This window comes from Micromonospora sp. A3M-1-15, from assembly GCF_024213425.1.
Taxonomy (GTDB): Bacteria; Actinomycetota; Actinomycetes; order Mycobacteriales; family Micromonosporaceae; genus Micromonospora; species Micromonospora chersina.
Window position 1 is genome coordinate 1025382 of record NZ_JANAVK010000003.1, and the last position, 55184, is coordinate 1080565.

The 55184-nt window shown below is 74.0% G+C and carries 59 protein-coding genes (1 of these 59 only partly in view); 22 read left to right on the forward strand and 37 right to left on the reverse strand.

Annotation, left to right across the window (positions count from 1 at the left end; genetic code table 11):
- Positions 1-666 (reverse strand): HAMP domain-containing protein (locus NLX85_RS19940; protein ID WP_374628112.1); only part of this gene is annotated, 666 nt, incomplete at its 3' end.
- A 279-nt stretch (positions 667-945) separates the two neighbouring features.
- Positions 946-1758, reverse strand: a complete 813-nt coding sequence (locus NLX85_RS19945; RefSeq protein WP_254337276.1) for a SigB/SigF/SigG family RNA polymerase sigma factor — start codon at positions 1756-1758, stop codon at positions 946-948.
- 294 nt (positions 1759-2052) lie between these two features.
- On the opposite strand from NLX85_RS19945, the gene NLX85_RS19950 reads away from it, so the two are divergent.
- Positions 2053-3651 carry a hypothetical protein gene (locus NLX85_RS19950; protein WP_254337278.1) on the forward strand — a complete coding sequence of 533 codons (1599 nt, stop codon included), beginning with the start codon at positions 2053-2055 and terminating at the stop codon, positions 3649-3651.
- Positions 3652-3773: 122 nt separating this feature from the next.
- Here NLX85_RS19950 and NLX85_RS19955 read toward each other — a convergent pair whose 3' ends face one another.
- The 3 genes from NLX85_RS19955 to NLX85_RS19965 are packed head-to-tail and all read right to left on the reverse strand — an operon-like array spanning position 3774 to position 6351.
- Positions 3774-4334 carry a GerMN domain-containing protein gene (locus NLX85_RS19955; protein WP_254337280.1) on the reverse strand — a complete coding sequence of 187 codons (561 nt, stop codon included), beginning with the start codon at positions 4332-4334 and terminating at the stop codon, positions 3774-3776.
- On the reverse strand, positions 4331-5680 hold the full coding sequence (locus tag NLX85_RS19960) for a cell wall metabolism sensor histidine kinase WalK (protein WP_254337282.1): 1350 nt from the start codon (positions 5678-5680) through the stop codon (positions 4331-4333). Before NLX85_RS19960 ends, NLX85_RS19955 begins: the two co-directional genes overlap by 4 nt.
- Complete coding sequence (locus NLX85_RS19965) at positions 5677-6351, reverse strand: response regulator transcription factor (RefSeq protein ID WP_254337283.1); 675 nt, start codon at positions 6349-6351, stop codon at positions 5677-5679. Before NLX85_RS19965 ends, NLX85_RS19960 begins: the two co-directional genes overlap by 4 nt.
- 152 nt (positions 6352-6503) lie before the next feature.
- On the opposite strand from NLX85_RS19965, the gene NLX85_RS19970 reads away from it, so the two are divergent.
- The 5 genes from NLX85_RS19970 to NLX85_RS19990 all read left to right on the forward strand — a co-directional run bounded on the left by NLX85_RS19970 (position 6504) and on the right by NLX85_RS19990 (position 9650).
- Positions 6504-6890, forward strand: a complete 387-nt coding sequence (locus NLX85_RS19970; protein WP_254337285.1) for an STAS domain-containing protein — start codon at positions 6504-6506, stop codon at positions 6888-6890.
- Entirely contained in the window at positions 6887-7201 is a 315-nt protein-coding gene (locus NLX85_RS19975) for a hypothetical protein (protein WP_254337287.1), read from the forward strand. Before NLX85_RS19970 ends, NLX85_RS19975 begins: the two co-directional genes overlap by 4 nt.
- Positions 7198-7737, forward strand: coding sequence for an STAS domain-containing protein (locus tag NLX85_RS19980; RefSeq protein ID WP_254337289.1), 540 nt, complete (start codon positions 7198-7200; stop codon positions 7735-7737). Before NLX85_RS19975 ends, NLX85_RS19980 begins: the two co-directional genes overlap by 4 nt.
- Positions 7738-7781: 44 nt before the next feature.
- Complete coding sequence (locus NLX85_RS19985) at positions 7782-8072, forward strand: BON domain-containing protein (protein ID WP_254337291.1); 291 nt, start codon at positions 7782-7784, stop codon at positions 8070-8072.
- A gap of 132 nt (positions 8073-8204) precedes the next feature.
- The gene (locus tag NLX85_RS19990) at positions 8205-9650 is read left to right on the forward strand and encodes a cellulase family glycosylhydrolase (protein ID WP_254337293.1); all 1446 of its coding nucleotides are present in this window, start codon (positions 8205-8207) and stop codon (positions 9648-9650) included.
- A 44-nt stretch (positions 9651-9694) separates the two neighbouring features.
- Here NLX85_RS19990 and NLX85_RS19995 read toward each other — a convergent pair whose 3' ends face one another.
- Positions 9695-10597, reverse strand: coding sequence for a diiron oxygenase (locus tag NLX85_RS19995; protein ID WP_254337294.1), 903 nt, complete (start codon positions 10595-10597; stop codon positions 9695-9697).
- A gap of 48 nt (positions 10598-10645) precedes the next feature.
- Between NLX85_RS19995 and NLX85_RS20000 the strand changes: the two genes are divergently transcribed.
- The 5 genes from NLX85_RS20000 to NLX85_RS20020 all read left to right on the forward strand — a co-directional run bounded on the left by NLX85_RS20000 (position 10646) and on the right by NLX85_RS20020 (position 14889).
- On the forward strand, positions 10646-11362 hold the full coding sequence (locus tag NLX85_RS20000) for a TetR family transcriptional regulator (protein ID WP_254337297.1): 717 nt from the start codon (positions 10646-10648) through the stop codon (positions 11360-11362).
- Positions 11359-11634: a DUF4873 domain-containing protein gene (locus tag NLX85_RS20005; protein ID WP_254337299.1), complete on the forward strand. Its 276-nt coding sequence runs from the start codon at positions 11359-11361 to the stop codon at positions 11632-11634. Before NLX85_RS20000 ends, NLX85_RS20005 begins: the two co-directional genes overlap by 4 nt.
- A gap of 60 nt (positions 11635-11694) precedes the next feature.
- Entirely contained in the window at positions 11695-12330 is a 636-nt protein-coding gene (locus tag NLX85_RS20010; RefSeq protein WP_254337301.1) for an ElyC/SanA/YdcF family protein, read from the forward strand.
- A gap of 333 nt (positions 12331-12663) precedes the next feature.
- Complete coding sequence (gene tnpB / locus NLX85_RS20015; RefSeq protein ID WP_254337302.1) at positions 12664-14037, forward strand: IS607 family element RNA-guided endonuclease TnpB; 1374 nt, start codon at positions 12664-12666, stop codon at positions 14035-14037.
- Between the two features lie 93 nt (positions 14038-14130).
- A complete protein-coding gene (locus NLX85_RS20020; RefSeq protein ID WP_254337304.1) occupies positions 14131-14889 on the forward strand; it encodes a glycosyltransferase family 2 protein in 759 nt (252 codons plus the stop codon).
- Here the strand turns inward: NLX85_RS20020 and NLX85_RS20025 are convergent.
- From NLX85_RS20025 to NLX85_RS20040, 4 genes are all read right to left on the reverse strand, one after another.
- Positions 14849-15622, reverse strand: a complete 774-nt coding sequence (locus tag NLX85_RS20025; protein WP_254337306.1) for an SDR family oxidoreductase — start codon at positions 15620-15622, stop codon at positions 14849-14851. The two genes, NLX85_RS20020 and NLX85_RS20025, sit on opposite strands and share 41 nt — an antisense overlap.
- 4 nt (positions 15623-15626) lie before the next feature.
- Positions 15627-15749, reverse strand: a complete 123-nt coding sequence (locus NLX85_RS20030; protein ID WP_091265774.1) for a 50S ribosomal protein L36 — start codon at positions 15747-15749, stop codon at positions 15627-15629.
- A 110-nt stretch (positions 15750-15859) separates the two neighbouring features.
- On the reverse strand, positions 15860-18445 hold the full coding sequence (locus tag NLX85_RS20035) for a discoidin domain-containing protein (protein ID WP_254337308.1): 2586 nt from the start codon (positions 18443-18445) through the stop codon (positions 15860-15862).
- Positions 18446-18662: 217 nt separating this feature from the next.
- Positions 18663-19997, reverse strand: coding sequence for a PHB depolymerase family esterase (locus tag NLX85_RS20040; protein WP_254337310.1), 1335 nt, complete (start codon positions 19995-19997; stop codon positions 18663-18665).
- Between the two features lie 251 nt (positions 19998-20248).
- Between NLX85_RS20040 and NLX85_RS20045 the strand changes: the two genes are divergently transcribed.
- On the forward strand, positions 20249-20818 hold the full coding sequence (locus tag NLX85_RS20045; protein WP_254337312.1) for a GNAT family N-acetyltransferase: 570 nt from the start codon (positions 20249-20251) through the stop codon (positions 20816-20818).
- Positions 20819-20843: 25 nt separating this feature from the next.
- On the opposite strand, the gene NLX85_RS20050 is transcribed toward NLX85_RS20045, so the two are convergent.
- The gene (locus NLX85_RS20050) at positions 20844-21827 is read right to left on the reverse strand and encodes an NAD(P)-dependent alcohol dehydrogenase (protein WP_254337314.1); all 984 of its coding nucleotides are present in this window, start codon (positions 21825-21827) and stop codon (positions 20844-20846) included.
- 103 nt (positions 21828-21930) lie between these two features.
- Between NLX85_RS20050 and NLX85_RS20055 the strand changes: the two genes are divergently transcribed.
- Positions 21931-22662, forward strand: coding sequence for a TetR/AcrR family transcriptional regulator (locus NLX85_RS20055; protein ID WP_254337316.1), 732 nt, complete (start codon positions 21931-21933; stop codon positions 22660-22662).
- Here the strand turns inward: NLX85_RS20055 and NLX85_RS20060 are convergent.
- Entirely contained in the window at positions 22659-23549 is an 891-nt protein-coding gene (locus NLX85_RS20060) for a winged helix-turn-helix transcriptional regulator (protein WP_254337318.1), read from the reverse strand. The two genes, NLX85_RS20055 and NLX85_RS20060, sit on opposite strands and share 4 nt — an antisense overlap.
- 83 nt (positions 23550-23632) lie before the next feature.
- On the opposite strand from NLX85_RS20060, the gene NLX85_RS20065 reads away from it, so the two are divergent.
- Entirely contained in the window at positions 23633-24895 is a 1263-nt protein-coding gene (locus NLX85_RS20065) for an MFS transporter (RefSeq protein WP_254337320.1), read from the forward strand.
- Positions 24896-24901: 6 nt separating this feature from the next.
- Here the strand turns inward: NLX85_RS20065 and NLX85_RS20070 are convergent, their stop codons facing one another.
- Positions 24902-25273: a helix-turn-helix domain-containing protein gene (locus NLX85_RS20070; RefSeq protein WP_254337322.1), complete on the reverse strand. Its 372-nt coding sequence runs from the start codon at positions 25271-25273 to the stop codon at positions 24902-24904.
- A 54-nt stretch (positions 25274-25327) separates the two neighbouring features.
- On the opposite strand from NLX85_RS20070, the gene NLX85_RS20075 reads away from it, so the two are divergent.
- Complete coding sequence (locus NLX85_RS20075; RefSeq protein ID WP_254337323.1) at positions 25328-26173, forward strand: MBL fold metallo-hydrolase; 846 nt, start codon at positions 25328-25330, stop codon at positions 26171-26173.
- Positions 26174-26217: 44 nt separating this feature from the next.
- Here NLX85_RS20075 and NLX85_RS20080 read toward each other — a convergent pair whose 3' ends face one another.
- The 3 genes from NLX85_RS20080 to NLX85_RS20090 are packed head-to-tail and all read right to left on the reverse strand — an operon-like array spanning position 26218 to position 28688.
- Complete coding sequence (locus NLX85_RS20080) at positions 26218-27291, reverse strand: DUF4037 domain-containing protein (protein WP_254337325.1); 1074 nt, start codon at positions 27289-27291, stop codon at positions 26218-26220.
- Between the two features lie 60 nt (positions 27292-27351).
- Complete coding sequence (locus NLX85_RS20085) at positions 27352-28209, reverse strand: haloalkane dehalogenase (protein ID WP_254337327.1); 858 nt, start codon at positions 28207-28209, stop codon at positions 27352-27354.
- Positions 28210-28226: 17 nt separating this feature from the next.
- Positions 28227-28688 (reverse strand): MarR family transcriptional regulator, encoded by a 462-nt coding sequence (locus NLX85_RS20090; RefSeq protein WP_254337329.1) that lies wholly within the window; start codon positions 28686-28688, stop codon positions 28227-28229.
- 68 nt (positions 28689-28756) lie between these two features.
- Between NLX85_RS20090 and NLX85_RS20095 the strand changes: the two genes are divergently transcribed.
- Positions 28757-29701: a 5'-3' exonuclease gene (locus NLX85_RS20095; RefSeq protein WP_254337514.1), complete on the forward strand. Its 945-nt coding sequence runs from the start codon at positions 28757-28759 to the stop codon at positions 29699-29701.
- A gap of 13 nt (positions 29702-29714) precedes the next feature.
- Here the strand turns inward: NLX85_RS20095 and NLX85_RS20100 are convergent, their stop codons facing one another.
- Together NLX85_RS20100 and NLX85_RS20105 are read right to left on the reverse strand one after the other, a co-directional pair.
- A complete protein-coding gene (locus tag NLX85_RS20100; RefSeq protein WP_254337332.1) occupies positions 29715-30599 on the reverse strand; it encodes an MHYT domain-containing protein in 885 nt (294 codons plus the stop codon).
- A gap of 167 nt (positions 30600-30766) precedes the next feature.
- A complete protein-coding gene (locus NLX85_RS20105; protein WP_254337334.1) occupies positions 30767-33568 on the reverse strand; it encodes an RNA helicase in 2802 nt (933 codons plus the stop codon).
- An 86-nt stretch (positions 33569-33654) separates the two neighbouring features.
- Here NLX85_RS20105 and NLX85_RS20110 point away from each other — a divergent pair, with 86 nt between their 5' ends.
- Both NLX85_RS20110 and NLX85_RS20115 read left to right on the forward strand, forming a co-directional pair.
- The gene (locus NLX85_RS20110) at positions 33655-34419 is read left to right on the forward strand and encodes an HAD family hydrolase (protein WP_374628113.1); all 765 of its coding nucleotides are present in this window, start codon (positions 33655-33657) and stop codon (positions 34417-34419) included.
- Between the two features lie 88 nt (positions 34420-34507).
- On the forward strand, positions 34508-35473 hold the full coding sequence (locus NLX85_RS20115; protein WP_254337339.1) for a DMT family transporter: 966 nt from the start codon (positions 34508-34510) through the stop codon (positions 35471-35473).
- Here NLX85_RS20115 and NLX85_RS20120 read toward each other — a convergent pair.
- The 5 genes from NLX85_RS20120 to NLX85_RS20140 form a co-directional block, all read right to left on the reverse strand.
- Positions 35436-36362 carry a diacylglycerol kinase gene (locus tag NLX85_RS20120; protein WP_254337341.1) on the reverse strand — a complete coding sequence of 309 codons (927 nt, stop codon included), beginning with the start codon at positions 36360-36362 and terminating at the stop codon, positions 35436-35438. The genes NLX85_RS20115 and NLX85_RS20120 overlap by 38 nt on opposite strands.
- A 71-nt stretch (positions 36363-36433) precedes the next feature.
- The gene (locus tag NLX85_RS20125; RefSeq protein ID WP_254337342.1) at positions 36434-37477 is read right to left on the reverse strand and encodes a zinc-dependent alcohol dehydrogenase family protein; all 1044 of its coding nucleotides are present in this window, start codon (positions 37475-37477) and stop codon (positions 36434-36436) included.
- 135 nt (positions 37478-37612) lie between these two features.
- A complete protein-coding gene (locus NLX85_RS20130) occupies positions 37613-38311 on the reverse strand; it encodes a hypothetical protein (RefSeq protein ID WP_254337344.1) in 699 nt (232 codons plus the stop codon).
- Between the two features lie 146 nt (positions 38312-38457).
- Positions 38458-40509 (reverse strand): glycogen debranching N-terminal domain-containing protein, encoded by a 2052-nt coding sequence (locus NLX85_RS20135; protein ID WP_254337346.1) that lies wholly within the window; start codon positions 40507-40509, stop codon positions 38458-38460.
- A complete protein-coding gene (locus NLX85_RS20140; RefSeq protein ID WP_254337348.1) occupies positions 40506-40883 on the reverse strand; it encodes an SCP2 sterol-binding domain-containing protein in 378 nt (125 codons plus the stop codon). The genes NLX85_RS20135 and NLX85_RS20140 overlap by 4 nt, the downstream gene beginning before the upstream one ends.
- Positions 40884-41047: 164 nt before the next feature.
- Here NLX85_RS20140 and NLX85_RS20145 point away from each other — a divergent pair, with 164 nt between their 5' ends.
- Entirely contained in the window at positions 41048-41932 is an 885-nt protein-coding gene (locus tag NLX85_RS20145) for an ABC transporter substrate-binding protein (protein ID WP_254337350.1), read from the forward strand.
- Positions 41933-42032: 100 nt separating this feature from the next.
- On the opposite strand, the gene NLX85_RS20150 is transcribed toward NLX85_RS20145, so the two are convergent.
- The 6 genes from NLX85_RS20150 to NLX85_RS20175 all read right to left on the reverse strand — a co-directional run bounded on the left by NLX85_RS20150 (position 42033) and on the right by NLX85_RS20175 (position 46322).
- On the reverse strand, positions 42033-42428 hold the full coding sequence (locus NLX85_RS20150) for a hypothetical protein (RefSeq protein WP_254337352.1): 396 nt from the start codon (positions 42426-42428) through the stop codon (positions 42033-42035).
- Positions 42429-42585: 157 nt separating this feature from the next.
- Positions 42586-43539 (reverse strand): twin-arginine translocase subunit TatC, encoded by a 954-nt coding sequence (gene tatC / locus NLX85_RS20155; RefSeq protein WP_254337354.1) that lies wholly within the window; start codon positions 43537-43539, stop codon positions 42586-42588.
- Positions 43540-43559: 20 nt separating this feature from the next.
- A complete protein-coding gene (gene tatA / locus NLX85_RS20160) occupies positions 43560-43844 on the reverse strand; it encodes a Sec-independent protein translocase subunit TatA (RefSeq protein WP_091308730.1) in 285 nt (94 codons plus the stop codon).
- A 216-nt stretch (positions 43845-44060) separates the two neighbouring features.
- Positions 44061-44309: a hypothetical protein gene (locus NLX85_RS20165; RefSeq protein WP_254337357.1), complete on the reverse strand. Its 249-nt coding sequence runs from the start codon at positions 44307-44309 to the stop codon at positions 44061-44063.
- A 10-nt stretch (positions 44310-44319) separates the two neighbouring features.
- Positions 44320-45327, reverse strand: a complete 1008-nt coding sequence (locus NLX85_RS20170; RefSeq protein ID WP_254337359.1) for a YafY family protein — start codon at positions 45325-45327, stop codon at positions 44320-44322.
- On the reverse strand, positions 45324-46322 hold the full coding sequence (locus NLX85_RS20175; RefSeq protein ID WP_254337361.1) for a YafY family protein: 999 nt from the start codon (positions 46320-46322) through the stop codon (positions 45324-45326). The genes NLX85_RS20170 and NLX85_RS20175 overlap by 4 nt, the downstream gene beginning before the upstream one ends.
- A gap of 151 nt (positions 46323-46473) precedes the next feature.
- On the opposite strand from NLX85_RS20175, the gene NLX85_RS20180 reads away from it, so the two are divergent.
- Together NLX85_RS20180 and NLX85_RS20185 are read left to right on the forward strand one after the other, a co-directional pair.
- Positions 46474-47487, forward strand: a complete 1014-nt coding sequence (locus NLX85_RS20180; RefSeq protein ID WP_254337363.1) for a cation diffusion facilitator family transporter — start codon at positions 46474-46476, stop codon at positions 47485-47487.
- A gap of 54 nt (positions 47488-47541) precedes the next feature.
- Positions 47542-48627 (forward strand): DUF3866 family protein, encoded by a 1086-nt coding sequence (locus tag NLX85_RS20185; RefSeq protein WP_254337364.1) that lies wholly within the window; start codon positions 47542-47544, stop codon positions 48625-48627.
- A gap of 4 nt (positions 48628-48631) precedes the next feature.
- Here NLX85_RS20185 and NLX85_RS20190 read toward each other — a convergent pair whose 3' ends face one another.
- The 3 genes from NLX85_RS20190 to pafA form a co-directional block, all read right to left on the reverse strand.
- A complete protein-coding gene (locus NLX85_RS20190; protein WP_308210774.1) occupies positions 48632-49180 on the reverse strand; it encodes a carboxymuconolactone decarboxylase family protein in 549 nt (182 codons plus the stop codon).
- A gap of 138 nt (positions 49181-49318) precedes the next feature.
- Positions 49319-49540 carry a hypothetical protein gene (locus NLX85_RS20195; RefSeq protein WP_254337368.1) on the reverse strand — a complete coding sequence of 74 codons (222 nt, stop codon included), beginning with the start codon at positions 49538-49540 and terminating at the stop codon, positions 49319-49321.
- 64 nt (positions 49541-49604) lie between these two features.
- Complete coding sequence (gene pafA / locus NLX85_RS20200; RefSeq protein ID WP_091265859.1) at positions 49605-50963, reverse strand: Pup--protein ligase; 1359 nt, start codon at positions 50961-50963, stop codon at positions 49605-49607.
- A 118-nt stretch (positions 50964-51081) separates the two neighbouring features.
- Here pafA and rfbB point away from each other — a divergent pair, with 118 nt between their 5' ends.
- Entirely contained in the window at positions 51082-52059 is a 978-nt protein-coding gene (gene rfbB, locus NLX85_RS20205; protein WP_254337369.1) for a dTDP-glucose 4,6-dehydratase, read from the forward strand.
- Between the two features lie 94 nt (positions 52060-52153).
- Here the strand turns inward: rfbB and prcA are convergent, their stop codons facing one another.
- From prcA to dop, 5 genes are all read right to left on the reverse strand, one after another.
- Positions 52154-52990: a proteasome subunit alpha gene (gene prcA, locus NLX85_RS20210; RefSeq protein WP_254337371.1), complete on the reverse strand. Its 837-nt coding sequence runs from the start codon at positions 52988-52990 to the stop codon at positions 52154-52156.
- Between the two features lie 63 nt (positions 52991-53053).
- On the reverse strand, positions 53054-53893 hold the full coding sequence (prcB, locus tag NLX85_RS20215; RefSeq protein ID WP_254337373.1) for a proteasome subunit beta: 840 nt from the start codon (positions 53891-53893) through the stop codon (positions 53054-53056).
- On the reverse strand, positions 53812-54333 hold the full coding sequence (locus tag NLX85_RS20220) for an endonuclease VII domain-containing protein (RefSeq protein WP_254337375.1): 522 nt from the start codon (positions 54331-54333) through the stop codon (positions 53812-53814). Before NLX85_RS20220 ends, prcB begins: the two co-directional genes overlap by 82 nt.
- Positions 54334-54519: 186 nt before the next feature.
- On the reverse strand, positions 54520-54726 hold the full coding sequence (locus tag NLX85_RS20225; protein WP_073836803.1) for a ubiquitin-like protein Pup: 207 nt from the start codon (positions 54724-54726) through the stop codon (positions 54520-54522).
- 106 nt (positions 54727-54832) lie between these two features.
- Positions 54833-55184, reverse strand: partial view of a depupylase/deamidase Dop gene (gene dop / locus NLX85_RS20230; RefSeq protein WP_091308764.1) — the end only. 1166 nt of this gene lie beyond the right edge of the window; 352 of the gene's 1518 nt are visible here — the last part of the coding sequence; its start codon lies beyond the right edge, outside the window; its stop codon occupies positions 54833-54835.

Consider the following 55184-nt stretch of genomic DNA (forward strand, 5'->3'; position numbering starts at 1 on the left):
GCTCTTGAGCTCCAGGATCTCGCCCCGGGCGTCGACGGTGATCTTCTGGGAGAGGTCGCCGCGGGCCACCGCCGTGGTCACCTGGGCGATGTTGCGGACCTGGCTGGTCAGGTTGCCGGCCATGAAGTTGACGGAGTCGGTGAGGTCCCGCCAGGTGCCCGCGACGCCGGGCACCTCGGCCTGACCGCCCAGCCGGCCCTCGCTGCCGACCTCCCGGGCCACCCGGGTCACCTCGTCGGCGAACGAGGAGAGCTGGTCCACCATCGTGTTGATGGTGACCTTCAGCTCCAGGATCTCGCCGCGCACGTCGACGGTGATCTTCTGCGACAGGTCGCCCCGGGCCACCGCCGTGGCCACCTCGGCGATGTCGCGGACCTGGTCGGTCAGGTTGCCGGCCATCGCGTTCACCGAGTCGGTCAGGTCCTTCCAGGTGCCCGACACGCCCGGCACGTCGGCCTGGCCGCCGAGCTGCCCCTCGGTGCCGACCTCCCGGGCCACGCGGGTGACCTCGGAGGTGAACAGGGAGAGCTGGTCGACCATGCCGTTGAAGACGGTGGCGATCTCGCCGAGCAGCCCGTCGGCGTCCTCCGGCAGCCGGGTGCCGAAGTCGCCGTCCCGGACCGCGGTGAGACCGGCCAGCAGCTGGCGGAGATCCGGATCGGCCACCGGGGCCCCGGCCGCCGGAGCCGTTTCGCGTCGCCGCGGGATCGTCTGATCGACCACCACTACCGCCTCTGTCACAGCCGAGCGGCGGACCGCCCCGGCAACGATTGCATCCGCGCAAGTATGCACAGGCCCGCCCCGGCGCGCTGGGCGGCGGGCGGGTCGACGGAAAGACGCACCGCCACCGAGGGGAGTCGGTGGCGGTGCGTGGGCCCGGGGCGAGCGGCAGCGCCCGCCGGGAACCGCGAGGAACGGCTCGGGCGGACGTCCGCCCGGGACGGATCAGGCCTCGGTGAGCTGGCCGCGCAGCTTGGTCAGCGCGCGGGCGAGCAGCCGGGACACGTGCATCTGGGACACCCCGACCCGGGCGGCGATCTCGCTCTGGGTCAGGTTGCCGTAGAAGCGCAGGGTGAGGATCTTCTGCTCGCGCTCGTCGAGGGTGGCGAGCGCCGGGCCCAGCGAGGCGCGCAGCTCGGCCAGCTCGTACTCGTTGTCCTCGGTGCCGAGGGTGTCGCCCAGCTCGGTGGCGCTGTCGCCGTCGCCGATCGGGGTGGAGAGCGAGACGGCGTTGTAGGCGCGGGCGCCCTCCAGGCCCTCGAGCACCTCCTCCTCGGTGACGTCGAGGTGGCTGGCGATGTCGGCGACCGTCGGGGCCCGGTTGAGGGTCTGGGTCAGCGTGCTGTTCGCCTCGGAGATGCGCAGCCGCAGCTCCTGGAGGCGGCGCGGGACCCGGATGTTCCAGGTGCGGTCACGGAAGTGCCGCTTGATCTCGCCGAGGATGGTCGGGATGGCGAAGCCGGCGAAGTCCACGCCCCGGGAGGCGTCGAACCGGTCCACCGCCTTGATCAGGCCGAGCGCCGCCGTCTGGGCCAGGTCGCCGGCCGGCTCGCCGCGGCCGCTGTAGCGGGCGGCGAGGTGGTTGGCCAGCGGCAGCCAGGCCTCGATGACCTGGTTGCGCAGCGCCGGCCGCTCCGGGTGGCCCTCGGGCAGCTCGGCCAGTGCGGCGATCAGCTGGGTGGCGCGGGTCTCCTCGCCGGTCACCGCCGCGCGGTGAACCTCGCTGGTCGTCGTCGGCGCCATGGTCGTCGTGGTCATGCTGGCCTTCCTGTCCTGAGGAGAACGGGTGCCTCCCGAGCACCGGTCGTGCCAGCCACCCTAGACCAAAGGTTGCCACCGAATCAACCGAACGGACGATGGATATTTCGCCCAGCAGAGGACAAATGCGTGGTGACCCGAGGCACTTCCGGCCGTCGGTGTGGCCGCACCGTGCGGCCGTTGACCCGTTCCCGCACTGGTGCGCCCCTACTACCCTGCGCGCGCGGGCCGCCGTCCGACAGCCCGCGTCGACCGGGCCATCGCGGTCCGGTCACCCGTCAACCGGGGGGACACATGGCTGCTACACGCCTTCGCGCAGTCTCACGGATCCTGGCCACCGCCATCGCGGCCACGGCGCTGCTCACCGCAGCGGCCGCACCGTCCGCCGCCGTCGCGAAACCGAAGATCGGCTTTTCCGGCATCGCGTTCGCGACGGACCAGGTCGACACCACCACCGGCGGCACGACCGTCACCCTGAAGTGGACGGTGACCGACACGTCGACCACCGCCCGCGACCTCAGCGGCAGCATCTACGTGCAGAGTTACAGCGGCACCACCCCGGTGGGGCCGGTCGAGCAGATCCGGTTCGGTCTCGGCCGCGGCTGGCCCGTCGTCGGTCCGTACACGGGCGGGATCGAGAGCTCGTCATACGCGTACGACTTCCTCGTGACCGAGTACGGCCCGGCCGCGCCGGTGACCTACCGCGTCACGAAGATCACCGCGACCGACGACCAGGGGACGACGCGGACCCTGTCCGGCGACAAGATCAGGCCGGCCGCCGTGCTGGCCGCCACCCAGACCCCCGACACGACGCCGCCGGTGACCGACCGGGTCTGGCTCAACTCGCCGACCAGGACCCAGGTGTACGACGACGGCTCCGGCGCAACTCTGCGGTACGGCCTGTACGTCCAGGACGACCCGGGCGCGGGCTTCTGGCAGGGTCGCATCGAGCTGGACGGTCCCGGCACCGCCGAGGTCGTCGCACCGATCACCCTGACGTACAGCGACCAGGGCGGCATGCTCTGCGGCGACATGCAGAACTGGGATCCCTGGTTCGTCGAGTGCATCGTGCCGGTGGCCCTGCCGGCGGGCAGCCCCACCGGCGACTGGAAGGTGGCGGCGGTCAGCCTGACCGACCGGGCCGGCAACACCGAGCGCTACACCGGCCTCGACGCGCCGACGGTGCGGGTCACCCGCAACGAGGTGATAAGCGCCAGCGGATTCGCACTGAACCCGACGGAGGTGAACAACTGGCGCGAGCCGGCGACGACCACGCTGACGTTCACCGCGAGCGGAGTACAGGGCGGGCTGACCGCCACGGTCGCGACCGGGAGCTGCTCGACCTGGAACCAGGTGCTGACCGAGGGACCGGCGGGCACGTGGTCGCTGCCGGTCGTGATGAGCACGCTGACCGACTCCTGCACCATCGACGGCATCCTGCTCACCGACACGGCCGGTTCGGTCTCGGTGTACGGCGCCTACTACGGCGCGCCCGCGCTCGACCTGCGGGCCACCCGGGTGCCCGACACGACGCGGCCGGTGGCGATCGCCGCGACACTGAGCCGCACCGAGGCCGCTCCGGGCGACCTGTTCAACGGCATCAGCGTCGACGTCACCATCGACGACGTCACGCTCGCTCCGGTGACCGGGTTCTCGACCACCATCTACAACTCCCTGGGCCACTCGGTGGGCGGCGCGGGCGGCGGCATCCAGGTCGGGCCCGACGGGCACGTCTCGCTGCCGGTGTACTTCAGCGCCCTGCCACCGGGGACGTACACGGTGGGCTTCACGCTCAGCACCGCGGCGGGCAACAGCGCGGGGTGGGGCTACCCCAACGGCGGCGCTCCGGCGCCGTCCGGGCCGCTGGTGTTCACCAGTCTGCCCGCGGCCTGACCTGTCACGCGCCGACAGGTGCGGCCCTCTCCCCGTTCGGCGAGGGCCGCACCTGTGTCGTCGGACAGCTCGGGGCCAGCGGCGCCACGACCCCGCGGACGACGCCTCTGGGGAACCGGCGGTCAGCGGTGCAACAGCGGCCGGTAGTCGGCGGCGGTGAGCGGCAGCGAGGACAGGTTGCCGTCGGCCCTCGGCACCTCCAGCGGCTGCCCGTCCCGGCGGAACGCGACGCTGTCCACGTCCGGGCGCTGGGTCAGCGTGCAGACGATCTGTCCGAACGCCAGGACCTCGTCGTTGCGGCCGGTCTCCTCGCCGGCCTGCCGCACGTCGACGGTGGCCACCGTGCCGGTGAGGGTGGCCCCGGCCACCGCCACCGTGCCGGGCAGGGCGGTGGCCAGCCCGCGGCCCCGCTCCGTGCCGTCCGGCCCGGCCAGCAGGTGCTGGAGGTGCTCGTCCACACCGGGCAGGTCGTCGACCCGTCGGGTGACCGCCTCCAGCCCGTCGTCCCGGACGAAGCAGAGCGGCTCGACCACCCGCCCGGCCGGGTCGGCCGTCGCCGTGCCCGCCGGTGTCGGGAAGCTCCCGGGCGGGGCCTGCACCACGCGGGGCTCGTCGTCGACCGGCACCCCGCAGCCGCCGAGCAGCACCGCGGCGAGCAGCACCGGGAGCAGTCGGCGGGTCATCCGCCGGCCCCCGGCAGCTCGACCCGGAACCGGGCCCCGCGCTCCCGGTCCACCACCGCCGCGTGCCCGCCGTGCGCGGCGGCGTGCTGCGCCACCAGGGCGAGGCCCAGGCCGGTGCCGTCCGTGCCGGCCCGGGCGTGCGCGGCCCGGCCGCGGACGAAGCGGTCGAAAATCGCCTCCCGGTCGGCCTCCGGCACGCCCGGCCCGTCGTCGTCGACGTCGAGCACGCCGATCCCGTCGCGCATGCCGAGGCGTACGGCGACGGGGCCGCCGCCGTAGCGCACGGCGTTGTCGAGCAGGTTCAACAGGATCTGCTCGACCCGGCGCCGGTCGACCCGCCACCGGGCCGGGGTGCCCTCGGCCACCTCCACGAGGCTCTCCGGCAGTGACCGTTCGCGGCAGGCGGCCCGGGCCAGCCCGGCCACGTCGACCGTGTCGCGGTGCGCGGGCTGTTCGGTGCGGGCCAGCTGGATCAGGTCGTCCACCAGGCGCTGGAACCGGGCCACCTCGTCGGCGACGAGTCCCGCCGCCGTGGCGGTGCGTTCGTCCTGGTGCTCCCGGCGGCGGGTCAGCACGCTCGCGGCGGCGGCCAGCGTCTGCAACGGGGAGCGCAGCTCGTGGCTGACGTCGGCGGCGAACCGGCGGTCCCGCTCGATCCGCCGCACCACCTGGTCGACCATGTGGTTGAACGAGGTGGAGAGCCGGGTGAGGTCCGGGTCCGTGGTGGGGTCGAGCCGGGTGGCGAAGTCGCCGGCGGCGATCCGCTCGGCGGCGTCGGCGACCGCGGTGAGCGGCCGGACGCTGTGCCGGGTTGCGTACCAGCCGAGGGCGGCGCCGGCCCCGGCCACCATGATCGCCACGGCGGTCAGCGCCAGCCCGACCACCTGGAAAGTCTCCTCGACCTCACGCAACGAGGTCAGCTCGTAGTAGCCCAGTTCGCCGGCGAGCGGGACGCCGACCAGCAGGGTCGGCTGCCCGTCCACGCGGACCCGCTGCACGGCCGGCTGGCCGGCGGCGACCAGGCGTTGCAGCTCCACCGGGACCGAGCCGGCGCCGACGTCGGCGGTGCGGGCGTACCAGCCGCCGCGCAGGTGCAGCAGCGGGCGGCGGCTGCTGCCGGTGTCCAGGGAGCGCAGCACCGCCACCACGTCCGGGGTGCCGGTGTCCAGCCCGGAGCGGACCACCGCGGCGTCGTAGTACGCGGCCCGGACGGCCGTGCGCTCCCGCTCCTCCAGCAGCGAGCGGCGGGTCAGGTCGTACGAGAAGAGGGCCATCACGGCGGCGAGCAGCAACGCGCCGACGGCGAACGCGGCGGTGACCCGGGCGCGCAGTCCGAGGCGGGTCATCGCTGGAGCTTGTAGCCGAGACCGCGGAGGGTGACCAGGTGCCGCGGGTTCGCCGGATCCGGCTCGATCTTCTGCCGCAGCCGGCCCACGTGCACGTCGACAAGCCGCTCGTCGCCGGTCTCGTACCCCCAGACCCGGCGCAGCAACTGCTGCCGGGACAGCACCCGGCCGGCGTGCTCGGCCAGCTCGCAGAGCAGCCGGAACTCGGTGCGGGTGACCGCGACGGGCCGGCCGGCGCGGCGGACCTCGCCGGCCTCGGCGCTGATCTCCAGGTCCCCGAAGACCTGGGCGGGGACGGTGGCCGTCACGACCCGGCCGCGCCGGCGCAGGGCCCGCAGCCGGGCGGAGAGTTCCTTGATCGCCACGGGCTTGACCACGTAGTCGTCGGCCCCGGCCTCCAGCGCGGCGACGATGTCGTGGGTGTCGTCGCGGGCGCTGACCACCACGATCGGGACGTCGTCGTCGCGGCGCAACTGGCGGATGCACTCGAACCCGTCGAGGCCGGGCAGCATGAGGTCGACCAGCACGTGGTCGGCGGGGCTCTCCCGCTGCCGGCGCAGGCCCTCCTCGGCGGTCGCCGCCCCGTACGCGGAATAGCCCTCCTCCTCCAGGGCGAGCAGCAGGGCCAGCCGGATGCGGTCGTCGTCCTCGATCACCAGTACGGCCGTCATATCCGCATCATGACGGGCCGCCCACGGGTCGCCCAACCGTGTCAGCCGTTCCCGGCTTTTGTCACACAACTGTCATGGAACCGCGCGGCGACCTCCAAGATCCGCGCACAGAGTGGGAAGCCGAACCCGACCTCCGCGAGGAAGACGACGAGATGACCCTGCCCCCGCAGTCCTCCCCGGACGGCGCCGTGCCGCACGTCCGGGTGGACATCACCGAGGAGCTGGATCTCGCCGGTCTGTCGGAGGTCGCGCTCGTGCTCGACCGGGTCCTGGCGCTGGCTCCCCGCGAGGTCACCATCGACCTGGCCGACTGCCGGCACGTCGACCCCGCCGCCATCGCGTTGCTGTTCGACGTGCATCGCCGGCTGGCCCGCCGGCACGGGCTGCTCACCGTGCGCAATCCGCACCCGCGGATCCGGCGCATCCTCGACACCGCCCGGCTGGGCGACACCGTGCCCATCGTCCACACGCCGCGACCGGACGGCCCGACCGCGCGCGGCCGGGCCCGGGTCACGGCCACCCCGCGGGAGGCGTCGTGAACGGCGGCACCCTGCTCGGCGCCCTCGCGGTGGGGATCGCCGTCGGCGCCGTGGGTCGCCTGGTCGTGCCGGGACGCACGGCCGCACCGGTCTGGCTGACCCTGGCGCTGGGGGTCGCCGCCGCGCTGCTCGGCGCGATCGTCGTGGGCCTCGTGGACGCCGGGCCCTCCGAGCCGGCGGTGTGGCCCCTGGTCGTGCAGTCCGGGTTCGCCGCCGTCGCGGTCGTGCTCGCCGTGCTGACCGCGGGACGCCCGCCGGCCGGGAAGGAACCGCCGCCCCGACCGGGCGCGCGGCGGAGGGAGGGATCGTGACGGTCGTACCGGCGGAGCACCTGATGATGCTCATCTGCGACGGCTGCGGTGACAGCGTCACCGGCACCGGCTGCATCCTGCCGGACGCCGAGGTGGTCTGGACGCTGGTGTTCGAGAACGACTGGGTCGGCTCGCCGTTCGCCTCCGGACCGCACCACTGCCCGCGGTGCAGTGTGCGGGCCGCGGTGGACGACGGCGGCCTCGGTGTCGACGACCTGGACGACGTCGGTGGGGCGCCGCCCGTCCCGGATGTCGACCCCGTCGAACGGGTACACCGGGCGCTGGACGAGGCCGTCACGGTCGGCGACCGGGTGCTTGTCGATCTGACCGGGGTCGAGGTGATCGACTCGGCCGGGCTCGGGCTGCTGGTCCGCGCCCACCAGGAGAGCCGGCAGGACGGCCGGCGGCTCTGCCTGGTGGCGCCGTCCCGGTTCGTGCTCACCGTGCTGCACACCATGCGGCTGGACGGGGTCTTCCCGGTCTTCGACAGCCGCACCCGGGCGATGAGCGGGGCCGCCGGCCCGCGCCCGGCCTGAGCCGCCCGACCGGGAATCGTGACCGAGCAGAAGGAGCCCGACCCATGGTGATGCCCTGGCCGTACCCCGATTTCCCGTTCGCCGGAGACGGGCCGGCGCCCGACGGCGAGGATGTGCGGCTGGCCGCCCTGGTGGCGCAGCGGTTGAGCGTCGACTGGACCACCCGGCGCCAGCAGATCACCGTGACGGTGCAGAACCGGGTGGTGATCCTGGCCGGGCTGGTGGCCGACCCGGAGACCCGCCGGGCGGCCGGCGAGCTGGCCTGGGACGTGTCCGGCGTGTTCGACGTGTGCAACGCGCTCCGGCTGCACTCGGCGCGGCGGCGCGGCCGCTGACCGGTTGCACGGCTCGGCGTCCGCCTCTACCCTCTGCGTGGGAGCGCTCCCGAGGCTGCCGCGTCGGACCTTTCCGGGCGAGTTCACGACGGGCACCGTCCAACCACCACCCACCAGATGGGACGATCCCGCATGTTCTCGATCCCCCGCCCGTCCCGGCGGCACCTCCTCGTGGGCGGCGCCGTCGGTGCGCTCGCCCTGGCCGCGACGGCCGTGCTGCCGTCGACGAACGCGATGGCGGCGACCGGCTGCGCCGTCACCTACACCACCAACTCCTGGCAGGGCGGCTTCACCGCCACCGTCACCGTGAAGAACCTCGGCGACGCGGTGAACAACTGGACCCTGGGCTTCAGCTTCCCCGACGCCGGGCAGCGGGTCGTCCAGGGCTGGTCGGCGACCTGGCAGCAGAGCGGCAGCGCGGTCACCGCGCAGAGCATGAGCTACAACGGCTCCCTCGGCACCGGGGCGAGCACCACCATCGGCTTCAACGGCTCCTGGACCGGCGCCAACCCGGCACCGACCGCGTTCACCCTCAACGGCGCGGCCTGCACCGGCGGAACCACGCCCACCACGCCGCCGCCGACCACCACTCCCCCACCCACCACCCCGCCCCCGACCACCCCGCCGCCGCCCACCGGCACCACGCCCGTGGCGATCAACGGCCAGCTGCGGGTCTGCGGGGTCAACCTCTGCAACCGGTACGGCAGGCCGATCCAGCTGCGGGGCATGAGCACCCACGGGTTGCAGTGGTTCGCCAACTGCTACAACGACGCCTCGCTCGACGCGCTGGCCAACGACTGGCAGGCCGACCTGCTGCGCATCTCGATGTACGTGCAGGAGCAGGGCTACGAGACCAACCCGACCGGCTTCACCAACCAGGTCAACAACCTGGTCGACAAGGCCGAGGCACGCGGCCTGTACGCGCTTGTCGACTTCCACACGCTGACCCCGGGCGACCCCATGTACAACCTGGACCGCGCGAAGACCTTCTTCGCCGCGGTGTCGGCCCGCAACGCCGCGAAGAACAACGTGATCTACGAGATCACCAACGAGCCGAACGGCGTGAACTGGTCGACCATCAGGAACTACGCCGAGCAGGTCATCCCGGTGATCCGGGCCAACGACCCGGACGCCGTGGTCATCGTCGGCACCCGGGGCTGGTCGTCGCTGGGGGTGTCGGAGGGCGGCAACTCCGACGAGATCGTCAACAACCCGGTCCGGGCCGACAACATCATGTACACGTTCCACTTCTACGCCGCGTCCCACAAGGACAACTACCGCAACGAGGTGCAGCGGGCCGCCTCCCGGCTGCCGCTGTTCGTCACCGAGTTCGGCACGGTGACCTACACCGGTGACGGCGCGGTCGACACGGCCAGCAGCACGGCCTGGCTCGACCTGCTCGACCGGCTGAAGATCAGCTACGCGAACTGGACCTACTCCGACGCGAGCGAGGGCAGCGCGGCCTTCCGGCCGGGCACCTGCGCGGGCGGCACCTACGCGGGCACCTCGGTGCTCACCGAGTCCGGGAACTTCATGCGCAACCGCATCCGCACCCCGGACAACTTCCCCACGTCCTGACCGGCGCGACCGGCGGCGGCCCTCCCCGGGCGGGCCGCCGTCGGTCAGTCACCGATGAGGCCGGCGCGTCGCCACAGCAGCCGCCCCGGCCCGGCGACCAGCCCCAGCTCGGTCAGGTGCTCGGCGATGCGCTGGGCGGACCAGCGCAGGGTGGCCCGCCAGTGCGGGTTGGCCCGGGCCACGGCCACCCCGGCGGCCGGTGGGATGCCGACCGCCGCGTACGCCCGTGGATTCACCAGGCGGCGGGTGATCGAGTACGCGGCCCGCCCGATCACCACCCGCGCGTAGGCCAGCCCGACCGGACCGGCGGCCTCGACCTGACGGGCCAACTCGTCCCGGGCGAACCGCACATGCCGGGCCTCCTCGACCACGTGGATCCGGGACACCATCCGGATCAGCGGCTGGATCGACTCGTCGGCCATGGCCTCCCGCTGGAACGCGTCGAGGATCTCCTCGGCGATGAGGATCGCCGCGTACATCCGCGGGCCGGTGGCGGTGGCCTTGAGCCAGCGCCCGAGCAGGTGGTCGAACGGGTCCGCCCGGTAGACCGGGCAGCCCATGGCCTCGATGAGCCGACCGAACATGATGGAGTGCCGGCACTCGTCGGCGACCTCGGTGAGCGCGTACTGGGCGTGCCGGCTGGTCGGGTCGGCGTCGTAGTAGTGCCGGATGAGCATCTGCATGAGGATGGTCTCGAACCACAGCCCGGCGCTCGCCGCGCTGGCCACCTCGTGCTTGGTCAGCTCGACCCGCTGCTCCTCGCTCAGCCCCTTCCACAGCGGCGTGCCGTAGAGGCTGCTGCGCTCCGGCGGCATCCAGTACGCCCCGGGAACGTGCGGCGCCGACCAGTCGATGTCCACGACGGGGTCGTAGCTGGTGCGCACTGAGGCGGCGAGCAGGCGGGTGGCCACGGCCTCGCGCGGGAATCCGATCGGCGTCCCCTCCATGGCCCCTCCAGGTTGACGTAACTTCCAGTAACTGTTACGAGTGGTAGCATGCGACGGACCTCCACCGATGTCAATGCCCCGGACTCCCCGCCGGAGCCGCCCGCACCCCGCCGCACGGGCCGGCGGGACCGCTGGGCGGACCACCGCGAACAGCGGCGGCAGGAGCTGATCGGGGCCGCCGTGCAGGCGCTGCTGCGGCACGGGCCCACGGTCGACATGGACCAGGTGGCCGCCACGGCGGGGGTCAGCAAGCCGGTGCTCTACCGCTACTTCGCCGACAAGGCGCAGCTCTGGCTGGCCGTCAGCGAGGTGGTGGCGGCCCGGGTCGTCGACACCATCGCCCCCGCCGTGGAACAGGTCCGCGAGGAACGGGCACTGGTCGAGGCGACCATCGACGCGTACCTGAGCGTCATCGAGTCCGAGCCGACGCTCTACCGGTTCCTGCTGCACGAGGCCGGGCATCCCGGGATCCAGCAGGTGGTGGCCGGCACCAGCCGGCAGGTGGCCACCGGGCTGGCCCGGGTGATCGGTGACCGGCTGCGCGCGCTCGGCCTCGACGCCGGTCCCGCCGAACCGTGGGCGTACGGCCTCGTCGGGTTCGTGCAGGCGGTCGGCGACTGGTGGGCCACCCACGGCCAGCCGATCCGCCGGGCCGCGCTCACCGACTACCTGACCACCCTGCTGTGGAGCGGCATCGAGGGCGTCCGGCGCGGCGCCGACCTGCCCCCCGAGCTGACCCGCGCGCACGAGCGGATCGAGCGGTGAGCTGGCAGGGGACGGCGCAGATCGCCGGCACCACGGTCCGGCTGCACGCCGGCGGCCGCTGGGAGCCGGTCGACGGGCGCTACCACTGGGCCGGGCGGATCGAGCCGGAGCCCCGGATGATGCGCCTGCTCCGCTCCGGCCGGCGCGACGTCGAGGTGCGGGTCGGCGAGCGGGTCGTCCGCGGCCGGCTCGCCGAGGCCGACCCGTGGGGCGGGGTACGCATCACCGGCGTCGGCGAGCCGCCCTGGCCGCCCGACGCGGACGAGGACTGACCGCCGGTCGGCCCGCCCGCCGGGCCCGGACCGGCCGCCGGCCGGCGTACCGTGGGTCGGGTGACGCCGACCGCCACCGTGCTGCTGGTGTTCGGCCGCGGGGTGGTCGCGGGCGACGACGGCTACCGGCTCACCGCGGAGAGCGCCGCCCGGACCCGAGCCGCCATCGGGTACGTCCACGCGCACGCCGCCGAGTTCCGGCGGGCCGCCGGGGCGCGGGTGGTGTTCACCGGCGGCTGGCCCCACGGCCCCGCCGGGGCGGCCGGCCCGCCGGCCGGGTCCCGGGAGGGCGAACTCATGCTGGCCCTGGCCCGCGCCGCCGGCCTCGACGGGTACGCCCGGCTGCACGCGGAGACCCGGTCCCGCACCACCCTGCAGAACCTCGCGCACACCGTCCAGGACGGACTGGTGGCCGATCAGGTCTACACCCCGGCCCGGCCGCTCGGGCTGGTCTCCCACCCGTGGCACCTGCCCCGGATCCGGTTCCTCGCCGGCAAGGTGCTCGGGCTCACCGGCGCCACGCTGCTGGACGTGCCGGTGGCCGGCCCCGACCCGGTGCCCGCCCGGCGCGAGCGGGCCGCCCGGGCGGCCAGCCGGCTGTGCTACCTCGGCCTGCGCACCCCGGAGGCACTGCTGCGCCGGGAACGCGACCTGGCCCGGTCGGCGGAACGCGTGGCCGCGCTGTTCCGCCGCTGAACAAGGTGGATAAGCCGCCGCTCGCAAAGTGGATTCGCCGCCCGGTTGGCGGCATAGCGAGCCAATAGTGCGGGCTCTTGGCGCTCTATTGGCTCGCTATGGTGTGTGGGTGCACGTTAAGGAATGGGCGCCCTCGGGCGGGTCGTCCGTGACTCCGTCGACTACCGGGGAGGAGCTTCCGGGAGTCCCGCGTGGTAACCGACATTGTTTCCGCGCTCAACGGGTACCGCAAGAAGTTCATCGCCCTGCTCCGCAACCCTGTTGCGGGAACGATCGAGCCGGAGCCAGCCGTGCCCGGCGGACAATGGACGCCGCTACCGGGGCTGCTCCGGCGTGAAGGTGATCCAGGCGTACCGGTACGCCCTGGATTTGACCGCGGGCCAGGAACGGGCGGTACTCGCCCATGCTGGGGCCGCCAGGGTTGCCCACAATTGGGCGTTGGCCAGAGTCAAAGCGGTGATGGACCAGCGGGCAGCCGAACGCACCTACGGCGTGTCGAAGGAATCGCTCACCCCGGCCGTGTCGTGGACGTTACCCGCACTGCGTAAGGCGTGGAACGCGGCGAAGGCCGAGGTGGCGCCTTGGTGGGCGGAATGCTCGAAGGAGGCGTTCAACACCGGCCTGGATGCGCTTGCCCGTGGTCTGAAGAACTGGGCTGATTCCCGGGCCGGGAAGCGGGCTGGTCGGCCGGTCCGCTTCCCCCGGTTCAAGTCCCGCCGCCGTAGCACCCCCAGCGTGCGGTTCACCACCGGCACGATCCGCGTCGAGCCCGACCGCAAGCATGTCACGCTGCCCCGGCTGGGCCGGCTGAAGCTGCACGAGTCCGCCCGCAAACTAGCCCGCCGCCTGGAGGCGGGCACCGCGCGGATCATGTCCGCGACCTTGCGCCGCGACGGCGGGCGCTGGCACGTTGCGTTCTGCGTCGAGGTCGACCGGGCCGACCGGCAACCCACCCGACCCGCCTCGACGGTTGGTGTGGATGTCGGCATCAAGCACCTTGCGGTGCTGTCCACGGGCGAACTGGTGCCGAATCCACGCCATCTGCAGCAGGCGGAGCGTCGATTCCGCGCGCTGAACCGTGCACTGTCGCGTAAGGCCGGCCCGGACCGCCGGGTCGGCCGCCGCCCGTCGCGCCGGTGGCAACAAGCCTCAACGCGCCTCGCCCGCGCCCACGCGCGAATCGCGAACCTTCGTCGCGACGGCCTGCACAAGCTCACCACCCGCCTGGCCCGCCAGCACGGCACAATCGTGGTGGAAGACCTCAACGTGACCGGGATGCTCGCCAACCGGCGGCTGGCCCGGCACATCGCCGACGCTGGCTTCGCCGAAATCCGCCGGCAACTGACCTACAAGACGCACTGGAACGGCGGCCGGCTGACCGTCGCTGACCGCTGGTATCCGTCATCGAAAACCTGCTCGGCTTGTGGTGCGGCGAAAACCAAGCTCACCCTGTCCGAGCGTGAGTACGCGTGCGAAACGTGCGGCCTAATCCTGGACCGGGACCTCAACGCCGCACGCAACCTCGCCGCCCTCGCCGCGGCTGAGATCGACACTGCCGGGAGTGGCCCGGTGGCTGGACGTGGAGCCGACCATAAGACCCGCACCCGCGGGCGGGTGGCTGCGAAGCGTCAACCCGGCACCGTTCACGCGGGTCAGACCGGGACCGTCCCACCGCAAGGCGGGACTACCGATCATGTGTTCACCTGAACGCATTGAAGGGTAACGGTAAGGACGGACGTCGAAAAAAAAGGGGCCCACCGGTGAGCGGACCGGTGGGCAATGGGTCACTCAGGAGGTTCCGTGATTGTGCTGGTGCCGGTTTACCGACCCGGGGACCGCCTGCCGCGGCTCGTCGACGACCTCACCGCCGCGCTGCCCGGGGCGCACGTGCTGATCGTCGACGACGGCAGCGGCCCGACCGCGGCCGGGGTGCTCGCGGCGGCCCGCGAGCGCGGGGCCACCGTGCTGCGGCGCCGGGTCAACCGGGGCAAGGGGGTGGTGCTGAAGACCGGCTTCCGGTACGCCGCGCTCCACCACCCGGGGCACGACGTGGTGTGCGTGGACGCCGACGGGCAGCACCTGATCCCGGACGTCGTCCGGGTCGCCGACCGGATGCGCGACACCGGCGCGCTGACGCTTGGCGTCCGCCGGTTCGACGGCGAGGTGCCGCTGCGCAGCCGGTTCGGCAACGTGCTGACCCGGGCCGCGTTCCACCTGGCCACCGGCCGCCGCGTCCGGGACACCCAGACCGGGCTGCGGGCGTACCCGGCCGGGCTGCTCGGCTGGCTGCGGACCGTGCCGGGCGAGCGGTTCGAGTACGAGATGAACGTGCTGCTGCACGCCTCCCGGGCCGGCCGCCCGATCGAACAGGTTCCCATCGTCACCCACTACCAGGGCGGCTCGTCGCACTTCTCCTCGCTCACCGACTCGGCGCGGATCTACGGGCCGCTGGTCCGGTTCGCCGCCGCTCGGCTGCTCGCGCCGGGGCGTGCCACCGGGGACGCCCCGCCGGCGGAGGTCACGTCGTCGCGTCCCAGATCTGCGACTCGAACTCCCTGAGCTGCCCCCGGAGCTCCTCGGGGTACGCCGTGCGGAAGGGGTGCCGGTCGGCGGGAATCACCCGGACCATCTCCTCGACCATCTCCCCCGGGTCGCGCTGGTGCTCCAGGTAGTCGTCGAAGTCGGGCCGGTCCAGCAGGGCGGTCGAGGAGTCCCACCACTGGAACATGGCCTCGACCCCGGTGTCGTTGTACCCGGTCCGGTAGGGGCCGGGGTTGACGACGGCGACCCGGACGCCGCGCGGCTCCAGCTCGCCCTTCATGGCCCAGGCGAGGGCCTCGACGGCGTGCTTGGTGGCGGCGTAGACACCGACCCACGGCCGGGTCCGGATGCCGACCGCGGAGGACACCCAGACGACTTTGCCGGCGCCCCGCTCCAGCATCGGCGGCACCAGCTCCTGCACGAGGTGCAGGTGCCCGAAGACGTTCACCTCGAAGGAGCGGCGGACCCGGTCCATCGGGATCTCCACCACCGCCCCCGCCTCCTGGACGCCCGCGTTGAGCACCAGGACGTCCACCCGGTGGCGCCGGGCGTACGCCCGGTCGTCCGGGTCGGTGACGTCGAGCTTGATCGCGTCGAGGCGCACGCCGGCCCGCCCGGCCTCGGCGCGCAGCTCGCGCACCTGGGGCCAGATCTCGGCGCCGGCGACGACGTGGTGGCCGGCGCGGGCCAGCCCGAGCGCGGCACCCCGGCCGAGCCCGCTGCCGGCCCCGGTGATCAGGATGTCGGCCACCCGGTCAGCCCTGCCGGGCCTTCTGCCGGGGATCGGCCTTGTTGAGCACGAAGACCTTGCCCCGGCGGCGTACCACGATCGAGTTGGCCTTGCGCTTCAGCGCGCGCAGGGAGCTCCGGACCTTCATCCCGCACCTCCGTCACCGGTGGTTTCCCCGTTCGGGGTCGCGTACCCGCCGGCGCCGCGGTCATGCGCGGGAGCCGGGGGCGGCGGGTTCCCCCGCCGCCCCCGGTCCGGTCACGGGTAGCTGACCACGTTCACCGGCACGGTGTTCGTGCCCTGCGCCGTGCCTCCGGTGTCGTTGATGACGTGGGTGATCGACCCGTTGCCGCCCAGCGAGACGGTGAGCAGGCTGTGGAACTTCACGCCGGACCTGATGGGCGCCTCGAAGCCGTGGTACGCGGCGATGGTCGGATCGACGTTGAAGTAGCAGTAGCTGCCCATCCCCCAGCCCTCGAACGTGGTGACCGCGTCGGCGACCTTGACGGCGGCGTAGCCGACCCGCGAGCCGTTCATCCAGGCCGAGGCGCTCGGTGGGTCGTACGGCAGCTCGTTCTGGAAGAAGATGATGCGCCCGTTGTTGCCGTTCCAGATCACCTCGTGTTTCTGGTAGTGCTCGACGAACAGGCCGAGCCCGGTGACGTTGTTCCCGTTGACGATCAGGCCGGTGTCCGCGGTGTTCACGGTCCAGCCGATGCCCGTGCCGTGGTCGCCGCGCCACGCCCAGATGTGGTCGATCAGGGCGTCGTTCTGGTTGACCACCAGGCTCGTGGTGGCCTTGCCCGCGCCGGCGCCGCCGATGCGGAAGAAGACGTCCTGGATGGAGGTCGGGTTGGCGGCGTGGCTCGCGGTCGAGCCGGCCGTGCCGACCTGGAGCAGCACCGGCGAGTTGGTCGGGCCGGCGTCGAAGAGCAGCCCGGCCAGCCGGACGCCGTCGACGTCGGCGACGGTCATGGGGGTGACCCCGTTCTGCGGGATCAGCGTCGGGTAGCCGACGCCGAGCACCACGGTGCCCGGGCGGTTGACCGTGATGGTCTGGCTCACCGGGTAGATCCCGGGGGTGAACAGCAGGTTGAGGCCCTGCGCCAGGGCCGCGTTGATGGTGGCCGCGGAGTCGCCCGGCTTGGCGACGTAGAACTGGCTCAGCGGCACGGACGTGCCGGGCGTCGCGCCGCCGAGCCAGGACGCGCCGCTGGCGTTGGTCCGGGTGGACGGGACGAAGACCTGGTAGGTGCCACTGCCATCGAGGTAGAGGTACGGGATGTCCCGGCTGACCGGGGTCTGCGCCAGGGTGGTGTACGCCGGGTTGGGGAAGCTGGTGGCCGGGGCCCCGACGACACCCGAGTTGGTCACGTTCCACACGGCGTTGAGGTAGCCGCCGACGTTGCTGTCCCGGGTGTACCACTGCTGCTGCGAGTACGGCTGGACCACGCCGGTGACCCGGCTGTCCGCGATGTAGCCGCCGCTGGCCCAGCCGTAGCCGTTGGGGGCCAGGTTGAGGTCGCCCTGGATGTCCATCCGGCGGAACGGCGCGGCCTGCGACACGGCCCACCGGGTGAACCCGGCCGAGGGGAAGACCTGCATGTTGGATGCCGAGCGCCAGAAGTTCTGGGTGGCGTTGCCGTTGAACCAGCCGGCGTCGACCGTGACGTCGCCGTGGATCCGCACGTCGCCGGGGTTCCGGCCCAGGCCCATGATCGAGGTGTAGAAGCCGATCTGCGCGTTGATGCCGGAGTAGTCGCCCGGCTTGAACATGAGGGCGTACCGCTGGGTGCCGAACTGGTTCGACTCCTGGGTGCGGAAGACCGCGTCGAGCTGGCTCTGGATGCTGGCGCTGGACATCGACGGGTCGAAGGTGAGCACGTTCGGCCCGAGCGACCCGCCGCCCGGGATGGTGCCGCCGCCGGTGGTGTTCACGGTGAGCTCCCAGAGCGAGTAACCCCAGCCGGTGGCCCGGGCGGTGCCGTACATCCGAAGGTAGCGGCCGGAGCCGCTGACGGTGAGGGTGTCGGTCCCGCCGTCGCCGGTGGTGGTGGCGTACACGCTGGTCCAGGCGGCGCCGTCGGTCGAGGTCTGGATCTGGTACGCGCGCCCGTAGGCGGCCTCCCAGCTCAGCACGACCCGGCAGATGGTGCGGACGCTGCCGAGGTCGACCTGGAGCCACTGCGGATCGCTGGCGGCGCTGGCCCAGCGGGTGGCCGTGCTGCCGTCCACGGCCGCCCCGGCGGGGGTGCCGGCGTTCTCGGTGGACGAGGCGGTGGCGGGCCGGCCCTGTGCCGCGTTGGTCGCGGTGTCGCAGCCGGTGCCGCCGCCGGTGCTGCCGTAGACCTGGAACTCCCACAGCGAGTAGCCGTACGCGGTGGCCCGGGCGGTGCCGGTCATCCGCACGTAGCGGCCGGTGCCGCTGACCGTGAGGTCGTCGGTGCCCCCGTCCCCGGCCGCAGTGCTGAAGACGGTGGTCCAGGTGGTGCCGTCCGTCGAGGTCTGCACCTGGTACGACCGCGCGTACGCGGCCTCCCACACCAGGGTGACCCGGGAGACGGTGGCCGTGGCGCCGAGGTCGACCTGGATCCACTGGGGATCGGCGAACGCGCTGGACCAGCGGGTGCCGGTGTCGCCGTCGGTGGCGTTGCCGGCCGGGGTGCCGGCGTTCTCCGCCGAGGAGGCGGTGGTGGGCCGGCCCTGTGAGATCAGCGGGTCGCCCGCCCGGGCCGGGGACGGCGGGGCCACCAGCGCCACCGTGGCGAGCAGCGTGGCCAGCACGGCGAGCAGCCGGCGCAGTGGCGGGCGGGGTGGGCTGAGGTGCGGCGGGACGGGTGACATGGGCGTCTCCGGGGGCGGGGGTGGTGGGAAACTGGGACGACGAACGGGTTTCCGGCGTGTTGCGGTCACCCGGCCGTTCCGCTGGACCCTTCCTCCGGGAAGTGGCGCATGTCAATTCTTCGAACCCTTGCGGGAGGCTTTTTTCGCGTCTTGTGAAAAGTCCGGAACTAAGCGCGACGGCGGCCACCGGGTCGGTCCCGGCGGCCGCCGCTCGGCGTCAGGCGACCGCGCAGGCGGTGCCGTTGAGGGTGAAGGAGGTCGGCTTGCCGGTGTTGCCGGTGTGGGTGGCCTGGAAGCCGATGTCCACCGAGCCGTTCGGCGCGATGGTCCCGTTGTAGGAGACGTTTCGGGCGGTCACCGCCCCGCTGGTCGGCGCGTACGTGGCGTTCCAGCCGTTGGTGACGGTCTGCCCGGCGGGCAGGGTGAAGGCGAGGCTCCAGCCGTTGACCGCCGCGGCGGCGGTGTTGGTGATCGTGACGGACGCGGTCAGCCCGGTGTTCCAGGCGTTCACCGCGTACGCCACGCGACACCCGCCCGACGGCGGCGGCGTGCTGGGCGGCGGGGTCGTGGGTGGCGGCGTGGTGGGCGGGGTGCTGGTCGGCGGCGGGGTCGTGGGCGGCGTGCTGGTGTCCAGGCCGAAGAACCGCACCGCCTGGGCCGCGTCGACCGGCAGGTTGTGCGAGACGCCCTGCATGCTGATCGCCTCGACGGTCGCGGTGCCGCCGGTGCCGCCGTACCGGGTCCGGGTGTAGCCGGACTGCGGGCTGTCGGTGTACGCCGGCGTCTGGCCCAACCCGTTCACGTTGGTCCACTGCTTGATCTCTTCGGTGAAGTTCGGGTAGCGCAGCGTCTCGTCGTTGGTCCCGTGCCAGAGCTGCATCCGGGGCCGCCGCCCGCTGTATCCCGGGTACGCGTTGCGGACCAGGTCACCCCACTGCTGCGGGGTCTTCACGACCTGGCCGTTGGCGCACTCGCTGTTCCACTCCGACCCGTTGGTGGTGGCGAAGCACCCGAAGGGCACGCCGGCGAACGCGGCACCCGCGCTGAACACGTCGGGGTAGAGCCCGAGCAGCACGTTTGTCATCATGGCGCCGGAGGAGACGCCGGTCGCGAAGATCCGGTTCGGGTCGACGGGGTAGCGCTGCCGCACGTGGTCGACCATCGACTTGATGCCCACCGGATCGCTGCCGCCGTCGCGGCGCAGCGCCTGCGGCGAGGAGACGTCGAAGCACTGGCTGCTCCGGGTCACCGACGGGTAGACGACGAGGTAGCCGTACCGGTCGGCCAGCGCGGCGAACTGGGTGCCGGAGTACATGGCCGGCCCGGAGCCGGTGCAGTAGTGGTTGACCACGAGCAGCCCGGGCCGCGCCGCGACGGCGTCCGGGACGTACAGGTACATCCGCAGGTTGCTCGGGTTGGCGCCGAAGTTCGTCACCTCGGTCAGCGCGGCCGCGGCGGCGGGGCCGGGGGCGGTGACCGCCGCCAGGGCGGCCAGCCCGGCGGCGACCACGGCGGCGCCGAGCAGCCGGAGTCTTCTCCTTCTGGGCAGCATGGCATCTCCTCAGGTGGTGGGGACGCCGCGCAGGGCAGGCGCGCCCGCGGCGTGCTCGCCGGCGAGGCGCCTACGACGGCGGCCCGGACCCTCGGAGACGAGATAGACGACCGCGAATCAATGCGGTCCGAAGGCGAGTCTAGGTCCCGGCTGCGGGGCCGACAACAAGTTCCGGAAACGCTCGGTGCACCGACCCCGGGCACACCCGCTAAAGTACATAACAAACGTTCGGTACGCACAATGGAGCGCACATGTTCTCCCTTCCCCTCACCGACCGCGCCGCCCTGCACCCGCTCGCCCCGTGGCAGGCGGCGGAGTTCGCCGACTTCGTCGCGCGCGCCCGCACCCACCTCGCGCCCTGGCTCCCGTGGGCGCACACCGTCACCGACACCGACACGGCCCGCGCCTTCCTCCAGCGCTACGCCGACGCCCAGGCCCGCGACGCCGGCTCGATCCACGGCATCCGGCTGGACGGGAAGCTGGTGGGCGGCACCCTGTTCCGCACCTTCGACCCGACGGCCGGGGTGTGCGAGATCGGGGTCTGGCTCGCGCCGGAGGCCGAGGGGCACGGCCTGGTGACCCGGGCCGCGCAGCGGATGATCGACTGGGCGCTCGGCGAGCGCGGCCTGGCCCGGGTGGAATGGCGGACCGTCCCGCACAACGCGCGCAGCCAGGCGGTGGCACGGCGGCTGGGCATGACCCGGGACGGCGTGCTGCGCGCCGCGTTCCCCTTCCTCGGCGAGCGGCTCGACATCGAGGTCTGGTCACTGCTGGCCACCGAGTGGCGTGCCGCCCGGCCGGCGGCCGGCGCGCCGGAGTAGCGCACGGGCGTCCGGGGCGGGCAGGTCAGACGGTGATGACGACCTTCGCCCGCGCGTGTTCACCTTCGAGGTACCGGATGGCCCGGGGCACCTCGTGGAGCGGGTACGTCCGGTCGATGACCGGGGTGAGACGGCCGGCCTCGGCATGGGCGCGGAGCGTGTCGAGGTGCTGCCGGCCGGGTGCCGTCGCCAGCGTGACGATGCGCTGCCGGACCAAGGGCGCCAGGAGCCGGCCGCGCGCGATGAGCCAGACCGGCCCGACGAGGCTGCCGCCGCGGTAGACGCCGCCGCCGGAGAGGACCAACGTCCCGGTCGGGGTCAGCGCCCGCCGGAGCGCGGTGAGCGAGCGGTTGCCGACCAGGTCGAACACGACGTCGTGACGGCCGGCGTCGCGGGTGAAGTCCTCGCGGGTGTAGTCGACGACGTGGTCGGCGCCGAGGGAGCGGACCAGGTCCACGTTGCGGGTGCTGCACACGCCGGTCACGGTCGCGCCGAGCACTTTGGCCAACTGGACCGCCAGGGTGCCGACACCGCCGGAGGCGCCGTTGACGAGCACCCGGTGACCGGGCCGCACCTGCCCGGCGTCGCGCAGGCCCAGGAGCGCCGTGATGCCGGCCAGGGGCAGCGCGGCCGCCTGCTGCGGCGTCAGGTTTGCCGGCTTCGCGGCGACCAGGTCCTGCGGCACGCACACGTACTCGGCGAACGCGCCGTTGGCCTCCCCGAGGTCGCCGAAGACGGCGTCGCCCGGACGCACCTGTCGCACGTGGGCGCCGACGGCCTCGACCCGCCCGGCGAAATCCCGGCCACGGATCCGCGCCCGGGGCCTCGACCGGCCCATCGCCAACCGTGCCAGCCGCGGGTCGCCGCGCATGGCGTGCCAGTCGTACGCGTTGAGCGCGGCGGCCTCCACCCGCACGAGCACCTCGTCGGGGGCGGGCACCGGCGTGTCCACCTCCGCGAGCGTGAGCGTGTCCGGCGGGCCGTACCGGTCCTGGACGATCGCCTTCATCGTGTCCTCCCTCTGGTGTACGCCGTACACCTACGGTAGGTGTACGGCGTACACCCGTCAAGGGCGTTATGGTTTTCACCGCCGCCGGAAGACGAGGATCGAGATGGCTGAGCAGGCTGAGACGCTGCGCCGGACGCCGCTGAGCAGGGACCGGATCCTGCGTGCCGCCATCGCGCTCGCCGACCTGGCCGGGATCGAGTCGCTCAGCATGCGCAACCTCGCCCAGGATCTGGGCGTCGTGCCGATGGCCCTCTACAAGCACGTGGCCAACAAGGACGAACTGCTCGACGGCATGATCGACGTGGTCGTCGGCGAGATCGACCCGCCGGTGCCCGACGCGGACTGGAAACCGGCGATCCGCCGGCGCGTCCTCTCGGCGCGGGAGGTGCTGCGGCGCCACCCCTGGGCGCCGCTCGCCATCGAGTCGCGGAACATGGCGACACCGGCCATCCTGGCCTACCTCGACTCGATGGTCGCGACGTTCCGGGCCGGCGGGCTCTCCGCCGACCTCGCGCACCACGTGATGCACGCGATGGGCAGCCGGATCCTGGGCTTCAGCCAGGAACTGTTCGACGCCTCCCGGAGCGCCGGCCGGTCCGGCACGACCAACCCGGACCCGCCGGCGGGCTTCCCGCCGGAGGTCGCGGCCCGGTTCCCGCACCTCGCGGAGATCGCCACGGCGGCGTCCCACGACGACCATTCGGTCGTCGGGCAGGGCTGTGACGACCGCTTCGAGTTCGAGTTCGCCCTGGACCTGCTGCTGGACGGCATCGAACGTCTGCAACGACAGGGCTGGACCTCGTCCCGCCGGCCCGCTGAGCGGCGGGACGCCTAGACCACCGCGGCCGCGGTGCGGCGGCGCACCTCGGCGAGCATCTCGTCGACCGAGCCGGCCGGGTCGGTGACCGGGAACTGCACGGCCCGCACCACCGCCTCCGGGTCCAGCAGCAGGGTGAGCCGTTTGAACCGGGTCACGCCGCCGGCCCGGAAGGTGGGCAGCAGCAGGCCGGCGGCGAGGCGACCGTCCTCGTCGGAGAGCAGCGGGTACGGCAACCGGGCGTGCGCGGCGAAGGCGGCGAGCTGGTCCGGACGCTGGGTGCTCACACCCCGTACCTCGGCCCCGGCCGCGTGGAACAGCGGGTGCCGGTCGGCGTAGGTGCGCGATTCGAGCGTGCACCCGACGGCGCCCGGGATCTCCCCCCAACTCGGCGGGAGGGCCGGGGCGCCCGGCGCGAACGCGCCCGGGAAGAGGTAGAGCACCGTCCACCGCCCGGGCGCCGCCGGCGGCTCCGTGCCGCCGTCGTGCCGGGCCAGGCTCATCGGGGGTACGCGACGGCCGAGGAGCCGGTGCACCCGGCGTGCCTCGGCGGAGTCCGCGTCGGCCGTGGCGGTCAGCCCGCCGTCGCCCATCACGTGCCGGGTGCCCCAGTCCTGGAGGGCGACCAGCACCGGCAGCAGGGCCTCCCCCTTGCCGGTGAGCAGGTAGTCGTGGCGCGGCGGGTGCGCCGAGTAGGGCTCGCGGCGCAGCACGCCGTGCGCGACCAGCGCGCCCAGCCGCTCGGTGAGCGCCCGCCGGCTCACGCCCAGCTCGCGCTGCAACCCGTCGAAGCGCGTGGTGCCGCCGGCGACCTCGCGCACGATCAGCACCGTCCACCAGTCCCCCAGCACGCCGAGCGCCTGTGCGATGCCGCAGTCGGCGTCGCCGAGATCCGCCCGTCTCACATCCCACCTCCCGCTCGACCCGGAGCCTCGACTATAGTCCGTTTCAGATTGGAACTCACTGGCTCGGATCGGGGGTTGGCGGCATGTCCGTCGAGCAGGGGGCCGGGGTGTTCTGGCGCTGGTGGGCCGCCGGCACCACCAGCTCGGTGGGGTCGGCGGTCGGTGCCGTCGCGTTGCCGCTCACCGCGCTGACCGTGCTGGACGCGTCCGCGTTCGAGATGGGCCTGGTGGCCGCCGCGAGCTACGTCGCCTGGCTGGTGATCGGGCTGCCCGCCGGCGTGATCGTCCAGCGGCTGCCGCTGCGCGGCGCGCAGGTCGGCGCCGACCTGGCCCGGGCCGTCGCGGTGGCCTCCGTGCCGCTCGCCTGGTGGTGGGGCCGGCTCACCGTGGCCCAGCTCGTCGTCGTGGCGCTGGTGGTCAGCTTCGCCAACGTGCTGTTCGACGTCGCCAACGCCACCTTCCTGCCGGCCATCGTCGGCCGCGACCAGCTGCACGCCCGCAACAGCCTCACCTCGGCCACCCACGCCGCCACCCAGCTCACCGGCCCGTCCCTGGGCGGCCTGGCGGTGCAGGCCCTCGGCGCCGTGCCGGCCGTGCTGGTCGACGCGGCCAGCTACCTGGTCTCCGCCGCGCTGCTCGGGTCGCTGCCCGCCCGCCGGGTCGACGCCCCGGACCGCTGGCCCCCGGTCCGCGCCATGATCGGCGAGGGCTGGCGGTACGTCACCCGCCACCCGGTGATGGGACCGACCATGTGGACGGCCACCGCGGTGAACTTCGTCTGCGGGGCGCAGCTCGCCGTCTACCCGCTCTACCTGGTCCGGGAGCTGCACGCCCCGGCCGCGCTGGTCGGCGTGCTGCTCGCGGTCGAGGGGGTCGGCTCGCTGGTCGGCGCGGCGCTGACCCCGTGGATCACCGGGCGGTGGGGCACCGCCCGGTCGCTGCTGGTCGCCTGCGTGGTGGCGGTCGGCGGCGCGTTCCTGGTGCCGCTGGGCGCCGGCTGGCCGGCGTACCTCGCGTTCGCGGCCGGCAACGTGGTCTTCGCCGGCGGCGTGGTGGTCCTCAGCGTGACCACCCGCACCTACCGGCAGACCGCGAGCCCGCCCGACCTGCTCTCCCGGGTGATGGCCACGGTCCGCTTCGTCTCCTGGGGCGCCATCCCGGTCGGCGGGCTGCTCGCCGGGGCGCTCGCCGGGCTGGCCGGCGCCCGGGTCACCCTGTTCTGCTTCGCCGCGGCCACCGTGCTGGCTCCCCTGGCCCTCCTGCTGTCCCCGGTACGCCGCCTGCGCGACCTGACCGACCTGTCGGTCGACGAGCCGGCCGTCCCGGAGACCGTCGCCGCGCGGTGACCCCCGCTACCCGGCCTCCGCCGCGCCCCAGTCCCACATGGCCCGCAGCACCGGCAGCAGCGCCCGCCCCCGCTCGGTGAGCGTGTAGGTCACCCGGGGCGGCCAGGACGCGGTCCGGTGTCGGGCGACCACACCGGCCGCGGTCAGCTGGACCAGGCGATCGGTCAGCACCTTGTCCGACAGCGTCGGCAGCGCCTGCGCGAGCTCGCTGAACGAGTGCGGACCCCGGGCGACCGCGCCGATCACCAGCGCGGTCCAGCGACCGCGCAGCGCGGCCAGGGTGACCTCCACCGGGCAGGACGGATCGGGGCGGGCGTCCGGGCCGGAGCAGAGCCTTCGCAGGTCCACCGCGTCGTGGCCAACCGTTTGGTGAGTCACGAGACCGCCTCCTAGCGTTCGGCACGGCCCTTCGTCGCCAGCTCAGGGAGAACCATGCGCATCCACCATCTCAACTGCGGCTCCATGCGGGAGGTCGCCCCACCGTCCGATCCGGACGGCACGCTCCGGCCGTTGCCCGCAGTCTGCCACTGCCTGCTCGTGGAGACCGACTCCGCCGGTCTGGTGCTCGTCGAGACCGGCTACGGCACGCTCGACGTCCGGGACCCGGAGCGGCGGCTCGGGGCGGACTTCCTCGCCTGGGCCCAGCCCGTCCTCGACCCGGAGGAGACCGCCGTCCGCCAGCTCCGGCGGCTCGGGTACGCGCCGGCCGACGTACGCCACGTCGTGGTGACCCACCTGCACCGGGATCACACCGGTGGGCTGGCCGACTTCCCGCACGCGCGGGTGCACCTGCACGAGGCCGAGCACCGCGCCGCCACGGTCGCCGGCCACGACCGCTACCTGCCGACGCACTGGGCGCACGACCCGAACTGGGTCACCTACTCCGGCGACGCCGGCGAGCGCTGGCGGGGATTCGACGGGGTGCAGCAGCTGGCCGGCCTGCCGCCGGACATCCTGCTGGTGCCGCTGGCCGGGCACACCCCGGGGCACGTCGCCGTGGCGGTACGACGCCCCACCGGCGGCGGCTCGGCGTGGCTGGTCCACGCCGGCGACGCCTACTTCTACCGGGGCGAGGTCCAGCCGGGGCTGCCGCCGACCCCGCCGGCGTTCGACGCCCTCCAGGCGTCCGTCGAGACGGACCGTCCGCTGCGGCTGCGCAACGTGGACCGGCTCCGGGCCCTCCTCGCCGAGCAGCCGGACCAGGTCGATGTCGTCTCGGCGCACGACCCGTGGGAGTTCGCGCGGCACCGGCGGGAGGCCCCGGCGAGCGTCGCCTGACGCCCGGCCGGCGGCGGACCCCGGCGCGGGTCCGTCGCCGGCGTTCAGTCCGGCAGGACGGCCGCGGCGACCCGCCGGGCCCGGGCCGGGCGGGTGAGCACGTCGACGTTGTCGAGGTACTGGTCCACGGCGCCGACCGGTGGCCGGGCCCGCAGCACCGGGTCGGTGATCGCGGCGCGCAGCGCGGTGGTGAACCGCTCGGCACGCAGGACCAGGAACGGCCGGTCGTGGAACGGCCGGGCGGCCGGGTCGACCGGCTCGGCCAGGCCGGTGTCGTTGGTCCAGGCCGCCACCGTCTCCAGCGCCCGGACCAGCCCGGCCTGCCGCCGGGACCAGTCGTCGGGGCCGAGGGCCGTGGTCAGCCCGTCCACCACGGGCGCCGTGACCGGCAGCGCGGCGAAGACCGTGCCGAGCCACTTGGCGTACGGGGGCCAGCGGCGGTGCAGCAGCAGGCCCAGGCGCATCAGGTCGCGGGCCAGCGTGGCGGTCACCACCCGGCTGCCCAGCTCGTCGCCGACCTCGGCGCAGCGGCCGGCCAGGTGCTCGACCTGGCCGACCCGCTGCCACCCGGCCGCCAGCACGTGCCGCCAGACGTCGTCCGGGTACCAGGCCAGGCGTGCCCGCACGGCGGTGAGCGCCCCGTCCAGCCCGTCGTGGAACACCGCCCCGCCGGTCAGCTCGGCGAGCCGCTGGGTGGGTGCCGCCAGCCAGTCCGCCGTCGTCATCCCGGCCTGAGGGTCACCGCCCAGCCGGTCCCGAAGCCACGCGCCCAGCTCGTCGACGCTCACCCCGTGCCGCTCGCCGTCGGCGCGGGCCACGCCGAGCCGGACCGTCGGACCGCCGGTGAACCGGGTCGGCCAGCCGAGGAACTCGGTCGGCAGCTCCGCGTCGAGGACGGCCCGCACCGGCGCCACCTCGGCCGCGTCGGCGACGAAGAGCTGGGTGCGCGGCCCCCAGTCGTGGTCGGTCGACCGGGGCGTGTCCAGGCCGAGCAGCTCCGAGCCGCCGTCGAGCAGCCCCGCGGCGTAGCGCAGGCGGGGCAGCCGGCGGGCCAGCAGCGGGGCGACCACCTCGTCGTGGAACCGGTGCGCCAGGGTCAGGCCGGGTACGAACGTCACCCCGCCAGTCTGCGCACCGCACGCCGATCGCGCGGCCCGGTTTCCGGCCGACGCCGCCGGTCAGCGGAGGTGGTGGCGGTCCGCCCAGGCGGAGATCGCGGCGGCGATCTCGGTGGGGCGGTCCTCCGGGGCGTGGTGCCCGGCCGGCCCGCAGGCGACCGTCTCCAGGGCCGCCATGTTCCGCGCGCACCAGTCGGTCAGCTCCGGGGTGATCAGCAGGGTCGGTGAGCCCTCGAAGGTCAGCAGGAGCTTCGGCACCCGGTCGCTGGCGGCCAGCCACCGGTCGTACGCCTCGATCCGGGCGACCAGCTCGGCCGGCTCGCCGCCGAGCGGCATCTGGCGGGCCCAGGCCAGCAGCGGCCGCCGGCTCTCCCGGGTCGGGTACGGCGCAAGGTAGGTCTTCAGGTCCTCCTCACCGACCGGTTGGAGCACCCCGCCGGTGTACGCCTGCCGGACGAGCAGGTCCTGGTCGAGCACGAGCTGCTCCCCCACGCCCGGCGTGCGGATCGCCTCGAAGCGGGCCCGGGCCTGCGGCGAGAGGTCGCCCCACGCCATCGGCTTGACCATGGTCTCCAGGAACGCCACGCCGCGCACCCGCTCGGGGTGCCGGGCCGCCCAGTCGAAGGCGAGCGCGCCGCCCCAGTCGTGGCCGACCAGCACCACGTCGGTCAGGTCGAGGGCGTCGAACCAGGCGTCCAGGTAGCGGGCGTGGTCGGCGAAGAGGTACGGCAGGTCGGGCTTGCCGGAGCGGCCCATGCCGATGAGGTCGGGCGCGAGCAGCCGGCCCGCGCCGATCCCCGGGAGCACCCTGCGCCAGGTGTGCGACGAACCGGGGTTGCCGTGCAGGAACACGAACGCCGGTCCGGCGCCGCTCTCCTCGTGGTGGATGGTCGAGTCCAGTACGCGTGTCTCGGGCATGTCCCGGCGCTCCTTGGTCAGTCGGGTGGGTCGAGCGGGGTGTCCAGCAGCGCGCTCAGGTCGCGGACGAGTCCGGCCGTACGCGGGTCGTCCCGGCCGCCGAGCGGGGCGAGCAGCCGGTCGAGCAGCGCCTGGACGGTGTCGATCGCGGGGCGGACCACCTCCTGCCCCCGCTCGGTCAGGGTCAGCCGGACCGCGCGCGTGTCGGCCGGGTCGCGCTCGCGCCGCACCAGCCCGTCGGTCTCCAGGGACCGGGCCAGCTTCGACACGTAGAGCGGTTCCAGGCCGGTCTGGTCGGCCAGTTCGCGCTGGCTCGGGTGCAGGCCGGCCCGGCGCATGCCGTGCAGCGAGGAGAGCAGCACGTATTGCGCGTGGGTGAGGTCGAGCGGGGCGAGCGCCCGGTCGACCGCCACCCGCCAGCGCATCGCGAGCCGCCACACCAGGTGGCCGGGGCTGGGGCCGGTCGATGTTCCAGTCACGGGAGAAACAGTACATGGAGATGGTATACATGGCTAGTATTTTTGCCCGGGTCCCCCACCTGGTCGGTATGCTGTGCCAGGCTGTCCGCGTGGCACACCGACCCCCGATCCTGCTGATCGACTCCCCGAGCCTCTACTTCCGCGCCTACTTCGGCATTCCCGAATCGGCGGCGAAGACGGACGACGGCCAGCCGGTCAACGCCGTCCGCGGCTTCCTCGACATGCTGGCCCAGCTCGTCCGCACCCGGCGGCCGGACCGGATGGTCTGCGCGCTCGACCACGACTGGCGACCGGCGTGGCGGGTGGAGCTGCTGCCGTCGTACAAGGCGCACCGGGTGGCGCCGGAAGGCGGCGAGGTGGTGCCGGACACCCTCTCCCCGCAGGTGCCGATGATCCTGGAGGTGCTCGACGCGCTCGGCATCCCGGCGGTCGGCGCCACCGGCTACGAGGCCGACGACGTGCTCGGCACCCTCTCGGTGACCCAGCCCGGCCCGGCCGAGGTGGTCACCGGCGACCGCGACCTGTTCCAGCTCGTCGACGACGCCCGCCAGGTGCGCCTGCTCTACGTGGGCCGCGGCGTGGCCAAGCTCGACGACTGCGACGACGCCGCGGTCCGGGCCCGCTACGGCGTGCCCGCCGACCGCTACGCCGACTTCGCGGCGCTGCGCGGCGACCCGAGCGACGGCCTGCCGGGCGTGCCCGGGGTGGGCGAGAAGACCGCCGCCCGCCTCATCGAGCGCTACGACGGCCTGCCCGGCATCCTCGCCGCGCTGGACGACCCGGGCTCCGGCTTCGCCCCCGGGCTGCGCACCAAACTGAACGCCGCCCGCGACTACCTGGCCGTCGCGCCGAAGGTGGTCCGGGTCGCCACCGACGTGCCGCTGCCGGAGCTGGCCACCGCGTTGCCCACGGCCCCAGCGGACCCGGACCGGCTGCTGGAGCTGGCGCAACGGTGGAACCTGGCCGGCTCGTGCCGGCGCCTGGTGGACGCCCTCGCGATGCCCCGGTCCTGACGACCGAAAACGGTCAGCGGCGGCCGGTGTCCCGACGGGACGGGAACGGCGTGCCGGGCCGGCCCAGGGTGGACCGACCACGCAGGCCCACCGGGTCCGGCTCGGGCTCCGCCGCGACGGTCTGCGGCACCGCCTCCCGCCGCGCGTCCAGATACGCGGCGCCGGCCCGGTCGTCGTCGGTGGGGGCGGCGAGCAGCGCGTACACCAGCCCGACCACGCCGAAGACCACGGCCAGGATGATCGGCACCAGCAGGCCGCTCACCTCGGTCCCGGACAGGTCGCCGCGCGACTCGTGCAGGTGCACCGACAGGGCGCTCATCCCGGTGAAGTGCATGCCGTTGACGGCGACGCCCATGACCAGGGCCGAGGCCGCGATGGCGAGCCCCCGGCGGACGGTCATCGACAGCCAGAGCGCCACGGTCGCCGCCACCACGGCGATGCCCACGGAGAGCGCCACCCGCGCCCGGTCGTAGCCGAGGGTGCCGTCCAGGCGCATGGCGGCCATCCCGGTGTAGTGCATGGCGGCCACCCCGGCGCCGGTGAACAGCCCGCCGGCGATCAGCCGGACCGCCGAGAGCCGGCCGGTGCCCACGATGGCCAGGCCGAGGCCGACCGCGGCCACCGCGATCACCGTGCTGGCGGCGGTCAGCGGCACGTCGTACCGGATCCGGGTGCCCACGACGGCGAAGCCGAGCATCGCCATGAAGTGCATCGCCCAGATCGCCGTACCGCCCAGGGCCCAGGCCGCCAGGAGACCCCACCAGGCCCGCTGGCCGGCGCCGGTCGCGGTCCGGATCCGCCCGGCGCAGACCAGCCCGAGCGCCGAGCCGAGCACGGACAGCGCGTAACTGAGCGCGGGAGTGATCCACCCGTACTCGAAGTGATTGATCTCTGCCACGACGGCCTTCCCCCCTGCTGAGCTACCGGCGCGTAACGTTTGCGCCCCGGCAATCATGGGGGAGCCGCTGACCAGGCATGTCACCACCCCCCGCACGTTCCGGGGGGTGGTTTCACAGTGACAGAGCGATGCGTCGATTTCCGGCCCGCGGTGACCGAAAACGATGGTCAGGCGGTGGCGTGGTAGGCCAGGACGCCCCGGTTGACCGCCGCGATCGCCTGCCGGGCGATCGAGCGCAGCTCGGTGGACGCGCCGCCGGAATCGGCGAGCTGGCCGAGCAGGTCGACCACCTGCCGGGCCCAGCGGACGAAGTCGCCGGCCGGCATCTCGCCGTCGATCTGGTGCCCGCTGGCCAGCACCTTCGCGAGGGCCTCGCCCCGCGCCCAGCGGTAGATCGGCCAGGCGAAGCCGAGGTCCGGCTCGCGGGTCACCGCCAGGCCGCGCGACGCCTCGTCGGCCTCGATGTCGCCCCAGAGCTTCAGCGTCTCGTCGACCGCCTCCGCGACCGGGCCGCGGGGCAGACCGGCCCGCTCGTCGACGTCCCGGCGGGCCTCGAACACCACCACCGAGACGGCGGCGGCCAGCTCGGCCGGGGAGAGCCCGTCCCACACCTTGCGGCGCAGGCACTCGGCGACCAGCAGGTCGGCCTCGGTCCAGATCCGGCCGAGCATCCGGCCGGCGTCGGTCACCTCGCCCTCCGCGGTGAGGTAGCCGCGCGCGGTCAGCAGCGCGACGATCCGGTCGAAGGTGCGGGCCAGCGAACCGGTCCGGCCGGCCACCCGCTGGCGCAGCTCCTCGGTGTCGCGTTCCAGGCGGCGGCGCCGCTCGGCCCAGCGGGCGTGCTCCTCCCGTTCGGGGCAGGCGTGGCAGGGATGCCCGCGCAGCTCGGTGCGGAGCTGGCTGAGCCGGTGGTCCTCGCCGACCGCCTGCCGCGAGCGCCCACCCCGGCGGCCGCCGTGCCGGTCCAGCCCCGTGCCGCTGACCTCGGCGGCCAGGTCCCGGCGGGCCGCCGGCGAACGGTGGTTGAAGTGCTTCGGCACCCGGATCCGGGCGAGCACCTCGGCCGGGGTGGTGAAGTCTCCGGGGCTGACCCGCCCGGCCCACCGGTCCTGGGTGAGCACCAGCGGGCGGGGCTCGCCGAAACCGCCGGTGGCCGGGTCGAGCACCACCGCGAGGCCGGCCCGCCGGCCCGAGGGCACCCGGATCACGTCGCCCACCCGCAGCCGCTCCAGCGAGGCGACCGCCGCCGCCTTGCGCTGGGTCTGCCCCTGCCGGGCGATGGCGCGCTCCCGGTCGGCGATGGCCACCCGCAGGGCGAAGTATTCGTCGAAGTCGCCGTGGTGGCAGGCCGCCTCGGCGCCGTACGCCTCGATGGTCTCGGTGTTGCGCTGCACCTGCCGGGCCAGGCCGACCACCGACCGGTCCGCCTGGAACTGCGCGAACGAGGACTCCAGCAGCGCCCGGGCCGGCTCCGCGCCGACGGTGCCGACCAGGTTGACGGCCATGTTGTAGGAGGGCCGGAAGCTGGACCGCAGCGGGTAGGTGCGGGTCGAGGCGAGACCGGCGACGTGCCGGGGGTCGGTCTCCGGCGACCAGACCACCACGGCGTGCCCCTCGACGTCGATGCCGCGCCGGCCGGCCCGCCCGGTGAGCTGCGTGTACTCGCCCGGGGTGAGGTCGACGTGCGCCTCACCGTTGAACTTGACCAGGCGCTCCAGCACCACGCAGCGGGCCGGCATGTTGATGCCCAGGGCGAGGGTCTCGGTGGCGAAGACGGCCTTCACCAGGCCGCGGACGAACAGCTCCTCGACGACCTCCTTGAACGCGGGCAGCATGCCGGCGTGGTGGGCGGCGAGCCCGCGCTCCAACCCGTCGAGCCACTCCCAGTAGCCCAGCACGGTCAGGTCCTCGCCCGGGATGGCCGTGATCCGCGACTCGACGACGTGCCGGATCTCGGTGCGTTCCTCGGGCGAGGTGAGTCGCAGCCCGGCGGCCAGGCACTGCTGGACGGCCGCCTGGCAGCCGGCCCGGCTGAAGATGAACAGGATCGCCGGCAGCAGGTTCTCCCGGTCCAGCCGCTCGACGATGTCGGGGCGCAGGGGGCCCCGCCAGCGGGGTCCCCGCCGGCCCGCGCCGGGGCCGGCGCTGCGCCCCTCCCCCAGTTCAAGCCGGCGCACGGTGTCCCGGGTGTAGCGCAGCAGCTCCGGGTGGACGTCGTGCTTGCGGGCCGCGTCGGCGTCGTGGAACAGGTCGAACATCCGCTTGCCGACCAGCATGTGCTGCCAGAGCGGCACCGGGCGGTGCTCGCTGACCACCACGGCGGTCTCGCCGCGCACGGTGACCAGCCAGTCGGCGAACTCCTCGGCGTTGGAGACGGTGGCGGACAGCGAGACCAGGGTGACCGAGGCGGGGAGGTGGATGATCACCTCTTCCCAGACGCCGCCGCGGAACCGGTCGGCGAGGTAGTGCACCTCGTCCATCACCACGTAGGCCAGGCCCTCGAGGGTGGCCGAGCCGGCGTAGAGCATGTTGCGCAGCACCTCGGTGGTCATCACCACCACGGGCGCGTCGCCGTTGATCGCGTTGTCGCCGGTGAGCAGGCCGACCTGCTCGGCGCCGTAGCGGTCGACCAGGTCGTGGTACTTCTGGTTGGACAGCGCCTTGATCGGCGTGGTGTAGAAGCACTTGCGCCGGGTGGTCGGCCCCCCGCCGCCGTCGGCCGCCGCCGGCTTCCCGGGAGTGCCGCGCAGCGCCAGGTGTACGGCGAATTCGCCCACCACCGTCTTGCCGGCGCCGGTGGGAGCGCACACCAGCACGCCGCTGCCCCGTTCCAGGGCCTCGCACGCCTCTCGCTGGAAGTCGTCGAGGTCGAACCCCAGATCGCGGGCGAATTCGTCCAGGGCCGGGAAGGCGGAGGCCTGCGCGGCCCGGCGGCGCGCCGCGGCGTACCGCTCGGCGGGGCTCGACATGTCCCCAAGATTAATCGGTGGGGCCGACGGCCACCGGCCAAGGCCGTCCGGCAGGTGGGTCGGACCGGGTCGGTAGGGTGCACGACGTGCCGGACCATGCCGAACCGCCCCGAGTCTCGAGCGGCGCCGACGACGCCGTCCGCCCGAGCCCGTCCCGTCGCCCCGTGGAGGCGGTGCTCTTCGACTTCCACGGCACCCTCGCCCAGGTGGAGGAGCCCCGCGAGTGGGTGCTCGCCGCCGCGGCGGCCTGCGGGGTCGAGTTGGACCGGGTGCGCGCCACCGCGCTGGCCGACCGGCTGCTCACCGCTGGCCGGGCGGGCGGGCCGCTGCCGGCCCGCGTGCCGCCCCGGCTGGCCGAGCTCTGGGCCGACCGGGACCTCTACCCGCACGCCCACCGGGGCGCGTACACGGGGCTGGCCGAGACCGTGGACGCCGGCATCGAGGGGTTCGCCGACGCGCTCTACGAGCGGTTGCTGATTCCCGACGGCTGGGTGCCGTACCCGGACACCGAGCCGGTGCTGGGCGCCCTGCGGGAGGCCGGGGTGAAGGTGGCGGTGGTCAGCAACATCGGCTTCGACCTCCGGCCGCTGTTCGCCGCCTGGAAGTTGGACGGGCTTGTCGACGCCTGGGCCCTGTCGTACGAGGTGGGGCGCTGCAAGCCGGACCCGGGGATCTTCCTGCGGGCGTGCGGGATGCTCGGCGTCGACCCGGAGCGGACGCTCATGGTCGGCGACACCCCCGCCGACGCGGGCGCGGTGCGGGCCGGCTGCGGCGTGCTGGTGCTGCCCTGCGCCGACCCGGGCCGGCCGAACGGGCTGGGCGCCGTCCTCGATCTCGCCCTGCGGAACTGACCGCGCCGACCGGTCTGCGGCAGCGCGCGACCCGGGCGGCCGGCGGCCCGCCGGCGGCGGGGCTGACCAGCGGCGCTAGCGTAACGGCATGACGTCCGACCGCTCCTTTCGTCCCCGGGTACCCGGACGACTCTCCGGCGGCCGGGCGGGCGCGGTCGGGCTGGTGCTCGGCGGGGCGCTGTCGGTGCAGTTCGGCTCGGCGGTGGCCGCGCTGCTGTTCCCGCGTACCGGGGTGGCCGGGGCGGTCACCCTGCGGCTGACCATCGGCGCGCTGCTCATGCTGGCCGTGTGCCGCCCCCGGCTACGCGGGCACGGCCGGGGCGATTGGGCGGCCGTGGTCGCCTTCGGGCTGGCGCTGGCCGGCATGAACTCGATCTTCTACCAGGCGATCGAACGGATCCCGCTGGGGCCGGCGGTGACCCTGGAGGTGCTCGGGCCGCTGGCGCTGTCCGTGGTCACCGCCCGGCGCCTGGCGGCCTGGTGCTGGGCCGGCCTGGCGCTGGCCGGGGTGGCCCTGCTCGGCCAGGGCGGGTTCGACCGGCTGGACCCGGTCGGCGCCGCGCTGGCGCTGGCCGCGGGCGCGCTCTGGGCCGCGTACATCGTCTGCTCCGCCCGGGTCGGCGGGCGGTTCCCCCGGGCCGACGGGCTGGCCCTGGCGCTCGCGGTGGCCGCGCTGGTCACCCTGCCGATCGGGCTGGTCGGCTCCGGCGGCCGGCTGTGGCACCCGGCGGTGCTGGGGCTCGGCACCGGGCTGGCCCTGCTCGCCTCGGTGCTGCCGTACACCCTGGAGCTGCTGGCGCTGCGGCGGCTGCCCACGGCGACCTTCGCCGTGCTCATGAGCCTCGGGCCGGCGATCGCCGCGCTGGCCGGGTGGCTCGTGCTCGGGCAGGCGCTGCACCCCGTGGAGGTGCTCGCCATCGGCCTGGTGATCGCCGCCAGCATCGGCGCGGTGCGGGCCGGCGCGCCGGCCGCCGCGCCGCCGCCCGCCGGGCCGGGCGCCGAGGGCGCCGCGCTGGTCAGCGCAGCAGCCGCACCGCCGCCGGCACCGCGCTGACCCGCACCGGGAGGTCGAACGCCCGCTCCCCGTCGACGTACGTGGTGATGCCCTCGGCGTCCAGCTCGACGGTGCGGGCCCGGTAGCTGCGCACCAGCGGGTGCGTGACGTGGGTGCCCTGGTAGATGCGGGGCTTGACCCGCATCAGGGTCCGCCGGTCGAAGCGGCCGCCCACCACCACGTCCAGCAGGCCGTCGTGCGGGTCGGCGTCCGGGCAGATCCGCATGCCGCCGCCGTAGCTGGCCGCGTTGCCGACCGCGACCAGCACCGCGTCGACCTCCTGCTCCACCCCGTCCAGGCGCAGCCGGTAGCGGCGCGGCCGCAGCCGGGCCAACTCGACGAGGATGGCCAGGTCGTAGCGGCGCGGGCCGCGCGGCCAGCGCATCCGGTTGGCCCGCTCGTTGACGATCGCGTCGAAGCCGGCGGCCAGCACGGCGCCGTACCAGCGGTCGCCGCCCGCGGGGGTGGTCATCCGGGCCAGGTCGACCGGGTGGGTCCGGCCGGCGCGCACCGCGTCGGCGATCACGTCGACGGCGGCGAGCGGGTCGGCCGGGAAGCCGGTGTCCACGGCGAAGTCGTTGCCGGTGCCGGCGGGGACCGGACCGAACGGCACCGAGGTGCCCGCGACCGCCTGCAACGCCCGGTGCACCGTGCCGTCCCCGCCCACGGCGACCAGGGCCCCGGCGCCGCCGGCCACCGCGGCGTGGCACGCCGCCTCCGCCTCCTCCGGGGTACGCGCCCGCAGCAGCTCGACCGGCCGGCCGGCGCCACCCAGCCGCTCCAGCAGCCGGGGAAGCAGGCCACGGTGGCGTCCCCGGCCGGCGGTCGGGTTGGCGAGGACGGCCACGGGGCCGGGCGGGACAAGATCGTGCGCGGTCACGGCGAGCACCGTACGGCACGAGCCAGGCCGTTCACCAGGGGTGACACGTCGCGTGCCGGGGCCGGCCGCGGCGCGTCGGCTCAGAAGGTGATGCGCACCTTCAGCGCGGTCCGCTCGTCCATCGCCCGGTAGCCCTCGGGCACCCCGTCGAGGGTCACCGACCGGTCGAAGACCGGGGACGGGTCGATGGTGCCGGCCAGCACGTCGGCCAGCAGCTCCGGGATGTACGCCCGGGCCGGCGCGACGCCGCCCGCGAGGGCCACGTTGCGGTCGAACATCTGGCCGATGTCCACCCCGGCGCTGCCGCCGTGCGGGACCCCGACGTAGCCGACCGCCCCGCCGTCGCGGGCGATGGAGATCGCCGTCCGCATGGAGTCCTCGGTGCCGACCGCCTCCAGCACGGCGTGCGCGCCCTGCCCCTTGGTCAGCTCCCGCACCGCGGCGATCGCCGCCTCGCCGCGCTCGGCGACCACGTCGGTGGCCCCGAACGCGCGGGCGATGTCGGTGCGGGCGGTGTGCCGGCCCAGCGCGATGATCTGCTCCGCACCGAGCCGCTTCGCGGCGAGCACCCCGCAGAGCCCGACCGCGCCGTCACCGACCACGGCGACGGTGGCCCCGGGGCGGACCCGGGCGGCCAGGGCGGCGTGGTGGCCGGTGGCCAGCACGTCGGAGAGGGCCAGCAGGGCGGTGAGCAGCCGCTCGTCGCCGGCCGCCTCGGCGGGCAGCTGCACCAGGGTGCCGTCGGCGTACGGCACCCGGACGGCCTCGCCCTGACCGCCGTCGGAGCCGACGGACCCCCAGAAGCCGCCGTGCGGGCAGGAGGTGTGCAGCCCTTCGCGGCAGAAGTCGCAGGTCCCGTCGGACCAGACGAACGGCGCCACCACCAGGTCGCCGACCCGCACCGAGCCGACCTCGGCGCCGACCGCCTCGACCACGCCGAGGAACTCGTGCCCGATGCGCTGCCCCGGCTGTCGCTGCGCCACCCCGCGGTACGCCCACAGGTCGCTGCCGCAGATGCAGGCCAGCACGACGCGGACGACGGCGTCGGTGGGGTTGCGGACGGCGGCGTCCGGCACCTCCTCGACCCGGATGTCGTTCGGGCCGTGGATCACGGTGGCGCGCATTGCGGGTCCTCCCGGTGAGCGGGGCGGGCGCCGGGCCGGTGCGGCCGGCGGCGGGGCGGGCGGCCCCGGGCGAACACTAGACCGCCCGGGACACGCCGCGGACCCGGTTTCCCGCCGGGTGGCGGGGCTCACCGGTCAGCGCACGACGAACCGCCGGGTCACCGGCTCGACGCCGTCGCCCTGGACCTTCAACGACCAGTTGCCGGCGCCGCCGAGCACCACGACCGCCTCCGCCTTGCCGCTCGGCTCCACCTTGATCTCGGCGGCCGGCTTGGCGTCCGGGTCGAGCACGTGCAGCGTCCGGGCACCGGTGGTCTTGTTCGTCACCCGCAACGCGATCTTCTCGCCAGGCTCGGCGATCAGCCCGTCGGCGCCGGTGATCCCGGCCGCCGTCAGCTCGACGGCGACCTCCCGGTCGTACGCCGTCTCGGCGGCGGCGCTGGCCACCGTGCCGTCGTCGGAGACGGTGATCCGGGTCCGCACGCCGTCGCCCTTCCGGCCGGGCTTGCAGGCGACCTCGTACAGGCCGGTGGCGAGGGTGGCGCGCAGGTCGCCGGTCTTCCCCGGCGCGACCTCCGCCGCCTCGGCGACCACCTTGGTGAACCCGGCCTTCTCCCGGCCGTAGAGGTAGACCCCGGTGGCCTGCTGCCCCCGGTTGGTCACCGTGAAGGTGACCGCGCCCGGGTTGAAGAGGGTGGTGGCGACCTCGCAACTGGTGTCGGTGGCGGTCACCGGGACCTGGCTGCCCTTCGGGGCGGGGTCGTCGTCACCGCAGGCGGTGAGGGCGGCGGTGGCGCAGATCGCGACCACGACGGCGGCGGTACGGCTCTTCATCGGCTCTCCGGAGCGGAGGTCAGCGTGCTGACCAGGACGGGCGCCGACGACCGCCCCGGCACACCGCCCGGGGGGACTCGGCGGAGTCAGGAGAGTCTAAGCGGGCCGGCCGTGCTGGCAAGGGGAGAGGGCGGCGCGATCGGCGGTCAGTGGTCGACGTGGGCCAGCCCGCTGCCGATCACGTCCCGCCGCCCCCACCGGCCCGGCACGTCGAGCAGCTCCATCCGACCGAACCGGGCCGGCACGCGTGGCGCCATCAGCAGGTGCTCGCCGACCGCCTCCAACCCGAGCAGGGCGCGCAGCAGCAGGAACGGGGCGGCCGTCGCCATGGCCTGCGGGTTGTTCGCGGTCGGATAGCGCACCGGATACTCGGTCAGCTCGCGGGCATAGCCGGCGAACGCCTCGGGCAGGCGGCCCTGGAAGAACCGGGAGGCGTCCACGATGGCCTCGGCCACCCGCCCCGCCTCCTCGGCGAAGCCGTACCGGCGCAGGCCCCAGCTGATCAGCGCGTTGTCGAACGGCCACACCGCGCCGACGTGGTAGCCGAGCGGGTTGTAGCGCTCCTGTCCGGCGGCCAGGCTGCGGATCCCCCAGCCGGAGAAGAGCCGGGGCCCGACCAGGTGGGCGGCCACGTCGGCGGCCCGTTCCGCCGGGACGATGCCGCTCCACAGCAGGTGGCCCATGTTGGACGCCAGCGCGTCGACCTGCCGGCCGTCGCTGTCCAGGGCGAGCGCGTAGTAGCCCCGGTCGGCGATCCAGAAGTCCCGGTCGAAGCGCTCCCGCAGCGCCGCCGCCTCCCGTTCCAGCCGGTCGGCGTACGCCGGGTCACCCCAGAACTCCCGGGCCATCCGCGCGCCGCGCATCTTCGCGTCGTACGCGTACCCCTGGAGTTCGCAGGTCGCCAGGGGCGGGCCGGGCAGCCCCCCGTCGGCGAAGCAGATCGCCTCCGGCGAGTCCTTCCAGCCCTGGTTCGCCACCCCGGAACGCTCGTTGCGGCGCAGGTAGCGGACGTAGCCGTCACCGAGCAGGTCGCCGTACTCGTCGATCCACCGCAGCGCCGCGCGGGCCTCGTCCTCGAACTCCCGCACCAGGTCGACGTCGCCGGTCCACCGCTCGTACTCGTCGAGCAGGATCACGTAGAGCGGGGTGGCGTCGGCGTTGCCGTAGTACGGGGACTCGGGGCGCTCCTCGAAGGCCACCATCTCCCCGTAGCGGAACTCGCGGAGGATCTTGCCGGGTTCCTCGTCGCGGAAGTCGTCGAGCACCGCGCCCTGGTCGAGGCCGAGCATCCGCACCGTCGCCGACGCCAGCTCGGACGCGACGGGCAGCGCCATGAAGCTGGTCAGGATGCTGTCCCGGCCGGTGATGGTGGCCGTCCAGGGCAGGCCGGCGGCGGGCATCACCTGGTCGGGCAGGGTCAGCGGCGAGTAGCGCAGGGCCGCCAGGTCCACCAGGCTGCGCCGGTAGACGTCGGTCAGCGCCTCCCAGTCGCAGCTGAGCTGCGGCGTCCGGGACAGCCAGTTCGCCAGGTCGCGCTGCCGTTCGTCGGCGTCGGCCCTGGGCCGGCCCTCCAACCGGTCGCGGACGTCCAGGCCGTCCGGGCGCAGCACCAGCGCCTCCACCCGCACGGTCGTCGTCCACGACTGCTTGGGGGCCAGCCGCACCGTCCAGCTCAGACCCGCCTCGTCCGCCCGCACCGGCTCACTGCTGGTCACCAGCGTCTCCCGCTGGAAGCGCTCGCGCTGGTAGCCGAGGCGCAGGCCGCGCTCCTCGGGGCACTGGTAGAGCCGCCCCGGCGCCCGGCGCTCCATGGACACGCCCAGGATCGGGGAGAAGTCGCTGCCCACGTCGAGCCGTACGGCGTAGTCCACCGGCACGTGGTTGTGGTTGAGCACCGTCAGCCGTTCCTCGAAGACACCGCCGGTGATCGTCCGCTCCCGGATGACCGACGACTTGGCGTCCACGTAGTGCGTCGGTCGGCCGGGCACGAGAAAGAACCGCAGGTGGAGGTGGTCCCGCTCGGCGATGGAGAGCGGGTGGAGCCGCTCGCCGTCCAGCGTGAGCCGCCACACCGACAGGAACCGGGTGTCGAAGTCGAAGAAGCCGCACGGGTTGGCCACGTTCGCCTCGATGTCGCCGTTGTCCTCGCTGAGCACGAAGACGTTGCCGTCCAGCACGCGGACCAGGTCCGGCTTCATCCGGGCGCCCCGCGTCCACCGGTGAGGGCCCGCGGGTGCCGCGCGCCGGGCGGCGCCGGGAAGAGCCGCTCCAGCAGGACCACGAAGCGGAAGTGCCCCTCGGCGGTGAGGTCGTTGCGCAGCCAGGCGGCCAGGGGCTTGGCCTCACCCCGAGCCATCCGGAGGAAGAAGTCCCGCCGGGTGCGGATCACCGCGTCGGCGTCCCGCACCCGGCGCTCCACCGCGATCCGGCCATGGGTGATGGTCAGGTGCCAGACGTCGAGGCTGCCGCCCTCCTCCAGGTCGAACCGGATCATGCCGGCGGTGCGGCGCAGCAGCCGCTCGGGCGCCCGCCGGGCGAGCTGCGCGAAGAACGCCTCGATCGGATCGGACACGGCACCGCCTCCCGGGAGAGGGTCGTCACGCCGCCGGCAGCGACGCCGGGCGGGCCGCGACGACGGACGCGTCCGCACCGCCTCGGGCGCCGCCCCAGACTAACTCCGGACCCCGGGGTGGACCTGGGGATCGGGGAACTGCGGACGGCGGGCAGGATGGCGGGATGCGCCTGGTCTCCCTGCTCCCCTCGGCCACCGAGATCGTCTACGCCCTGGGGCTCGGTGACGAGCTGGTCGGGGTCACCTTCGAGTGCGCGGTGCCGCCCGAGCACCGGGCCGGCACCACGATCGTGGTGGGCGGCCGGGACACCCGGGGCATGAGCCCGGGCGAGATCGACGCGTACGTCAAGGGCCAGCTCGCCGCCGGCTCGGACCTTTACACCCTGCACGCCGGCGCGCTGGCCGGGCTGGACCCGGACCTGATCCTCACCCAGGACCTGTGTCGGGTCTGCGCGCTGCCGTCGGGCCGGGTCGCGGACGCCGTCGACCACCTCGGCTGCCGGGCGGAGGTGCTGTCGCTCGACCCGTACACCCTGGCGGACGTGCTGGACACGATCCTGGCGGTGGGCGCGGCGGCCCGGGTGCCGGACCGGGCCGAGGCCCTGGTCGACGCGTTGCGGGGGCGGCTCGCGGCGGTCCGCGCGGCGGTGGCCGGCCGGGCCCGGCGGCGGGTCGCCGTGGTGGAGTGGGTGGACCCGCCGTTCGGCGCCGGGCACTGGATCCCCGACCTGGTCGAGGCCGCCGGCGGCGAGCCGGTGGCGACCCACCCCGGCGCCCGGTCCACGCCGACCACCTGGGCGGCGCTGCGGGCCGCCCGGCCCGAGGTGGTGCTCGTCGCGCCGTGCGGCTTCCACCTGGACGGGGCCGCCGCGCAGGCCGACGGGGTGGCCGCACGGTTCCCCGGCGCGGAGGTCTGGGCGCTCGACGCGGACGGGCTGATCGTGCGGGCCGGGCCGCGCCTGGTCGACGGCGCCGAGGCCATCGCGGCGATCCTGCACCCGGACGCCGTGCCGGCCCCGCCCCCGGACGCCGCTCGCCGGGTGGCCTGACGACGCCGCCACCTCGCCGGGGTGGCGACATCCCGTGGACCCCGGACACCGCCACCTCGCCCACCGTGGAATCCAGCGAGCCGGTGTCGAACCGGCGGGGTCAGGCGGCCGGGTGGGCCGGACGGCCGTCGCGGCGCAGCGGCGCGAGCCGGCGCCAGCGGGGCAGCTCGGTCACCACCGTGGCCGCCGCCAGCACGGTCACCGCGACCGCGACCGGCCGCGGCCAGGCCGCCCAGGCCGCGAGCACCGCGGCGACCAGTTGCAGCAGCACCAGCGCCACGGTGACCAACCCCGGCACCGGCACGATCACCTGGCGCTTGTCGCCGGGGGTGGCGAACACGGTGGGCAGGCCGATCAGCAGCACCACCGAGGCGACCGCCAGCACCACGGAGTGCGGGGCGAGCGCCCACGGGGTGGCCACCCAGGCGACCAGTTCGGTCAGGAAGCGCAGCGCCGAGGGCAGGTCGGGGCGGCCCGCCCGGTCGTTTTCGATCACGGCCGCCAGTATGCCGAGCCACCGGGCCGCACGGTGTCCCGGAAGCCGGGTTGCCTCTCGCCGCCCACTTCCTCAGCCCGGCGCCGGCCGAGACGCGCGGACGCCGCCCCCGGGGAGGGGACGGCGTCCGGCGTGACGTGCTGCCCGGCCTGGCCGGTCAGGTCATGTCGTCGTAGCGGCGTTCGATCGGCGCCGGGGCGGCGACCGGCTCGGGCGCACCGATCGGCGCGCTCGCCTCCACCCCACCGGCGGCCCCGACCGGCTCGACGGACAGGTCCAGCGGCGACACCTCGTCGTCGGCGACGTCCGCGTAGAGCTCCCGCCGCCGCCCGCGCCGCTTGTCGTTGACGAACGCCACCGCCACCGCGCCGAAGTAGAGCGCGGAGAGGCAGAACGCCAGCGCCGTCATGCCGAACGGGTCGGGCGTCGGCGTGACCACCGCGGAGAACGCGAAGAACACGAAGATCGCCACCCGCCACCAGCCCAGGAGGCGCTTGGCGCTGGCCAGGCCGACGAAGTTGAGCATCAACACGATCAGCGGGAACTCGAACGCCACCCCGAACAGCAGGATCAGGTTGGTGACGAACCCGATGTAGCGGGTGATGTCCAGCGTCGTGGTGACGTCCCCGCCGCCGGAGACGTTGAGCAGGAACTCCAGGCCCTTGGACGTGACGAAGAACGCCAGCACCGCGCCGGCCGCGAACAGCGGCGCGGCCAGGGCGGTGAAGAAGTAGGCGTACCTGCGCTCGTGCCGGTGCAGGCCCGGCGCGATGAACGCCCAGAGCTGGTAGAGCCAGACCGGCGCCGCGATGATCAGGCCGACCCAGAGGGCGACCTTCATCTGCAACAGGAACAGGTCAGCCGGGCCGAGCTGGACGAAGTTGCACATGCCGTTGACGAGCCGCGCCTTCGGCAGGTCGCAGTACGGCTTCTGCAGCAGGTGCAGCACCGGCCCTGAGAGCCAGACGCCGAACCCGAAGCCGACCAGGATCGCCAGCGACGCGCGGAACAGCCGGGAGCGCAGCTCGCGGAAGTGCTCGATGAGCGTCATCGAGCCGTCGGCGGCCCGCTCGAACGTGCTCGGGCCGCGCTTCTTCAACCCGAAGGCCACGGTGGTGGGGCCCTTTCGGATCAGTTCTCGCGGACGCGCTGCACCGGGTCGACCGGCGGGGCGACCGGCTGCTGCTGCGGCTGCGCGAACTGCTGCTGCTGCGGCGGGAGCGGCTGGTAGCCGGACTGCGCGTCGGCCTTCTCGGCCAGGTCACGGTCGTCGTCGTGCAGGCTCTTGGTCTCGGCCTTGATGATCCGCAGCGAACGGCCCAGCGAGCGGGCCGCGTCGGGGAGCCGCTTCGCGCCGAAGAGCAGGATCAGCACGACCACGAGTACGGCGATGTGCCACGGCTTGAGGGCACCCATGGGAAGCTCCAGTCGCTCTGTGTCGGTGAGGGGTGGACGCAGCCCATCGTACGTGCGTCGAAGACCGTTGCCACCCTGCCGGGCCCCCGGTTGCGGGCCTGGTCGGTGAAGTCTCGGACAACCCGGAGTGTCCCGTCAACCACCCGCGGGGGCGCAATCGTGCGCGGATCCGGCCGCCAACGCGCAGCTACCGAACAGCGGACCGACCGCCGTCGATCACTTCCCGCGGCTGGCCTTGATCAACGCGATCCGTTCCTGCGCCACACCCACCCGCTCCTGGAGCGACTCGGCCCGCGCCTGAAGCTCCTCGGCCGCCGAGCGCAGCGACTCCGCCTCGGCCTGGCGCCGCTGCAGGGCCAGCGCCGTGCGGCGCAGCCGGGGCAGCCGCGCCAGCACCGGCCGGACCGCCAGGGCCAGCACGACGAGCGCGAACAGCACGACCCCGAGCACGATCCACGTCACCACGGCGGTCAGCCTACTGGGTGACCGCGGCCACCGCCGGATCGGCGCGGTCGGCCGGAGTGGCGTACGCGTCGAGCGCGGCGACCGCCTGGGCGCGGACCTGCTCGGCCAGCTCGGTCGGCGCGACCACCGTCACGTCCGGCCCGAGCCCGAGCACGAACCGGCGGGCCCAGCCCAGGTCGGTGACGCGCAGCGACACCACCCACTGCTCGCCGTCGGCCTCGACCCGCTCGCACGGGTAGTACTCGGTGATCCACCGCTCGCCCCGGCCGATCCGCAGGGTGATCAGCGGCAGATCCGGCGAGGGGCGGAACACCCCGTCGCTGAGGTCGTGCGGGCGGGCCTGCGGCGGCACCACGGCCGGCTCCGCCAGCTCGGCGACGGCGTCGATCCGGTCGACCCGGAACAGCCGGACCGCCTCGGCCCGGCGGCACCACGCCTCCACGTACGCCCGGCCGCCGACCATCAGCATCCGCAGCGGGTCGATGGTCCGCTCGGTGGTCTCGTCGCGCGCCGCGGTGTAGTAGGTGATCCGCAGCGCCCGGCCGCGCTCGACGGCGGCGCGCAGCTCGCGGACCCGGGCCGTGTCGCCGGGCAGCCGCACCTCGACCGGGGCGCCGGCCAGGTCGCCGGCGGCGCTCTCGATCTTGGCGAGCGCCCGCTCGACGGCCTCCCGGTTCGCCACCCCGGGCGTCTCGGCGAGCATCCGCAGCGCCACCACCAGGGCCAGGGCCTCGTCCGGGGTGAGCCGCAGCGGGCGGTCGATGCCGGCGTCGTAGGTGATGGTCACCCGGTCGCCGTCGAACGCCATGTCGATCAGGTCACCGGGGCCGTAACCGGGCAGCCCGCACACCCAGAGCAGCTCCAGGTCCTCGCGGAGCTGCTTCTCGGTCACCCCCAGGTCGTGCGCCGCCTCGGCGATCTCGATGCCGGGGCGGGCCAGCAGGTAGGGCACCAGGTTGAGCAGCCGGGCCAGCCGGTCCGCCGAGGCGCGGCCGCCGCGTGCCGCCGGGCGGGTCACCGGGCACCCCCGGCCACCGCCAGGTCGTCGTGGCGGGCCGCGATCTCCTTCAACCGCTGGATGACCGCCTCGCGGACCTCCGGCGGCTCCAACACCCGCACGTCCGGGCCGTACCCGACGATCTGGCCGGCCAGGAAGTCGGCGTCGGCGTACGGCATGACCAGGCGGTCGCCGTCCGGCCCGGCCTCGGTCTCCACCGCCCAGCGGCGCAGCCCCGCGGCGCGGCCGGGAGCGACCAGCACGGTGGCCCGGCCGGTCCGCTCGACCGGCCCGGACCAGCGGGCCACGTGGCTGATCAGGTCCACCCGGGCGGGCGGCTCGTACGCGCCGGGCTCGCCGGTCACCCGGACCGCGCCCACCACACGGGAGAGCCGGAAGCAGCGGGTCGCCGCCCGGTCCCGGTCGTGACCGACCACGTACCAGCGGCCGCGCCAGCAGACGACGCCCCACGGCTGGAGCCGGCGGCGGGTCGGCGCGTCCCGGTCGGGCACCCGGTAGTCGAAGTTGACCTCGCGCCGGTCCCGCGCGGCGGCGGTCAGCGGCGCGAACGCCGGGTCGACCGTGACCATCGGCTCCAGGCCCAGCGTGGCCTGTGGGTCGACGTCGATGCCGGCGGCGCGCAGCTTCGCCAGCCCCGACGAGGCGGCGGCGGCCAGGCCGGCGTGCTGCCACAGCCGGGCCGCGATGCCCACGGCGGCGGCCTCGTCCGGTTCGAGGGGGATGTCGGGCAGGGCGTACTCGCGGGGCGCGATGCGGTAGCCCGGCTCGGCGTCGAAGACGCTGGCCGTGCCGGTCTCCAGCGGCACCCCGAGCTCCCGCAGCTCGGCCTTGTCCCGTTCGAACTTGCGCTGGAACGCCTCGTGGTCCTTGGCGTCGTCCGGATCGTGCTCGTAGCCGGGCACGGTCGCGGCGATCTGCGCGGCGGTCAGGAACCGTCGCGTGGACAGCAGGCAGATCACCAGGTTGACCAGGCGTTCGGTACGGGTCCGCGACACGTGGGAAACGCTAGCAGCCCGCACGTCCGCAGCGCGCACCCGCGCGGGCGCGGCGCGCGGGAGTCCCGCCGCCGAGGCGATCCGCGCCACACCGCCCGGAGCCCGCGCCGCTCGCCGGGCGGCGCGCCGACGGCGGCCATAGGGTGAGCCCATGGCCGAGGCGCAGATCAAGAACGAGAGCGTCGGCACGGTCGTGGTGGCCGGCGCGGCGAACCTCGCCATCGCGATCGCCAAGCTGGTCGCGGGCCTGATCTCCGGCTCCGCGGCGATGCTCTCCGAGGCCGCCCACTCGGTGGCCGACACCACCACCGAGGTGCTGCTCTACCTGGCGCTGCGCCGCGGCGCGCGGCCCGCCGACACCCGGCACCCGTTCGGGTACGGCAAGGAGAGCTACGTCTGGGCGTTCCTCGCCGCGCTGTTCACCTTCGTGGTCGGCGCCGGCTTCGCCATCACCCACGGCGTCACCACCATCCTGGTGCACGAGCACACCGGCAACTACCTGACCGCGTACGTCGTGCTGGCGATCTCCTTCGCCATCGAGTCGGTCTCGCTGGCCCGGGCGGTCCGGCAGGTCCGCCGGGAGTCCCGGCGCTGGCGGGCCACCCCGCACCGCTACCTGCGGCTGACCGCCGACACCACGGTCAAGGCGGTCTTCCTGGAGGACACCGCCGCCCTGATCGGCCTGCTGATCGCCGCCGCCGGGCTCACGCTGTCCCACCTCACCGGCGACGAGCTCTACGACGGCGTCGCCTCGATCCTCATCGGCGTGCTGCTGCTGGTGGTCGCCGGCATCCTGGCGCGCAGCAACATCTCGCTGCTGGTCGGCCGGGCCGTCTCCGAACGGGTGCACCGGCAGATCGAGCAGGAGCTGGCCGGGCTGCCGGCGGTGGACCGGATCGACACCCTGATGACCATGGTCCTCGGCCCGGAGGACATCCTGGTCGCCGCCAAGGTCGACTTCCACGACGACGCCACCGGCGCCGACATCGAGGCCGCCGCCGACGAGGCCGAACGGCGCCTCACCGACCGGTTCCCGGAGGTCGCGTACGTCTTCCTCGACCCGACCCGCTCGATCCGCGGCAGCCACGGGCGCCCGGCCCGGACCACGCAGGACGAGAACCAGCGGCCGGTGGACCAGGAGGCGGGCGGCGGCGGACCGGCCTGACCGGCCGCCGACCCGGCCGCAGGGCGGCGGGCCGCCGGCCGATAGCGTGCCGGCATGGTGCGATGGCGGTCCGGCACGGTCACGGCGGTACGGCGACGGTGGGCCGGCGCCGCGGAACTCGACGTCGACCTGCCCGACGGCGGCCGGATGCGCGCCCTGGCGTACCCGGCGCTCGTCGGCGACCCGGAGCCCGGCGACCGGGTGCTGCTCAACGCCGGCGCCCTGCTGATGGGCCTCGGCACCGGCGGGTACGCGCTGGTCGTCGCCCTGCCCGACCGGCTCCCCGCCGACCCGCCGCAGGCCGCCGACACCCGCGCCGCCGGGCACCTGGTGAAGGCCCGCTACACGCCGCTGCAGCCGATCCTGCTCGGCGTGGACGAGGAGGCGTCCCCGCACCACGCGCGGCTGGCCGCCGCGGAGTCCGTCGACGGGATGCCGGTGGTCACCGCCGACCTGCACTCCGCGCTGCCGGCGATCCTGGCCGGCGTCCACGCCGACGCGCCGGACTCCCGGGTGGCCTACCTGCTCACCGACGGCGGCGCGCTGCCGGCCTGGTTCTCCCGCACCCTCGCCGGGCTCGCCGAACGGCTCGCCGGCACGGTCAGCGTGGGTCAGGCGTTCGGCGGCGACCTGGAGGCCAGCACCCTGCACAGCGGCCTGCTCGCGGCGCGGCACGTGCTCGGCGCCGACGTCGCGATCGTCGCCCAGGGCCCCGGCAACCTCGGCACCGGCACCCGCTGGGGCTTCTCCGGGGTGGCCGTCGGCGAGGCGGTCAACGCGGTCGCCACGCTGGGCGGGCGGCCGGTCGGCTCGCTGCGCATCTCCGACGCCGACCCCCGCCCCCGGCACCGCGGCGTCTCCCACCACAGCCTCACCGCGTACGGCCGGGTCGCCCTGGCCCCCGCGGAGCTGGTCGTGCCGGACGGCCTGGACCCGGCCCTCGGGGCCGAGGTCACGGCGGCGCTGGCCCCGCTCGCGGCGCGGCACCGGATCGTGACCGTGCCCACCGACGGCCTGGACGCGGCGCTGCGGGCCAGCCCGGTCGGCCTGTCGACGATGGGCCGCGGGCTCGACGGCGACCACGCCTACTTCCTGGCCGCGGCCGCCGCCGGCCGGCACGCGGCCCGCCTGCTCGGCTGAACGGTCAGCGCGCCCCGTAGCCGTGCGCCACGATGTGGGCGGCGGCCCGGGTGTAGCCCGCCGGGTCTGATGGCGCCACCGTGCCCAGGCCGTCGACGTAGCGGTTGTACATGCAGAACGCGGCGGCGATCAGCACCGTGTCGTGGATCTCCAGGTCGGTGGCGCCCTCGGCGCGGGCCTCCTTCACCAGTTCCGCGGTGACCTCCCGGCCGCTGCGCTGCACCGCCCCGGCGATCCGCAGCAGCGCCCGCATCTTCGCCCCGACCGGCGCCGCGTCCGGGTCCTGCCGCACCTGCTCCACCAGCGGCATCCCCGCCGGCAGCTGGGCGGCGGCGAACGCCGAGTGCGACGCGCAGCAGAACGTGCAGTCGTTCAGACCCGACACGTACGCGGCGATCAGCTCCCGCTCCCCCGGTGTCAGCGTGGGATGCGGGGCGTGCAGCAGCGTGTCGGCGAGGTCGAGCAGCGGCCCGGCGGTCTCCGGTCGGTAGCGGGCCAGCCCGTTGATGCCGGGGTGGGCCTGCTCGTCCAGACCGAGGTCGATGTGTGCGATGACGTCACGCTCCCTCGTCGTCGGCCGGGGAGCGCGCGACGGCACGACTCCCCCGTGAGCCATAGACGAGCATGCGCGCGATGGCGCGTCAAGGCCCGGCTCGGCGACGCGGCGGCGCTCCGGCCGGTACGCCCCGCCTCAGCCGGCCAGGAAGATCAGCGCCAGCCAGGCACCCAGGATCAGCACCAGCGCGACCGCCAGCACCCAGGTCGGCACCGTGTGCTCGCCGCGGCGGTTGCGCTCGATCTCGGCACGGATCTTCTCGCGGCGCCGATCGATCCAGTTGAGCTTCTCCGCCCCGCTGTCGCGGCCGGCGGACGTCTCGCGGCCGGGGCGGCCGGCAGGTTCGGAAGTGTTCATCGCGACGCCAGCGTACCGGTGGGCGGACGGCCGGCGCGCGCAGCACCGGCCGCCCGCCCCCGGGTCACATGCTCGCGATGAGCCGCTCCACCCGCTCGTCGTACGCCCGGAACGGGTCCTTGCACAGCACGGTGCGCTGCGCCTGGTCGTTCAGCTTCAGGTGCACCCAGTCCACCGTGAAGTCCCGACGCTTCTCCTGGGCGTGCCGGATGAACTCGCCCCGCAGCCGCGCCCGGGTGGTCTGCGGCGGGGTCTCCTTCGCCTCGAAGATCTCCGGGTCGGTGGCCACCCGGTCCACCTCGCCGCGCCGCTCCAGCAGCCCGTACAGGCCCCGGCCGCGCCGCAGGTCGTGGTAGGCCAGGTCCATCTGCGCCACCCGCGGGTGCGAAAGCGGCAGGTCGTGCTTGCGCTGGTAGCGCTCGATCAGCCGCAGCTTCGTCACCCAGTCGATCTCCCGGGCCACCGGGTCCAGGTCACCGGTCTCCACCGCCCGCAGCACGCGGCCCCAGAGCTCGACCACCCGCTTCGCGGTCTGGTCCCCGCCCCGGCGCTCGACGAACTCCGTCGCCTTCGCCAGGTATTCCTGCTGGATCTCCAGCGCCGAGACCTCCTTGCCGGAGGCCAGCCGCACCTTGCGCCGGCCGGTGATGTCGTGGGACACCTCGCGGATCGCCCGGATCGGGTTCTCCAGCGTGAGGTCCCGCATCACCACCCCGGCCTCGATCATCCGCAGCACGATGTCGGCCGTGCCGACCTTCAGCAGCGTGGTGACCTCGTTCATGTTCGAGTCGCCGACGATGACGTGCAGCCGCCGGTAGCGCTCGGCGTCCGCGTGCGGCTCGTCCCGGGTGTTGATGATCGGCCGGCTGCGGGTGGTCGCCGAGGAGACGCCCTCCCAGATGTGCTCGGCACGCTGTGACAGGCAGTAGACCGCGCCGCGCGGGGTCTGCAGCACCTTGCCCGCACCGCAGATCAACTGCCGGGTGACCAGGAACGGGATGAGCACGTCGGCCAGCCGGCCGAACTCGCCGTGCCGGGACACCAGGTAGTTCTCGTGGCAGCCGTACGAGTTGCCGGCCGAGTCGGTGTTGTTCTTGAACAGGTAGATCTCGCCCGCGATGCCCTCGTCGTGCAGCCGCTTCTCCGCGTCGACGAGCAGCCCTTCCAGGATCCGCTCCCCCGCCCGGTCGTGGGCCACCAGGTCGGTCACCGAGTCGCACTCCGGCGTCGCGTACTCCGGGTGCGAGCCCACGTCCAGGTAGAGGCGGGCTCCGTTGCGCAGGAACACATTGCTCGACCGGCCCCACGACACCACCCGCCGGAACAGGTACCGCGCGACCTCGTCGGGGGACAGTCGGCGCTGCCCGCGATAGGTGCAGGTGACGCCGTACTCGGTCTCGAGGCCGAAGATTCGCCGCTCCATGATGTGACACTAGCCGCCCGGGGCCCCGGATGGGCAGCGCTCAACCCGGTGGTCTCATCCGCACCGGGACGGGCATTCCCGGCGGTCGCACATCCCAGCGCCGGGTACGGTCCCTGCCGTGAGAATCCTCGTCACCGGCGGCGCCGGCTTCATCGGATCGGCGTACGTCCGGCGGCTGCTCACCGGCGCCGAGCCGGACCTCGCCGCCGACGCCGTCACCGTGCTCGACGCCTGGACCTACGCCGCCACCGAGGGCGCCCTCGACCCGGTCCGCACCGACCCCAGGCTGCGGGTCGTCCGCGGCGACATCCGCGACGCCGCCCTGGTCGACGCCACCGTCGCCGGCCACGACGTCGTCGTGCACTTCGCCGCCGAGTCGCACGTGGACCGCTCCATCGCCGCCGCCGCCGACTTCGTCACCACCAACGTGGTCGGCACCCAGACGCTGCTGGACGCGGCCCTGCGCCACGGCGTGCGCCGCTTCGTCCAGGTCTCCACCGACGAGGTGTACGGCTCCATCGCCACCGGCGCCTGGACCGAGCGGGCCCCGCTGGACCCCAGCTCCCCGTACTCGGCCAGCAAGGCCGCCGGCGACCTGCTCGCGCTGGCCCACCACCGCACCCACGGCCTCGACGTCGTGGTCACCCGCGGCGCCAACACCTACGGGCCCTACCAGTACCCCGAGAAGATCATCCCGCTCTTCGTCACCAACCTGCTCGACGGGCACGACGTGCCCCTCTACGGCGACGGCGGCAACGTGCGGGACTGGCTGCACGTCGACGACCACTGCCACGGCGTCGCGCTCGCCCAGACCCGCGGCCGGGCCGGCGGGATCTACCACCTGGGCGGCGGCGCCGAACTCACCAACCGCGACCTCACCGGCCGGCTGCTGGCCGCCTGCGGCGCCGGGTGGGAACGGGTCCGGCCGGTCGCCGACCGCAAGGGCCACGACCGCCGGTACGCCCTCGACACCACCACCACGCGGCGCGAGCTGGGTTGGGCGCCCACGGTCGACCTCGACCACGGGCTCGCCGCGACCGTCGCCTGGTACCGGGACAACCGGGCCTGGTGGACGCCGCTCAAGCCGCACCGCTGACCCGCGCCGGCCCCCGGCCCCGGCGCCCCGGAGTCGGTCATGGCCCTCGGGCGCCGGGCGGGCCAGCCGGCCGCGTTCCGGCGCCCGGCCGGCGTCACTCGCCGGGCTGCTCCTCCTGGGGCTGACCCTCCAGGTCCGCCGAGCCCGCCGACGTGGTCGGCTTCTTCGCCTCCTCGGTCGGCACCGTCGGGGTCTTCGCCCGCCCCGGCGCCGGCGCGGCGTCCGCGCCCGCCTCCCCGTCCAGCAGCGCCGTCAGCGCCGCCCCGGTGATCCGGCGGAACGTCCGCCCCACCCGGCGCCGGTCCAGGACCGCCACCTCGAGCTGGTTCGCCGCGATCGTGCGGGCCGCCCCGCCCTCACCACCGACGCTGCTCAACGCCTTCATGGCCGCCCGCACCGCCTCCGACAGCGACATCTCCGGCCGGTGCTCGTTCTTCAGCACCCCCGTGATCGCCTCGGCCTGGCCGCCCATCGCCATCCGGCCCGGCTCGTCGTTGACCGACCCGTCGTAGGTCAGCCGGTAGAGCGAGTCGTCGTCCGGCGTGGCGCCCACCTCGGCCACGCAGATCTCCACCTCGAACGGCTTCGACTGCTCGGTGAAGATCGCGCCCAGCGTCTGCGCGAACGCGTTCGCCAGGCCCAGGCCGGTCACGTCCCGCCGGTCGTAGCTCAGGCCGTTCAGGTCGGCCATCCGCACCCCGGCCCGGCGCAGGTTCTCGAACTCGTTGTAGCGGCCCACCGCGGCGAAGCCGATCCGGTCGTAGATCTCACTGACCTTGTGCAGGGTGCTGGACAGGTTCTCCGCGACGAAGAGCACCCCGCCCTCGTAGCTCAGGACCACCGCGCTGCGGCCCCGGGCGATGCCCTTGCGGGCCAGCTCGGAGCGGTCGCGCATGATCTGCTCGGGCGAGGCGTAGAACTGCATGGCCACGGCGGCGGTTCTCCTTCGGGCGCTGTGCTGCGGACTGCTGACTCAGGTGAGGTGGGAGCGGGGTCAGCCGCCCGGGTTCTCCATCCGGCCGGACACCACGCCCTCCGCGATCGCGGCCGTCTCGGCGTCGGTGAGCCGGTGGGTGCCGTCGGCGGTCGCGGTCATCACCACCGGGTAGATCCGGCGGGTCAGGTCCGGGCCACCGGTGGCGGTGTCGTCGTCGGCGGCGTCGTAGAGCGCCTCGACGGCCAGCCGCGTCGCGTCGTCGATCGACAGGCCCGTGCGGAACCGCTTCTTCAGCGCCGACTTGGCGAACAACGAGCCGGAGCCGATCGCGTCGTAGCCGGTCTCCTCGTAGGGGCCGCCGGTCACGTCGAAGCTGAAGATCCGCCCGGCCCGCGCCGGGTCGGCGGCGGCCAGGTCGAAGCCGGCGAAGAGCGGGATCACGGCGAGGCCCTGCATCGCGGCGCCCAGGTTGCCCCGGATCATCGAGGCCAGCCGGTTGGCCTTGCCGTCGAGGGAGAGCATCGCACCCTCGATCTTCTCGTAGTGCTCCAGCTCCACCTGGAACAGTCGCATCAGCTCGATGCCGATGCCCGCGGTGCCCGCGATGCCGACCAGCGAGTACGCGTCGGCCGGGTGCACCTTCTCGATGTCCCGCTGGGCGATCAGGTTGCCCATCGTGGCGCGCCGGTCGCCGGCCATCACCACGCCACCGCTGGCCGAGATGGCCACGATGGTCGTGGCGTGCGGCGCCAGGTCGGCGGCCATGCCGGGCGGCAGCGGCCGACGGCCGGGCAGCATTTCCGGGGCCACCCTGCTCAGGAACGTTGTGAAGGAGGACGTCCCCGCGTTGGTGAACACATCTGGAAGACGCCCGGATGGATCAAAACCCGCTGCCACGTGGTTCCTCTCAGGTACGTGATCGCCCTGGCCAGACTCTCGGGGCTGTCCTTGAACTGACCAAGACCACCGTTGCAGTTGAAGCAGAGTATCCCGCGCACCCATCCGGTGCGATGATCGTGGTCCAGATGTTGCGGGTCCGGGGACCCGCAGATCGCGCATACGCCGCCCTGCTCGGCGAGGAGCTCGGCGAACTCCTTCTGCCCGACCCCGTACCGCCGCCGCAGGTGGTACTCACGATTGCCGCCGTAGAGCCGCTGCTTTGTCTCACGAGTGCGGGTGTTGTGGCACGGCTTGCAGTAGGTGGCGTAGCCCGTGCTGTCGGAGCGGTTGCGGGGGAAGTGGGCCACGGGCTTGACGGTTCCACAGTCGGCGCAGAAGCGGTGGCCATCCGACACTTCCCGCGCCGGCTTCACCTCACGGTCGTATTGCTCCTTCACCCGCTTGGCGTAGCTCGCCTTGGAGCGTGCGTTGAAGCAAGGCTTGCAGTAGCTGCCGCGACCGCTGGGACGCTTGCTGCTCGCACAGAACTCATCGAGCGGCTTCCAGTCCCCGCAGTCGCGACAACGGCGTCGGCCGTTCTGATCATCGAGAGGAAGCGGCATGTCCGTTTCAGCCCGATATGTCTACTGACCGCCCTTTTGTACGTATCCGCGGACGAACTCCTCGGCGTTCTCCTCCAGGACCGAGTCGATCTCGTCGAGCAGGTCGTCGACGTCCTCGGTGATCTCGGCGTGCCGCTCGGCAACCTCGGGGTTGGCCTGCGCGGTGACCTCCTCGACCTCCTCGTGGGACTTGCCGGACTGGGTCTGGCCGCCTTCTTGGGTCGCCATGGTGTGCCTCCTCCACGATCGCCTGCGATCAACTTACCTCGCGCGGACGACGAAAGGCCCGTCGCGCGCCGGGTTCCGGCACTCGACGGGCCTTCCGGCATCCGGGTCAGCCGCCGGTCAGCATCTCCAGCAGGTCCTTGGCGGTGTCACAGCGGTCGAAGAGCGACCCGACGTGCTTGCGGGTGCCCCGCTCCGGCTCCATCATCGGCACCCGGACCAGCGACTCGCGGCCCACGTCGAAGATCACCGAGTCCCAGCTCGCGGCGACCACCTCGGAGGCGTACTGGGCGAGGCAGCGGCCGCGGAAGTAGGCCCGGGTGTCCTCCGGCGGCTCGGTCATCGCCGAGCGGGTCTGCTCGTCGGTCAGCAGGGTCTTCATCGAGCCCCGCTGCACCAGCCGGTGGTAGAGGCCCTTCTCCGGCCGCACGTCCGAGTATTGAAGGTCGACCAGCTGGAGC

Bases quoted from the DNA above. Each gene is read 5' to 3' on its own strand.
- NLX85_RS19960 (WP_254337282.1), bottom strand. From the start codon at position 5,680: ATGACCCGCCTCGGACTGCGCGCCCGGGTCACCGCCGCGTTCGCCGTC.
- NLX85_RS20035 (WP_254337308.1), bottom strand. From the start codon at position 18,445: ATGTCACCCGTCCCGCCGCACCTCAGCCCACCCCGCCCGCCACTGCGC.
- NLX85_RS19990 (WP_254337293.1), top strand. From the start codon at position 8,205: ATGTTCTCGATCCCCCGCCCGTCCCGGCGGCACCTCCTCGTGGGCGGC.
- NLX85_RS20115 (WP_254337339.1), top strand. From the start codon at position 34,508: ATGACGTCCGACCGCTCCTTTCGTCCCCGGGTACCCGGACGACTCTCC.
- NLX85_RS20195 (WP_254337368.1), bottom strand. From the start codon at position 49,540: ATGAACACTTCCGAACCTGCCGGCCGCCCCGGCCGCGAGACGTCCGCC.
- NLX85_RS19965 (WP_254337283.1), bottom strand. From the start codon at position 6,351: ATGACGGCCGTACTGGTGATCGAGGACGACGACCGCATCCGGCTGGCC.
- NLX85_RS20075 (WP_254337323.1), top strand. From the start codon at position 25,328: ATGCGCATCCACCATCTCAACTGCGGCTCCATGCGGGAGGTCGCCCCA.
- NLX85_RS20055 (WP_254337316.1), top strand. From the start codon at position 21,931: ATGGCTGAGCAGGCTGAGACGCTGCGCCGGACGCCGCTGAGCAGGGAC.
- NLX85_RS20065 (WP_254337320.1), top strand. From the start codon at position 23,633: ATGTCCGTCGAGCAGGGGGCCGGGGTGTTCTGGCGCTGGTGGGCCGCC.
- NLX85_RS20040 (WP_254337310.1), bottom strand. From the start codon at position 19,997: ATGCTGCCCAGAAGGAGAAGACTCCGGCTGCTCGGCGCCGCCGTGGTC.
- NLX85_RS19985 (WP_254337291.1), top strand. From the start codon at position 7,782: ATGGTGATGCCCTGGCCGTACCCCGATTTCCCGTTCGCCGGAGACGGG.
- NLX85_RS20125 (WP_254337342.1), bottom strand. From the start codon at position 37,477: ATGCGCGCCACCGTGATCCACGGCCCGAACGACATCCGGGTCGAGGAG.
- NLX85_RS20225 (WP_073836803.1), bottom strand. From the start codon at position 54,726: ATGGCGACCCAAGAAGGCGGCCAGACCCAGTCCGGCAAGTCCCACGAG.
- NLX85_RS20135 (WP_254337346.1), bottom strand. From the start codon at position 40,509: ATGAAGCCGGACCTGGTCCGCGTGCTGGACGGCAACGTCTTCGTGCTC.
- NLX85_RS20050 (WP_254337314.1), bottom strand. From the start codon at position 21,827: ATGAAGGCGATCGTCCAGGACCGGTACGGCCCGCCGGACACGCTCACG.
- NLX85_RS20180 (WP_254337363.1), top strand. From the start codon at position 46,474: ATGGCCGAGGCGCAGATCAAGAACGAGAGCGTCGGCACGGTCGTGGTG.
- pafA (WP_091265859.1), bottom strand. From the start codon at position 50,963: ATGGAGCGGCGAATCTTCGGCCTCGAGACCGAGTACGGCGTCACCTGC.
- NLX85_RS20185 (WP_254337364.1), top strand. From the start codon at position 47,542: ATGGTGCGATGGCGGTCCGGCACGGTCACGGCGGTACGGCGACGGTGG.
- NLX85_RS20105 (WP_254337334.1), bottom strand. From the start codon at position 33,568: ATGTCGAGCCCCGCCGAGCGGTACGCCGCGGCGCGCCGCCGGGCCGCG.
- NLX85_RS20000 (WP_254337297.1), top strand. From the start codon at position 10,646: ATGCGACGGACCTCCACCGATGTCAATGCCCCGGACTCCCCGCCGGAG.
- NLX85_RS20095 (WP_254337514.1), top strand. From the start codon at position 28,757: ATGCTGTGCCAGGCTGTCCGCGTGGCACACCGACCCCCGATCCTGCTG.
- NLX85_RS20085 (WP_254337327.1), bottom strand. From the start codon at position 28,209: ATGCCCGAGACACGCGTACTGGACTCGACCATCCACCACGAGGAGAGC.
- NLX85_RS19945 (WP_254337276.1), bottom strand. From the start codon at position 1,758: ATGACCACGACGACCATGGCGCCGACGACGACCAGCGAGGTTCACCGC.
- NLX85_RS20030 (WP_091265774.1), bottom strand. From the start codon at position 15,749: ATGAAGGTCCGGAGCTCCCTGCGCGCGCTGAAGCGCAAGGCCAACTCG.
- NLX85_RS19995 (WP_254337294.1), bottom strand. From the start codon at position 10,597: ATGGAGGGGACGCCGATCGGATTCCCGCGCGAGGCCGTGGCCACCCGC.
- NLX85_RS20130 (WP_254337344.1), bottom strand. From the start codon at position 38,311: ATGAAGAGCCGTACCGCCGCCGTCGTGGTCGCGATCTGCGCCACCGCC.
- NLX85_RS20045 (WP_254337312.1), top strand. From the start codon at position 20,249: ATGTTCTCCCTTCCCCTCACCGACCGCGCCGCCCTGCACCCGCTCGCC.
- NLX85_RS19955 (WP_254337280.1), bottom strand. From the start codon at position 4,334: ATGACCCGCCGACTGCTCCCGGTGCTGCTCGCCGCGGTGCTGCTCGGC.
- NLX85_RS19950 (WP_254337278.1), top strand. From the start codon at position 2,053: ATGGCTGCTACACGCCTTCGCGCAGTCTCACGGATCCTGGCCACCGCC.
- tatA (WP_091308730.1), bottom strand. From the start codon at position 43,844: ATGGGTGCCCTCAAGCCGTGGCACATCGCCGTACTCGTGGTCGTGCTG.
- NLX85_RS19970 (WP_254337285.1), top strand. From the start codon at position 6,504: ATGACCCTGCCCCCGCAGTCCTCCCCGGACGGCGCCGTGCCGCACGTC.
- NLX85_RS20145 (WP_254337350.1), top strand. From the start codon at position 41,048: ATGCGCCTGGTCTCCCTGCTCCCCTCGGCCACCGAGATCGTCTACGCC.